Genomic DNA, 55602 nt, shown 5'->3' with positions numbered 1-55602 from the left:
GCCGTCGAGAATGATCAGAACCAGGGGTTTGGGCACGGCGGTAGGCACGACGGACATGCGTTCGGGCTCCTTGCGAAGGGCAGGGTAAAAAAGGCCGCCAGTCTACTGGCTGGCCGGGCCGAGGTCACGATTGGGCAGGGTTCAGCCGGGCTGGGGGCCTGTGTATACTGGCCCGCATTTTATCGCCTGGGTACCTGTTGATGCTCGCTAACCTGATTGAATTTGCCTCTAACCACTATGTACTCGTCACGATCTTCGTGGCGCTGCTGGTCCTGCTGGCTATTACCGAGGCCCGCAAGGGTGGCAAGAGCCTGAGTACCCGCGAGCTGACCGCGTTGGTCAACAGTGGCGAAGGCGTGGTGTTGGACGTGCGGCCGAAGAAGGAGTTCGACACCGGCCACATCGTCGATGCATTGAACGTTCCCCACGACAAGCTGGTCAGCCGCACCAGCGAGCTGGAAAAGCACAAGGCCAAGACGCTCATCGTGGTCGATGCTATGGGCCAGCACGCCGGAACGGCCTGCCGCGAGCTACAGAAGGCGGGCTTCACGGCCGTCAAGCTGTCAGGAGGGATTTCCAGCTGGCGCGGCGACAACCTGCCCGTGGTCAAGTGAACATGCCCAACGTCGTCATCTATACCACTGCCTGGTGCCCCTACTGCCTGCGCGCCAAGGCGTTGCTGGACAGCAAGAACGTGGCCTACGAAGAAATTCCCGTCGACGGCAACCCGACGCTGCGCGCCGAGATGGCCAGCAAGGCCGGGCGTACCTCGGTACCGCAGATCTGGATCGGCGAGCGGCACATCGGTGGCTGTGACGACCTCGTTGCGCTGGAGCGCGCCGGCCGGCTCGATCCGTTGCTGCAGGCGTGACCGCCGTCCGGCACCTCTAATACGAAACGCACAACAGAAGGCTCAGATATGACCGAACAAGCAAACAACGGCGCTGCGGCGCAGAACGAGCAGGGGCCGCAATTCTCCCTGCAGCGCATCTATGTTCGCGACCTCTCGTTCGAGGCGCCGAAGAGCCCGGAAATCTTCCGCCAGGAGTGGAATCCCAGCGTCTCGCTGGACCTGAACACCCGGCAGAAGGCGTTGGAAGGCGATTTCCATGAAGTGGTGCTGACGCTCTCGGTCACCGTCAAGACCGGCGAAGAAGTCGCCTTCATCGCCGAAGTGCAGCAGGCCGGCATCTTCCTGATCAAGGGCCTGGACGCCGCGTCCATGAGCCACACGCTCGGCGCCTTCTGCCCGAACATCCTGTTCCCCTACGCCCGCGAAACCCTGGACAGCCTGGTGACTCGCGGCTCGTTCCCGGCATTGATGCTGGCGCCGGTGAACTTCGATGCGCTCTATGCCCAGGAAATGGCGCGCATGCAGCAAGAGGCCGGACAGCCCCAGCACTGATCCGTTGCCGCGTGGGGGTGTGGCTCGCCAACAGGCCAGCCACCCTCGACCGCCGCCGGCCCTCAGCGCACTTGCACCACCAGCTTGCCCACCGCTTTGCGCTGCCCGAGCATGGCGATTGCCTCGGCAGTTTGCTCCAGGGCGAAGCGTTGTGAGATCAACGGCCGCAGTCGGCCCTCGGCATGCCAGGCAAACAGTTGCTGGAAATTGGCGGCATTGTCCTGCGGTTGGCGCTGGGCGAACGCCCCCCAGAACACACCGACCAGAGCCGCACCCTTGAGCAGCGGCAGGTTGGCCGGCAGCGCCGGAATATCGCCTCCAGCGGCGAACCCCACCACCAGCATGCGGCCGTTCCAGGCAATGCTGCGAAACGCCTCCTCGAACAGCTTGCCGCCGACCGGATCGTAGATCACGTCTACGCCCTGCCCGCCAGTCAGCTCCTTGAGCCGGTCGCGCAGGCTCTCGGCACTGTAGTTGATCAGTTCGTCGGCGCCGGCCTGCTTCGCCACGTCCAGTTTCTCGGCACTGGAAGCGGCGGCAATCACCCGGGCTCCCATCGCCTTACCGATCTCTACCGCCGCCAGGCCGACACCGCCGGCCGCACCGAGTACCAGCAGGGTTTCGCCCGGTTGCAGGTTGCCACGCTGCTTGAGCGCATGCATCGAGGTGCCGTAGGTCATGCCGAAGGCGGCCGCGGTGGCGAAGTCCATCTGCGCCGGAATCGGCAGCACGTTGTACGCCGGTACGGCCACCTGCTCGGCGAAGCTGCCCCAGCCGGTCAGTCCCATGACCCGGTCACCGACCCGTAGATGGCTGACCTTGTCGCCAATCGCGGCGACCACGCCGGCCGCCTCGCCGCCGGGTGAAAACGGCAGCGGCGGCTTGAACTGGTACTTGCCTTCGATGATCAGGGTGTCGGGGAAGTTGACGCTGGCGGCGTGGACGTCGAGGAGGATCTCGTTGGGTTTACGCGTCGGGCTGGCGACTTCCTCGACGACCAGGTTCTCGGCCGGGCCGAAGCTTTTGCACAGGACAGCTTTCATCGGATTTCCTTCTTGATGATCGGTTGGCGCGCGCAGCGCCGCGTAGTCGCGGTTACCGCGCCATGCAGTCTAGAAAGCCGGTACTGGTGTACAACGAGCATCGCCCCCTGTAATGCCGACGTATAAGCGGGGGCTTGGGTCGAGGCCGCGCTCTGGTTATGCTGGCGGCCGATTCCAGCGGAGCAGTACCGTGAAGCGCATTCTGTTTCTTTGCATCGCCCTGACGTTGGCCGCGCCGGTCCTGGCCAATTCCCCCGCAGCGGAAGAGGCAGGTCCGCAAACGCTCTATTACGCGCTGGTGCCGGCGATGGTTGGCAACTACGGCTCCGGCGAGCGGCTCAAGTACTACAAGGCTGACGTCGCGCTGCGTATTGCCAGCAAAGAGGCCGAGAACAAGGTCAAGCATCATGAGCCGCTGATCCGCAATCAGCTGGTCATGCTCTTCTCGCAGCAGACCGATGAGAGCCTCGGCAGCGTCGAGGCCAAGGAGAAACTGCGCCAAGAAGCGTTGAAGCAGGTGCGCGAGATTCTCACGCAGGAGGAAGGGCAGCCACTGGTGGAGGACCTGCTGTTCAACAACCTGATCATCCAGTGAGCCGCTTGCTCAACGCAGTGCGAGTACGGCGGCCCATTCGGCAGGGCTGACCGGCATGACCGAAAGTCGGCTGCCCTTTTGTACCAATGGCAGTTGCGCAAGCGCGGCCTCGGCCTTGAGTCGGGTCAGTGTGATCGGGGTGGTGAAACGCTCGACGAAGACGACGTCGACCGCGCTCCAGGCATTCTTCTCCGCGCTGGCCTTGGCGTCGAAATAAGGGCTGTCGGGCTGCAAGGCCGTCGGATCGGCATACGCCGGACGGGCAATGCGGCCGATGCCGGCGATCGCCGGCACCGCGCAGCTGGAGTGGTAAAAGAAAAACAGGTCGCCTTCGGCCATCGTGCGCAGGAAATTGCGCGCTTGGTAATTGCGCACGCCATCCCAGCGCGCCTGGTGCTGTTTCTCAAGATCAAGGATGGAAAATTCATCCGGCTCGGACTTCATTAACCAATACGGCATGGAGTTTGCTCTCCCTTCGGCGGTTCGATAAGGCCATGATGGCAAATTTCCCCGACGGTCGGTGGCAACGCAGGTTTGCGCCCGGTCGATGCTTAACGGAAAATGCCGCGGCTGTTGAGTGGCGTATCGGGCTCTAGAACGATAAAGCACGTCAACTCGACGGCAGATTCGCCTGGCAGGGGGAGGCGATCAGATGAAGCGCAAGCCAGACATTCTTTGGGTATTGGTACTTATCTTCGGACTCGGCGTGGTCACCACGGGTTACACGCAGAGCCTCTGGGAGCGTCAGAGCGACGCCAGCGTCGCGCCTGTCGTCCAGCAGCAGAGTCGCTGAAGAGTGCGCCGCATGGATGCGGCGCAGGAAGCCTCATCGCACATACCAGCGCCGGTCCGTCACCGTGGCCTGTAGCGGTACATCCCAGCTGGCCAGCGGCAACCGATCCACCTTCTGACACTCATGCGCAAGGCCCAATAGAGTCGGTTTGTGACTTTTTTTGCGCCTGGCGCGATATGCCAGGCTGCGGTCGTAGAATCCGCCGCCCATTCCCAGGCGCCCACCGCTCTCGTCGAACCCCACCAGCGGCATCAGCAACAGATCGAGCGTCCACGCGGCGCGCTGTCGTTGGGCGCAGTGTCGTGGTTCGGCGATGCCGAAACGGTTCGGCTTGAGTTGTTCACCGGCGCTCACCTGCTGAAACACCATGCGCGTCCGCGGCCAGGGGTTGAGTACCGGTAGGTAGGTCGCCTTGCCGCGACGCTGGGCTTCGCGCAGCAGCGGTCGCGGATCGATCTCGCCATCGTTGGGCAGATACAGCGCAATATGTCGCGCACGGCGAAACAGCGGGTGCTGGGCCAGTTGGCGATAGAGGCGACGGGCGGCGAGGCGTTGCTCGGCAGGTGACAGTGCCCGACGTGCTTCGCGCAGTTTGCGGCGCAGCGCGGGACGCGTGAGACCTTCCGCTGCGATCATGAAGAATGGCTCCCCAGCATGCCGCTGCCGGCGTAGGCCCTTGAACCCGAGAGTTCAAGGTGGCGACTACAGAGAACCTTCAGGCTTTCCGTCAGGCGGACATGCACACCGGTCCCACTTGTAGCCTCCGTGGTATTGCTTATCGGGAGAGGGTCATCGCCGACTGGCAAACATGCCAGGGAGTGGCGCGGATTATACCTCAATCTGCCGACCGTTCATCAGCTGCCGGGATTCGGGTCGGTGGCCAGGGCGCTGTCCACGCGTTCCAGCAGCATGCGCACATGCTCGCGCGCACTGCTGGCCTCGGCGTCCAGGCGATCATTGCGGTGCAACAGTTCGTGGGTGATGTTCAGTGCGGCCATCACCGCCACGCGGTCGGCGCCGATGACTTTGCCGCTGCTGCGAATCTCGCGCATCTTGCGATCCAGGTAGCGCGCGGCGTTTTCCAGATTGCTGCGTTCTTCGGCCGGACAGGCAATGCAATATTCCTTGTCCATGATGTGCACGGTGGTGGTGTTCGGCTGGGTCATGAGTCCTGCTCCAGGGCTTTCAGGCGCGAAATCATCGATTCGACCTTCAGCCGGGCCAATTCGTTCTTTTCGATCAGATGAGCGCGCTCTTCGCGCCAGGCCCGCTCGTTGGCCAGCAGCAGGTGGTTCTGTGCCTTGAGTTGCTCGATGCGCTGGAGCAATTGTTCCAGCTTGGCGGTCAGCAATCGCAGATCGGCGTCTTCCATGGGCTTCCTATGGCGCGCGGGGCTGGTTCCTGCGGGCGCCGATGGTCTTGTCTCGGCCGCCGGTGCTAGGATACGAGGCCTTCATTCTAGTCATTGCGCCCCCGTGCGCCTAGCCGCCCATGTCGATTCAGAATTCCCCCTATGCCGCCTTCGCCACCTTGCTGGCGGGCAGCGCCCAAGCTGTTTCCCCCGCCGAACTGCACGGCCTGCTACTGGGGCGCAGTTGCGCCGGCGCCGACTTTTTGGTCGAGCCCTGGCTGGCTGATGCCGCCGACCTGCTTGGCGAGATGCCCGAAGGCAATGTGCGGCAGGCGCTGATCGGCCTGCAGGAGATGGTCAAGGGCGAGCTGGCCGGCGAGGACATCGCCGTCGTGCTGCTGCTGCCCAATGACGACGCACCGCTGACCGAGCGTGCAGTCGCTCTGGGGCAGTGGTGCCAGGGCTTTCTCGCCGGCTTCGGGCTGATCGCCGGCGATCGCGCCTTGAGCGCCGAAGCGATGGAAGTGCTGCAGGATCTGTCCGCCATCGCGCAGATCCAGGATGCCCTGGAAGAGTCCGAAGAAGGCGAGAGCGACTACATGGAGGTCATGGAGTACCTGCGCGTCGCGCCTGTATTGCTGTTCACCGAATGCGCCAAGCCGCTCGAGCCGGCGGCCAAGCCGTCCCTGCACTGAGGAAGTCTCCCGCCCCATGACCCGCATCCCGAAGTCGGAATTCGCCCGTCGGCGCACCGCGCTGATGGCGCAGATGGAACCCAACAGCATCGCCATCCTGCCCGCCGCGCCGATGTATATCCGCAACCGCGATGTCGAGCATGTCTACCGCCAGGACAGTGATTTTCAGTACCTCTCCGGCTTCCCCGAGCCGGAGGCGGTGATCGCCCTGATCCCGGGGCGCGAGCACGGCGAATACGTGCTGTTCTGCCGCGAGCGCGATCCCGAGCGTGAGCTGTGGGACGGCCTGCGCGCCGGTCAGGACGGCGCCATCAAGACCTACGGCGCCGACGACGCTTTCCCCATCGGCGATATCGACGACATCCTCCCAGGCCTGATCGAAGGGCGCGAGCGCGTCTACTACGCCATCGGCACCAACGAGGCCTTCGATCACCGGCTCATGGAGTGGATCAAGACCATCCGCGCCAAGGCCCGCCAAGGCGCGCAGCCGCCGAGCGAGTTCGTCGCGCTCGATCACCTGCTGCACGACATGCGCCTGTACAAGTCGAGCAACGAAGTGAGGGTGATGAGGCACGCCGCGGAGATTTCCGCGCGTGCGCACATTCGTGCGATGCAGGCCAGCCGCTCCGGGTTGTGCGAATACCACCTGGAAGCCGAGCTGGACTACGAGTTCCGCAAGGGCGGGGCGAAGATGCCGGCCTACGGCAGCATCGTTGCCGCCGGCAAAAACGCCTGCATCCTGCACTACCGGGAGAACGACGCACCACTCAAGGACGGCGATCTGGTGCTGATCGATGCCGGCTGCGAGATCGATTGCTACGCCAGCGACATCACCCGCACCTTCCCGGTCAGTGGCAAGTTCTCGGCCGAGCAGAAGGCCATCTACGAGCTGGTGCTCAAGGCCAACGAGGAGGCGTTCAAGCACATCGCGCCCGGCAGGCACTGGAACGAGGCGCATGAAGCCACGGTGCGAGTGATCACCGCCGGGCTGGTGGAGCTGGGCCTATTGCAGGGCGAGGTCGACAAGCTGATCGCCAGCGAGGCCTACAAACCCTTCTATATGCATCGTGCCGGCCACTGGCTGGGCATGGATGTGCACGACGTCGGCGACTACAAGATCGGCGGCGAGTGGCGCGTGCTCGAACCGGGCATGGCGATGACCGTGGAGCCGGGAATTTACATTGCCGCCGATAACCAGAACGTGGCCAAAAAGTGGCGCGGCATCGGCGTACGCATCGAGGATGACGTGGTGGTCACCCAGACCGGCTGCGAGATCCTCACCACCGGCGTGCCGAAGAGCGTCGCCGAGATCGAGGCGCTGATGGCCGCCGCGCGCGAGCAGGTCGTCTGACATGCAGACCCTGGCGATCATCGGCGGCGGCCTGGTCGGCGCCAGCCTGGCGCTGGCATTGCAGGATGGTGCGCGCGAGCGGGGCTGGCGGATTCACCTGATCGAGCCCTTTCAGCCAGGCCACGAATACCAGCCGAGCTATGACGCGCGTTCCACGGCGCTGTCCTGGGGCACTCGGCTGATCTACCAGCGGCTTGGCGTTTGGTCACGGATCGCCGAGCGTGCCGAGGCGATTCGTCGTATCCACGTGTCCGAGCGCGGGCGCTTCGCTGCCGCGCGACTGGATGCCGTCGACGAGGGCGTAGAGGCGCTGGGCTATGTGGTCGAGAACGCCTGGATCGGCCATTGCCTGTGGCACGCACTGGACGAGCGGGTAGTGGTGCGCGATTGTCCGGCCGAAGTGCAGAAGCTGCAGCCGGCCGAGGGCGGCTATCGCCTGACGCTGGCCGACGGGCGAGAGCTGGATTGCGCGCTGGCGGTGCTGGCCGACGGCGGCCGCTCCGGTCTGCGCGAGCAGCTGGGCATCCATGTCGAGCGTCGTTCCTACGGGCAGAGCGCGCTGATCGCCAATGTCAGTCCGGCGCGCGCGCATGACGGGCTGGCCTTCGAGCGTTTCACCGCGGACGGCCCGATGGCACTGCTGCCGGTGCGCGACAACCGCTGTGCGCTGGTCTGGACGCGTCCGCCGGCAGAGGCGGCGCGGTTGGCGGCGCTGCCCGACGTGCAGTTCCTCGCCGAGCTGCAGCAGGCGTTCGGCTATCGCCTCGGCGCGTTCCGCCAGGTCGGTACGCGGCATCTGTATCCGCTGGCGCTGGTCGAGGCCGAGGAGCAGGTGCGCGCCGGGCTGGTCGTGCTGGGCAACGCCGCGCACAGCCTGCACCCGATTGCCGGTCAGGGCTACAACCTGTCACTGCGCGATGTGGATGCGCTGAGCGCCGCGCTGCTCGCCAGCCCGGCGGGGCTCGGTGATCTCGCCGTGCTGCGCGGCTATGTCGAGCGCCAGCAGCGCGACCAGCTGCTGACCGTCGGTTTCTCCGATCAGGTCACCCGGCTGTTCGGTGACTCGGCTGCGCTGATGTCCACCGGGCGTGGTCTCGGCCTGCTCGGGCTCGACCTTCTGCCCCCAGCCAAGCACTGGTTCGCCCGTCAGGCGATGGGGCTGGGCACGCGCGCTGGCTAGGCCGCACGCGGCAGTCCTGTCATTTCACCTAGATTCACGCCGCAGCCGCGGCAGCCCGGGAGAGTAGCGATGCAAGCGGATCTGATCATCGTCGGCGCGGGAATGGTCGGCAGCACGCTGGCCCTGGCGCTGCAAGGCAGCGGACTGAAGGTCGCGATTGCCGATGCCGGCCCGCTGACGCTGGCGCCGTTCGATGCGCAGGGCGCATTCGAGCCGCGGGTCAGTGCGCTTTCCGCCGCCAGTCAGCGCATCCTCGAACGCGTCGGCGCCTGGTCCGGCATTGCCGCACGGCGCGCCAGTCCCTATGGCGACATGCGCGTGTGGGATGGCTCGGGCACCGGGCAGATTCATTTCAGCGCGGCGACGGTGCACGCCGAGGTGCTCGGCCATATTGTCGAGAACCGCGTGGTGCAGGATGCCCTGCTCGAAGCGCTGCAGGCACGCGGCACGGCCGAGCTGATCGCCGACGCGCGACTGGAGCAGCTGCGCGAGGTGGAGGACGGCTGGCAGCTCACCTTCAGCGATGGCCGGCAGCTGCGCGCGCCGCTGGTGGTCGCTGCCGACGGTGCGAACTCGGCGGTGCGCCGTTTGGCCGGATGCGAGACGCGCGAGTGGGACTATTTTCACCATGCCATCGTCACCAGCGTGCGCTGCGCCGAGGCCCATCGGCGTACCGCCTGGCAGCGCTTCACCGACAACGGGCCGCTGGCGTTTCTGCCGTTGCAACGGGACGGCGACGAGCACTGGTGCTCGATCGTCTGGTCGGCCACCGAGGATGAGGCCAGGCGCCTGATGGCGCTCGATGACGTGACTTTCCGTGCGGCACTGGGGCGAGCTTTCGAACGGCGTCTGGGCGAGGTGCTGGAAGTCGACCCGCGGCTGTGCATTCCGCTGCGTCAGCGGCATGCCAAGCGATACGTACGCGCCGGGCTGGCGCTGATCGGCGATGCCGCGCACACCATCCATCCGCTGGCCGGCCAAGGTGTGAACCTCGGTCTGCTGGATGCCGCCGTGCTGGCCGAGGTGCTGCAGGCGGCGCTGGCGCGCGGCGAGCGACCGGCCGACCTGCGCGTGCTCAGCCGTTTCGAGCGGCGGCGCATGCCGCACAACCTGGCGATGATGGCGGCGATGGAGGGATTCGAGCGCCTGTTCCAGGCTGATCAGCTGCCGCTGCGCTGGCTGCGCAATGCCGGGCTGAAGAGCGCCGAGGCACTGCCGGAGGTCAAGGCGCTGTTCGTGCGTCAGGCACTGGGCCTGAGTGGCGATCTTCCGCAGCTGGCACGCCGCTGAGCGCACAAGGGGTAACGAAAAATTACCTGCGCGCATTGTCGCATTGAGAAACTAAATGGGAGTCACTACTATTCGGCCTCTACCCGGACCAATCAAGAGGCTGATTCATGCAGGTAAGCAAAGGTTTACTCGCCGCGCTGGCACTCACTGCGCTGTCGAGCGCTGTCCAGGCTGCCGATGAAGTGGTGGTCTACTCGTCGCGCATCGACGAGCTGATCAAGCCCGTGTTCGACGCCTATACCAAGCAGAGTGGCGTCGCGGTGAAGTTCATCACCGACAAGGAAGCGCCGCTGATGGCTCGGATCAAGGCCGAAGGCGAGAACACGCCGGCGGACCTGCTGCTCACCGTCGATGGTGGCAACCTCTGGCAGGCCGAGGAAATGGGCCTGCTGCAGCCGCTGAATTCCGCCGTGGTCAAGCAGAACATTCCGTCGCAGTACCGCTCGTCCAACGATGCCTGGACCGGCCTGTCACTGCGCGCGCGCACCATCGTCTACTCGCCAGAGCGGGTCAAGGACGGCGAGCTGACCACCTACGAAGCCCTGGCTGACGACAAGTGGGACGGCCGTCTGTGCCTGCGCACCAGCAAGAAGGTCTACAACCAGTCGCTGACCGCCACGCTGATCGAGACGCATGGCGCCGAGAAGACCGAGCAGATCATCAAGGGCTGGGTCGACAACCTGGCGACCGACGTCTTCGCCGACGACACCGCGCTGATCCAGGCCATCGACGCCGGCCAGTGCGATGTCGGCATCGTCAACACGTACTACTACGGCCGCCTGCACCAGGAGAACCCGGAGCTCAAGGCCAAGCTGTTCTGGCCGAACCAGCAGGATCGCGGCGTGCACGTGAACCTCTCCGGCATCGGCCTGACCAAGCACGCGCCGAACCCGGACGCGGCGCGCAAGCTGGTGGAGTGGATGACCGGCGCCGAAGCGCAGAGCATTTTCGCTGACATCAACATGGAATACCCGGCCAACCCGCAGGTGAAGCCATCGGCCGAGGTCGCCGCCTGGGGCGAGTTCAAGGCCGACACCATCCCGGTCGAAGTGGCCGGCAAGCGTCAGGCCGAGGCGATCAAGCTGATGGACCGCGCCGGCTGGCGGTAATGCTGCCGCGCGGCACGGCGCCGGCGGTGCGCGGCTGAGATCAGGCCGCGCGCGCCGTCCGCCTCGCCGCTACGGTTATACTCGACGCCCCGGTTGATCCGGGGCGTTGTCTTTTCCGCATCCGAGGCTTGCGTGTCCCACTCCGTCGAGCACCGCTGGTATCCGATCACCTTCGTCGTCGCGGCGCTGGTGCTGCTGCCGCTGAGCGTTCTGCTGTTCAGCTGGCATGACATCGACCGGGAGATCTGGTCGCATCTGTGGGATACCCAGATGCCGCGGCTGCTGGGCAATACGCTGACGCTGCTGCTCGGCGTCGGCGCCGGTGTGACGGTGCTGGGTGTCAGCCTGGCCTGGTTGACTTCGCTCTGCGAATTCCCCGGGCGGCGCTGGCTGGACTGGGCGCTGATGCTGCCCTTCGCGATTCCTGCCTACGTGCTGGCGTTCGTCTTCATCGGCCTGCTCGACTTCGCCGGACCGGTGCAGACGCTGGCGCGCGAGTGGTTCGGCAGCGGCATTCGGTTTCCGCGGGTGCGTTCCACCGGCGGAGTAATCGTGGTGCTGGTGCTGGTGTTCTATCCCTATGTGTACTTGCTGGCGCGCTCAGCGTTTCTCGCCCAGGGACGCGGCCTGATGGAGGCGGCGCGCGTGCTCGGTCAGTCGCCCTGGCGGGCCTTCTGGACCGTGGCGTTGCCGATGGCGCGCCCGGCGATCGGGGCCGGGCTGGCGCTGGCGGTTATGGAAACGTTGGCCGATTTCGGTGCGGTCTCGGTGTTCAACTTCGATACCTTCACCACGGCGATCTACAAGACCTGGTACGGCTTCTTCAGCCTGACCAGCGCCACCCAGCTGGCCAGCCTGCTGTTGCTGGCGGTGATGCTGGTGCTTTATGGCGAACGCCGCGCACGCGGTGCTGCGCGTCCGGCGAGCGAGCGCGCCAGCACGGTGGCGCTGTATCCGCTGCGCGGTTTCAAGGCCCTCGCCGCCAGCGCCTGGTGCGGGCTGGTGTTCCTTTGCGCGTTCGTGGTCCCGGTGCTGCAGTTGTTGGCGTGGTTCTGGCAGCGCGGTCGCTTCGATCTCGACGAGCGTTACACCGGGCTGATCCTGCACACTCTTTACCTCGGCGGCCTGGCCGCGCTGATTACCGTCAGCACCGCGCTGCTGCTGGCGTTCGCCCGTCGCCAAGCGCCGGTACGCGCGATTCGCACGGCCGTCGGGTTGGCCAACCTGGGTTATGCGCTGCCGGGCTCGGTACTGGCGGTGGCGATCATGCTGGCGTTCAGCTATCTGGATCGGCATCTGGTGATTCCGCTGTCCGATTGGCTGGGAGGCGCGGGCAAGCCAGTGCTGCTGGGCAGCCTCGGTGCGTTGCTGCTGGCCTATCTGGTGCGCTTCATGGCGGTGGCCTTCGGTCCGCTGGAGAGCAGCCTGGCGCGCATTCGTCCGTCGCTGCCGCAGGCGTCGCGCAGCCTTGGCGTAGGTGGCCCGGCGCTGTTCCTGCGAGTCTATTTGCCACTGCTGCTGCCCGGCACGCTGAGTGCCGCACTGCTGGTGTTCGTCGATGTGCTCAAGGAAATGCCGGCAACGCTACTGATGCGTCCGTTCGGCTGGGACACCCTGGCAGTGCGCATCTTCGAGATGACCAGCGAGGGCGAGTGGGCGCGCGCTGCGCTGCCGGCGCTGACGCTGGTGCTGGTTGGCCTGCTGCCGGTGATCCTGCTGATCCGTCGCTCGGCCAGGGGCTAGAACGCCGTCCTGCGGGGTGTTCGCGCGTGCGCCCGGCACGGCGTCGGGCTGCCGTGACCTGTCACAACCTTGGGGCTACAATGCGCGCCATTCGAACGCCGGCAGCTCGCTGTGCAACCGGCTCAGTCAGGCTTTACAAGGCCGTTTCGGCGACCTGCCCGGAAGGAGAAACCTATGGGTCAGCGTACTCCCCTCTACGATCAGCACCTTGCGCTCGGGGCCAAGATGGTCGATTTCGGCGGCTGGGACATGCCGCTGCATTACGGCTCACAGGTCGAGGAACATCAGCAGGTGCGGCGTGAGTGCGGAGTGTTCGATGTCTCGCACATGACCGTCATCGATGTCGCCGGACCGCAAGCCATGCCCTATCTGCAGCGACTGTTGGCCAACGACGTGGCGCGCCTGCGGCACGTCGGCCGCGCGCTGTACAGCACCATGCTCAACGAGCGAGGCGGTGTGGTCGACGACCTGATCGTCTACCTCACGGACTGGGGTTACCGTCTGGTGGTCAATGCCAGCACCCACGACAAGGACCTGGCCTGGCTGCGGACGCAAGCCGATGGATTCCAGGTGGAAATTCGCGAGCGTGCCGAGCTGGCGATGCTGGCGATCCAGGGGCCGCACGCGCGTGCGCGTACCGCCGAGCTGGTCGACCAGCCGCGTGCCGCGCTGATTCAGGATCTCAAGCCATTTCACGGCCTGGCCCATGGCGATTGGTTCATCGCTCGCACCGGCTACACCGGCGAGGACGGTCTGGAGATCATCCTGCCGGCCGAGCAGATCACCGGTTTCTTCACCGAGCTGGTCGGCGCCGGCATCCCGCCGATCGGCCTGGGCGCGCGGGATACCCTGCGCCTGGAAGCGGGCCTGAATCTGTACGGTCAGGACATGAGCGAGGAGGTTTCGCCGCTGTCGTCGAACCTCGGCTGGACCATCGCCTGGGAGCCGGCGGCGCGTGATTTCGTCGGGCGCGCTGCGCTCGAGCGGCAGAAGTCGAGCGATGATCTGCCGCGCCTGGTCGGCCTGGTCATGGAGGAGCGTGGTGTGCTGCGCGCTCATCAGGTCGTGCGGGTGACCGGGGTGGGCGACGGCGAGATCACCAGCGGCAGTTTTTCGCCTACGCTTGGCAAGTCGATCGCGCTTGCGCGCGTTCCCGCGGCCACCGGAGAGCGTGCGGAAGTGGAAATCCGTGGCAAATGGTATCCGGTGCGCGTCGTGCAGCCGACCTTCGTGCGCAACGGCAAGGTACTGGTGTAAATTCTGGCGACCGCTTCGCGCGATGGCTTAGCGTGTCTGCACTGGACAGCCTCGAGGACAATACGAATGAGCGAAATCCCAAGCGACCTGCGTTACGCCGCCAGCCATGAATGGGCCCGCCTCGAAGCGGATGGCAGCGTCACCGTCGGTATCTCCGATCATGCCCAGCAGGCGTTGGGCGATGTGGTCTACGTCGAGCTGCCGGAAGTCGGCGGCCAGCTTGCGGCGGGCCAGGAAGCCGGCGTGGTGGAGTCGGTGAAGGCCGCGTCGGACATCTATGCGCCGGTTTCCGGTGAGGTGATCGCGATCAACGAGGCGCTGGCCGATTCGCCCGAGCAGGTCAACAGCGACCCGTACGGCAGCTGGTTCTTCCGTCTGCGGCCCAGCGACAAGGCGGAACTGGACAAGCTGCTCGACGCGGCGGCTTATCAGGCGTCCTGCGACGCCTGAGCCGCTTCGTCGGTCGCACAAGCCCCGCATTGTCGGGGCTTTGTTTTTTCGCGTGCGGCCGGCAGCGGTTTCAGGCTTGGGGCTGATCCTCGAGCAGCCCCAGCCAGTCGGCCAGCACCTGCTGCGCCTGTTCCACGCCCTGCCGCTTGGGCGCGGAGAATAGCTGCACGCTCACCGCGTCGCCCCACTGCTTGCGCACGTCGCGCTGGATCGTCAACAGAGCGGTCTTGGCGGCGCCGAACGCGAGCTTGTCGGATTTGGTCAGCAGAATGTGCAGCGGCATCTGACTGGCGCTCGACCAGTCCAGCATCATGCGGTCGAACTCGGTCAGCGGATGGCGGATATCCATCATCAGGAATACCCCGGCCAGACTCTCGCGGCTGCCCAGGTAAGCTTCCAGATGGCGTTGCCAGTGCTGCTTGAGCGGAATCGGCACCTTGGCATAACCGTAGCCGGGCAGGTCGACCAGGCGGCGTTCGTCGTCGAGGCGGAAGAAGTTGAGCAGCTGCGTGCGCCCCGGCGTCTTCGAGGTGCGCGCCAGATTGGCATGGGTCAGGGTGTTCAACGCGCTGGACTTGCCGGCGTTCGAGCGACCGGCGAAGGCGACTTCCAGCCCCTCGTCGGCCGGGCACTGATCGACCTTGGCGGCGCTGATCATGAAAGTGGCTTGCTGGCAGAGGCCGAGAATCGGGTTTTTGGGGAGCATGGGCGGTCCGGTGCGTGCGCGGGGGGTGCGGCAATGGTTCGTTTCCGTTTCAGGAACGGGAGTATATAATGCCGCAGATTTTATGTGCGCTTTGGTCTTATCCCGCCCGGGAACTGGTGCGCCATGCATAACGAGCGTCGCCGTAATCCACGAACGCGAGCGACCCGACCGATCGATTTCCTTATAACCCCTAGCCGTAGTTGGATGAGCTGATGAACAAAGTACTCGTGAGTCTGCTGTTGACCCTTGGCATCACCGGTATGGCCCACGCGGCTGGAGACGCCAAAGCGGGTCAGAGCAAAGCTGCCGTTTGTGGCGCCTGCCACGGAGTGGACGGCAACAGCCCGGCCCCGAACTTCCCGAAACTCGCCGGCCAGGGTGAGCGCTATCTGCTCAAGCAGATGCAGGACATCAAGGCTGGCAGCACTCCGGGTGCGGCTGAGGGCGTTGGCCGCAAGGTACTGGAAATGACCGGCATGCTCGATCCGCTGAGCGATCAGGATCTGGCCGACATCGCCGCCTACTTCTCCAGCCAGAAGCCGACTGTCGGCATGGCCGATCCGGCGCTGGTAGCGCAGGGCGAGAAACTGTTCCGCGGCGGCAAGCTGGACATGGGCATGCCGGCGTGCACCGGCTGCCACGCCCCGAACGGTGTGGGTAACGACCTGGCCGGCTTCCCGCAGCTGGGTGGCCAGCATGCCGCGTATACCGCCAAGCAGCTGACCGACTTCCGCGAAGGCAACCGCACCAACGACGGCGACACCATGATCATGCGTGGGATCGCGGCCAAGCTGAGCAACAAGGACATTCAGGCGCTGTCGAGCTACATCCAGGGCCTGCACTGATCGCCTGCTGATAGGTGATCTGCTGAAAAGGCGCCCGGCCGCAAGGTCGGTCGCCTTTTTTTCGTTACGGCGCCGCTAGAATAGCCATTCACTGCTGCAGGTGAAGGCGCAAAACGCTGGTGAGACCTGTCGTTTTGCGGCAGCCTGTCATGCCTTGCCAGACGTTCACAGGAGTCCTCCATGCGCAAACTCGTCATTTCCGCCGTCCTTGCTGCCGCCAGCCTGTTCGGCCTGCCTGCCGTGGCCGCCGACTACCAGGCGGGCAAGGAGTACGAGGTGCTGAGCAGCCCGGTGCCGGTCGCCGAGCCGGGCAAGATCGAGGTGGTCGAGCTGTTCTGGTATGGCTGCCCGCACTGCTACCAGTTCGAGCCGGTGATCAACCCGTGGGTCGAGAAGCTTCCCGCCGACGTCGCTTTCCGGCGCATCCCCGCCATGTTCGGTGGCATCTGGAACACCCATGGACAACTGTTCCTTGCGCTCGAATCGATGGGTGTGGAAAAGCAGGTGCATGACGCGGTGTTCGCCGCCTATCACCAGGAGCGCAAGAAGCTCGCGACGCCCGAAGAGATGGCCGAGTTTCTCGCCGGCCAGGGGGTCGACAAGGACGCCTTTCTCAAGGCGTACAACTCCTTCGGTGTGAAGAGCCGCGTGGAACAGGCCAAGAAGCTGGGCATGGCTTATCAGATCAGTGGCGTGCCGGTGCTGATCGTCAACGGCAAGTACCGTTTCGATCTCGGCTCGGCTGGTGGGCCGCAGGGCGCGCTGGATGTGGCTGATTTCCTCATCGAAAAAGAACGCGCCGCGCGGTAACCGACGATGCTGCGGCGCTGGTATCCGTCGCGTCCGGCCGCTGCAGGGCAGCCGCAGGCGAACGCGCACTGTGCGCCGCAGAGCGGCCTGCCGCTGGATGGGCGCCTGCGCCTGCTGAGCTTCAATATCCAGGTCGGAATCCGCACCGAGCGTTACCACCACTACCTGACCCGCAGCTGGCAGCATCTGCTGCCGCATCCGGGGCGGGCGCTGAACCTGCAGCGCATCGGCGAGCTGATCGGCCGCTACGATCTGGTTGCGCTGCAGGAGGTCGACGGTGGCAGCCTGCGCTCCGGCTACATCAATCAGGTCGAGCACCTGGCGCAGCTCGGCGCCTTTCCCTACTGGTATCAGCAGCTCAACCGCAATCTCGGGCGCTTCGCTCAGCACAGCAACGGCGTGCTCAGCCGTCTTGCCCCGCAGCAGCTGGAGGACCATCCGCTGCCCGGTCCGTCCGGCCGTGGTGCGATCCTGCTGCGTTTCGGCGAGGGCGAGGACGCGCTGGTGGTGGTGATGATGCATCTGGCGCTCGGCGGGCGCACGCGGGTGCGCCAGCTGGCCTACATCCGCGAGCTGATCGGCGGGTATCGGCATCAGGTACTGATGGGTGACATGAACACCCATGCCAACGATCTGCTGGAAAATTCCCCGCTGCGCGATCTCGGCCTGCTCGCGCCGCAGGTCGAGGCGACCTTTCCCAGCTGGCGGCCGCAGCGCTGTCTGGACCACATTCTGCTCAGCCCGAGCCTGGCCCTCGAGCGTGTCGAGGTGCTGCCGTTGCCGATTTCCGATCACCTGCCGGTGGCGATGGAAATCCGTCTGCCCGAGGCGCTCAACGGCAATGCGCTGCCGGCCACGCTGGAGCCGTCGTCGTGAGTGTCGAGACCGAACGCTGGAAGGAAAAATACCTGCGCCTGCTCGAACAGCAGGAGCATATCGAGCAGCGCTGGGAGCAACGCGTCGATCTGCTGCGGCGCAGCCTGGTACGCAGCAGCATGGCGGTCGAAGGCGCCGATCCGGCGGTGGAAAACTGCCTGCGGCAGATGCGCGAGGTGTTGCGCGACGGCGATCTGGACGACGGCCTCGGCACGCTGGTGCCGCGCCTGGAGAAGGCCGTGCTGGATTCGGATCGCCAGCGCCAGGAGCGCACCCGGCGTCTGATCGAGGCGCTGCACGGACTGGTGAATCCGTTGCTGGCAATGTCGCCACCGGCGGACGTGCGCCGGCGGCTGAAGCGCTTCGCCCGCAAGCTCGAACAGCGCATCGGCAGCGCCCGCGAACTGCCGGCGCTGCTGGGCGAACTGGGCGAGCTGCAGCGCCAGGCCCTCGGCGCGCCGCTTGCCGCCGACAATCCCGGCGGTGGTTTTCTGCGACGCCTGTTCGCCGGCCGCGAGAGCGTGGCGCTGGACGCCGAAGACGGCACGCCTATGTCCGCGCCGCCAGTCGCTGCCGAGGTGCTGCCGCAGGCGGATCAGGCGCAGGAGGATCAGCCCGCACCGCTTCCGGCATGCGGGCTGGACAACGGCGTTCCGCCCGCCGATTGCCCGGCCGGCGATCCCGAACCTGCTGCCTTGGCCGATTCGCCGGAGCCACCGTACAGCCTGGTGGCCGAGCGTATCGAGGCGGCACTGCGCGGGCTGGTCGGCAGCCTGCGCCTGGGCGAAGCGCAACAGGTGCGGGCCGAGGCATTGCATGAGCGCATCCGTCACGGTCTGAACTGGTACGAGCTGGTTCCGGTGCTGGACGATCTGGCGAGCCTGTTGCTGGCGGCCAGCGATCAGGACCAGCGCGAGTTTGAAAGTTACCTGAAGACGCTCAACGAGCGGCTGGCGACGATGCAGCAGAACCTCAGCGCCGCGCATGACGGCCATACCGAGGCGCGCCGTACTGCCGAGGCGCTGGACCACGAGTTGCGCGAACAGGTCGACGTGCTGCAGAACAGCATGCGCGAGGCCACCGATCTGGCCAGCCTCAAGCGCGTGGTCGAGGCGCGGCTGGATGGCCTGCTGCATACCGTCGGCGAATACCAGCAACAGCGCAGCCAGCACGAGCAGGCGCTGGGCGCGCGCCTGCAGGAGCTGGTCGGTCGTGTCGGCAGCCTGGAGCAGGCGGCGCAGGGCCTGCGTGGCCATCTCGAGGAGCAGCGGCAGAAGGCCCTGCTCGACGGCCTCACCGGCCTGCCCAATCGCACGGCCTGGAACGAACGGCTGGCGTTGGAAGCGGCGCGCTGGGAGCGCTATGGCGGTGAACTGCTGCTTGCCGTGGTGGACGTTGACCACTTCAAGCGGATCAACGACAGCTATGGCCACCTGGCCGGTGATCGGGTGCTGAAGATCATCGGCGGGGAATTGCGCAAGCGCCTGCGCGCCACCGACTTCATCGCTCGTTTCGGCGGTGAAGAGTTCGTGCTGCTGCTGCCGTCCACCGCACCCGAGGCCGGACTGCAGGTGCTCGAAGCGCTGCGCAGCGGCATCGACGTCTGTCCGTTCCATTTCAAGGGCGAGCGGGTACAGATCACCGTCTCGGCGGGCATGAGCGCGTTCGCGGTTGGCGACACGCCCGAGCAGGTCTTCGAGCGCGCCGACCTGGCGCTCTACCGCGCGAAGGACGCCGGGCGCAACCGCGTCGAGCGTGGCTGACCGGGCGGTCTGTGAGCGGCCGCGGCCGCTGCGTATAATCGCGCCCTCGCGCGCCGCCGCGGATCACCCAGCCGTCGACCCGAGGTCCCCCATGAGAATCATCAGCCTTGTCGCGCTCTTCCTGCTGCTGGCCGGTTGCGCCAGCGGGCCGCAGATCGACGACCGCCACCGCGCCGTCGGCCAGGACAGCCGGGTGCAGGTCATCGTGCTGCACTACACCTCCAGCGGTCTGGAGCATTCGCTGGCGCTGCTGACCGAGGGCGAGGTGAGCAGCCACTACCTGATCGGCTCCGCGCCGGCGACCATCTATCGCCTGGTCGATGAGGACCGCCGGGCCTGGCATGCCGGGCAGAGCGAGTGGAACGGGCGCACCTGGCTGAACTCCAGCTCCATCGGCATCGAGCTGGTCAATCGCGGCTACGTCGAGGGCGAAGACGGCCGGCGTCTCTGGTATCCGTACACGGAGGAACAGATCGACGCGCTGGTGCTGTTGCTCAAGGACATCATGCAGCGCCACGGGCTCAAGCCCGGCGCCATCGTCGGCCATAGCGACATCGCCCCGCAGCGCAAGGTCGATCCTGGCCCGCTGTTCCCCTGGAAGCGTCTGGCCGATGCCGGCCTGGTGCCCTGGCCGGATGCCGCGGCGGTGGCCGCGCAGCGTGCGGCGTTTGCCGCGGCACCGCCGGATATCGCCTGGTTCCAGCTGGCGCTGCAGCTGCAGGGCTACCAGGTGCCGCGCCATGGTGAACTGGATGAGGAGACGCGCAACGTGCTCGCGGCTTTCCAGATGAAGTACCGTCCGGCGCGCTACGACGGCGAGCCGGACGCCGAAACCGCCGCGCTGCTGCAGGTGCTCAACGGCACGCGCTGAGGCCGACCGTCAGATCGGCAGGGCGATGTAGAAGATCGTGCCGTGGCCGATGCGCGAGTGCACACCGATGCGCCCGCCATGCAGCTGGGCGATTTCCTTGCACAGCGCCAGGCCGAGCCCGGCACCGCCGCGGCGCCGGCCGATCTGCACGAACGGCTCGAAGATCCGCGCCTGCTGGCTGTAGGGAATGCCCTCGCCGTTGTCTTCCACGCTGATGATCATTCGCTCGCCGTGATGGCGCGCCAGCAGGCGCACCTCGCCGCCCTCCGGCGTATGGCGCAGGGCGTTGCTCAGCAGGTTGTCGAGCAGCCGCTCGATCTGCTGGCGATCGAGCAGCAGGCTGGGCAGCGGCTGCTGCAGCTCCAGCTTCAGCTCGACGTGGTGCTCGGCGGCGGCGACCACGAAGCGCTGGCGCGCGTCTTCGAGCAGCTGCGGAACGTCGCACGACTGCAGCTCCAGTTTCTGCTGGCCGCTCTGGTAGCGCGAGAAATTCAGCAGGTCGTTGATCAGCCGCACCAGTCGCTGCATTTCCTCGTGCACGGTGCTCAGCAGGTCGGATTCACGACTGTTGGGCGGGTAGTGCAGACGTTCGCGCAGCAGGCTGAAGGCCATCTGCATGCCGGTCACCGGCGTGCGCAGCTCGTGGGAGGCGCGCAGTACGAATTCGTTGCGCACGCGCTCGAAGGTGCGCTGGTCGGTGACGTCGTGCAGCACCATCACCGCGCCGCTGATGCTGCCATCGTGGTGGTTGACCGGGCTCATGCGCCAGGCCAGCAGCCGGCGTTCGCCATCGGCCTCGATCACCAGATCCTGCGGCGGCCCGGCGAGCGGCTTGTCGCTGAGCACCAGGCGCGCGGCCTCGTCCAGTTCCGGGTAGCCGAGCGCCTCGCCCAGGCTGCGACCCAGGTGTTCGCCTTCCCAGGCCAGCTGGCGCTGGGCGACCGGGTTGGCATGCTCCAGGCAGCCGTGGCGGTCGATGATCAGCAGACCGTCGTCGATGCTGTCGAGCAGCGCCTGCAGGCGCTGCTGGCCGTTCATCAGCGCCTGCACGTTGGTCTGCTTGAACTGGAACAACGCCTGCGCCATCAGGCCGAAGCGCCGGCTCAACGACGACAGCTCGGCGATGGGCGAGGTCGGCAGTTCGATGCCGAAGTCGCCGCGCCCGATCTGGTCGGCGGCCGCCGACAGCTGCTCGATCGGCGCGCCGAGGCGCCGGGCGAAGCTGTGCGCGGTGATGAAACCGATCAGCAGCACGGCGATACCGGTCAGGCCGAGCAGGCCGGCCAGCAGCATGGCGCGTTCGCGGCTGCGCACCTCGGTGTCGCGGATCGTCGCGTAGGCGCTCTGCTGCATGTCCACCATCAGGGTGCGGACCTGATTGAAGGCCTGGCTCAGCTCGTTTTCCTCCAGCAGCGTCCAGCCCTGGCTGCGCGGCGCATCCAGCACCAGCAGAAAGCTCGCGTAGGCGCTGGCGATGCTCTGGAAGGCCTGACGGTCCTCGTCGTTGCGCGCGCTCTGCATACCACGCTCCAGCGACGACTGGAAAGCCGCCCGCGCCGCGCCAAGCGATTCGTGATCGCGGTGGTCGCGCAGCAGGATGATCAGGTGGTTGCCGAGCGCCTGGCGTAGCTGTTGGTTGATCTCGATGATGCCGAAGTTGTCGCGGATCAGGTGCTCCTGGCTCTTGGCCATCTGCATGACGCTGACCAGCGCCAGCAGCAGGCCGAGCAGCGCTACCGTCATCAGCGCCGAGAAACCGAGGAACAGCCGGGTTCTCAGCTTCATCTGCAGCTTCATAGACCGTACTGCTTGCGCTTACGGTAGAGCGTCGAGGCGTCGATGCCGAGGATCCGCGCGGCCTGCTCGAGGGTGTCGCTGGTGCTCAGCACGCCGGCGATGTGCGCCTTCTCCAGTGCTTCCAGGCTCAGCGGTTCGCCGATGCGCGGCGCGTTGCCGGTGGCCTGTTCGCCGAGGCCGAGGTGGCTGACTTCGATCATCGCCTGCGGGCAGATGATGCTGGCGCGCTCGATCACGTTGCGCAGCTCGCGCACGTTGCCCGGCCAGCGGTAGGCCTTGAGCGCGGCGAGTGCGGCGTCGCTGAAGCCGCGAGCCGGGCGCCCGTAGCTCTTGACGAACGAGGCGAGGAAGCGCTCGGCCAGCGCCAGCACGTCTTCCGGTCGCTCGCGCATGGGTGGCAGGTTGAGCGTGATGACGTTGAGGCGGTAGAGCAGGTCCTCACGGAACTTGCCTTCGCGCACCATCTCCTCGAGGTTGAGGTTGGTCGCCGCGAGGATGCGCACGTCGGCACGACGGGTCACCGGGTCGCCGACGCGCTCGTACTCCTTGTCCTGGATGAAGCGCAGCAGCTTGGGCTGCAGGGCCAGCGGGAAATCGCCGATCTCGTCGAGAAACAGCGTGCCGCCGTCGGCCTGGTTGACCCGCCCGAGCGTGCTCTCGGTGGCGCCGGTGAAGGCGCCGCGATTGTGGCCGAACAGCTCGCTTTCCATCAGCTCGGCCGACAGCGACGGGCAGTTGATGGTGACGAAAGCCTTCTTCGCACGCCGGCTCCAGGTGTGGATGGCACGTGCCAGCTCGCCCTTGCCAGTGCCGGATTCGCCGAGGATGAGGATGTTGGCGTCGGTGTCGGCGACCTGCCGCGCCGTCTCCAGCACCGCCATCATCGCCGGGCTATGCGAGCCGAGCGCATCGCTGCGCTTCTGCATCTCGCCTTCCAGCGCTTCCAGGCGCGCGGCCATCTGCCGGACTTCCAGCTGCTTGGCCGCCGACAGTCGCAGCTGCTCGGGGCTGCAGGGCTTGAGCAGGTAGTCGGCGGCGCCGGCCTGCATCGCGTCGACCGCGGTGTCCACGGCCGAATGCGCGGTGACGATCACCACGCGCATCCACGGCGCCAGCGTGCGCATCTGCTGCAGCACGTCGAGGCCGTTGTCCTCGCCCAGGCGCAGGTCGAGGAAGCACAGGTCGAACACCTGGCGTTGCAGGATCGCCTCCGCCTGCGCGGCGCTGGCGGCGGTCATCACGGTATAACCGCGATCCTCCAGGCAGTAGCGGAAGGTCCGCAAAATCGCTGCTTCGTCATCCACCAGCAGGATTCGCCCACCCGTGTCCGTCGTTTGCTCCATGAATGCTCCTTCCGGGTCGCGATATTTGATGCGGCAAGCGGCACTGGCGGGACGCGCCCGTGCGGTGCCGAAGGCGAGTTCTTTAGTCTATGAAAAGTCTTGCAAGTTGCACGGTGCGCCGTCGTCGTTCCGGCAACCGCGCTGGCGCGGAACGGGCGGCCGACACCAGCCTCTGATTTAGAGGACGCAGGCGGCGCGGCAACGCCGGTGCGTGGTCTGCGGCCGACCATCTTTTACGGGCGCCCGGCGCCGGTCACAGGAGCAATCCGCCATGAATCCAGCGACGCAGCAACTCAACGAACTGATCGAGATAACCCGCGACGGGCAGCGTTTCTACCAGCATGCGATCGACGAAGTAAAGGATGTCGAGTTGCAGCATCTGTTCCGCGACATGGCGCAGGCCAAGACCCAGGTGATCCAGGCGCTGGCGGTCAAGGTGGCGGCCAGCCACGGGCAGCCGGCGCAGGGCGGCACGCTCGCCGGGCGCCTGAACGAGCTGTACGCCGATGCCCGCGCGCACCTGGGCAATGCGGATGGCGCCTATGTCGAGCAGCTGCTGCAGACCGAAGAGCGCATCCTGCGCGCCTTCGAGGATGCGCTGCCGGATGCGCAGCCAGACGTACGGGCGCTGCTGGCGGTGGAGCTGCCGAAGCTGCGTGCCTGCCACGCGCGCATGCGCCAGTTGAAGGAGATGCGCTCCTGAGCGGAGTCGATCATGCAAAACGCACGGGCCGGCGAGGCGGCTCGTGCAAAATCAAGGGCGAGACGCTTGTTAAGCGTTTCTAACTTATTGAATTAAAAGGTTTATTTTTTAATGCAAGGCTGGCACGCGGGCTGCAATGTCTAGGGCAAATCGCCTACGACATGCTTAGAAGGAGTTGAGGATGAACCGCGAAGCCCGCTTGTCCCTGGCCAGCAAAGGATTGCTTGGCGCTGCAGTGGTGACCTTGATCATGGGAGCCAAACAGCCGATGGACGAACCGCTCAGCCAGCAGCAGCCGGACGCGGCGGAACGAATCCAGCTGTATGACGCTCAACCTAATGAGATCACGCTGACCGGCCGGGCACCGCAATCACTCGATTTGCACCAGGCGCGCTCGGAACAGCGCTGGGTCTTCTGAAGCAGGGAGTTTGCAGGCGAACCGGCAAGGATGCGTAGAAATACTCGAAGTCGATCGTGCCGTGGCCGGTCCGTCGAGAACCGATCCTGAACCGAGAGGAGTCGCACCATGCTGAGTTGGGCTATCACTTTCCTGATCATCGCCATCATCGCCGCGGTACTGGGCTTCGGTGGCATTGCGGGCACCGCTACAGGTATCGCCAAGATCCTGTTCGTGGTTTTCCTGGTGCTGTTCGTGGCATCGCTGATCTTCGGACGAGGACGCGGTCCGCGCGTCTGACGGGATGAAGCCGCCCGTAGCGGGCGGCTCCACACCGAGGAGCGGGAACGGCACGGGATGCCAGCGTTCTTTCGAGGTGCGCGTAGCGCGCCTCAACAGCGGCGCCGACGCAACGGTCGGCGCCGAGGGAAGCAGCCCCGACAAGGGGTGAACCAGGGGGACGGGTTGCTCTGCTTGGCGGCGTGACTCAGGGGTACAGGGAGTACCTCCGGCATCGGTCCGGGTTCGGCTGGTGCTGCGCGCCGGAGCATGGTCATCGCTCCGGCGCGCGGCCCTATCGTCGCTTTTTCGTCTTCGCGTTTTTTCCCTCGCTGTCTCTCTATCCTCCCGGCACGACGCGGCTATCATCGCTGCCTGTCGAAAGAGGGGGATACACATGCTCAATGGCCTCTGGCTGGGCTTTTTCCTGGTTGCCGCCGTCGCCGCGCTGGCGCGCTGGCTGCTTGGCGGCGATCCGGCGGTGTTCGCCGCGCTGGTGGAAAGCCTGTTCGCGATGGCCAGGCTGGCCGTCGAGGTGATGATCCTGCTGTTCGGCACGCTGACGCTGTGGCTGGGCTTTCTGCGCATCGCCGAGCAGGCCGGACTGGTGGAATTGCTGGCGCGGCTGCTCGGCCCGCTGTTTCGCCGACTGATGCCCGAGGTGCCGGCCGGGCATCCGGCGCTGGGGCTGATCACCCTCAACTTCGCCGCCAACGGCCTGGGGCTGGACAATGCCGCCACGCCCATCGGCCTCAAGGCGATGCGCTCGCTGCAGGAACTCAACCCGTCGAGCACCACGGCGAGCAACGCGCAGATCCTCTTTCTGGTGCTCAACGCCTCGTCGCTGACGCTGTTGCCAGTGTCGATCTTCATGTACCGCGTGCAACAGGGCGCCGAGGACCCGACCCTGGTGTTCCTGCCGATCCTGCTCGCCACCAGCGCCTCGACTCTGGTCGGGCTGCTGTCGGTGGCACTGATGCAGCGTCTGCGCCTGTGGGACCCGGTGGTGCTGGCCTATCTGATTCCCGGTGCGTTGCTGCTCGGCGCGTTCATGGCGCTGCTGGCGAGCCTGTCGGCGACCGCGCTGGCGTCGCTGTCCTCGCTGCTGGGCAACCTCACGCTGTTCGGCCTGATCGTGGTCTTCGTGGTGGTCGGTGCGCTGCGCAAGGTGCCGGTCTACGAGAGCTTCGTCGAAGGCGCCAAGGAAGGCTTCGATGTGGCGAAGAGCCTGCTGCCATACCTGGTCGCCATGCTGGTGGCGGTCGGTGCGCTGCGTGCGTCCGGCGCGCTGGATTTCGGCCTGGACGGCATCCGCTGGCTGGTCGAGACGCTGGGCTGGGACACCCGTTTCGTCGATGCGCTGCCGACCGCGCTGGTCAAGCCGTTCTCCGGCAGTGCGGCACGCGCGATGCTGATCGAAACCATGCAGAACCACGGCGTCGACAGCTTCCCGGCGCTGGTCGCGGCGACGGTGCAGGGCAGCACCGAGACGACCTTCTATGTGCTGGCGGTGTACTTCGGCGCCGTCGGCATCCAGCGCGCGCGGCATGCGGTGGGTTGTGCGCTGCTGGCGGACCTGGCCGGGGTGATCGCGGCGATCGGGGTGTGCTACTGGTTCTTCGGCTGAGCCCGCATGGCGTGGCAAACAGCGATGACTGCGCTTGGCGCAAAAAAGAGCCCGCCAGGCGGCGGGCTAAAGCGTGGCGCGTTGCCAGAGCCGAAACAACGGCTCGGCAAGAAACATCACCAGAAACAACCTCAGCACCTGCACCGCGGTGACCAGCGCCACCGACAGCTGCAGCGCCTCGGCGGTCAGGCACAGCTCGGTGATGCCGCCGGGCATCATCCCCAGCGTCAGCGAGGTTTCGTCCAGCGCCGTCAGCCAGCCCAACCCGGCGGCCAGCGCCGCGGCGACCAGCATCGCCATCAGAGTGAACAGCAGCACCCGCAGCAGAAACGCCGGCGCGCTACGAAAGAACGCGCGATCGAAGTGGCAGGCCAGCGACGAGCCGATCAGCCATTGACCGACCTGTCCCAAGCCGTCCGGCAGGCCGATGTGCAGGTCGAATCCGGCGCTGGCCAGCGCGCAGGCGGTCAGCGGGCCGAGCATCCACGGGTTGGGCTGGCCGCACCGCCGCCAGAGCAGCGCCAGCAGACCGCCGGCGGGCAGCAGCACGGCCAGCCAGAACCCGTCGACCGGCAGCGGCGCAGGTGGCTGGACCGGCGGCAGGCTCCAGGTGAAGAACGCCGGAATCACCAGCACCACCAGCAGCATGCGCAGGCTGTGCGCGGCGGCGACGCGGCCGGGGTTGGCGGCGTGGCGGCTGGCGAGGTTGACCATCTCGCTGGCACCGCCCGGCATGCTGGCGAAGTAGGCGGTGGCGCGGTCGCAGCCGCCGCGCGAGAGAATGAACATGCCGATCAGGCTCAGCGCCAGGGTGCCGAGCGCGCCGGCGAGGATCGCGCCGAAGTGCGCCAGCACCTCGCCCAGCACCTCGCCGGTGAAGTGCAGGCCGATGGCGCTGGCGACGATCCATTGCCCGGCCTGACGCCCGCGCGGCATCTCTGCCACCAGCCAGCCGCTGCAGCGCACCGCGATCACTGCCAGCAGCGAGCCGACCATCCACGGCAGCGGCCAGCCGGCCAGGCTCGCCAGCCAGCCGCCGACGGCACCGATCAGCGGCGTCGCCCACCAGGCCGGCAGCCGCTGGCGCATGTCAGGCCTGCGCCTCGACCACATTGCCGCGACGGCGCTTGAGGTACCAGCGCAGCGCCGGCATGCCGAGCATCGCCACGGTCAGCGCCCACAACGCCAGGGTGATCGGGCTGCCCCAGAGGATGCCCAGCTCGCCGTTGGAGATCGACAGCGCACGGCGCAGGTTGTCTTCCATCATCTCGCCGAGCACGAAGCCGAGGATCAGCGCCGACAGCGGGAAGTCCAGCTTGCGCAGCAGGTAACCGAACACGCCGAGGCCGACCATCAGCACCAGGTCGAAGGTGGTGCTGTGTACCGAATACACGCCGACCATGCTGATCACGGTGATCGCCGGCACTAGCACCCAGTTCGGCACGGCGAGCATGCGTGAGAACAGTCCGACCAGCGGGATGTTCATCACCAGCAGGATCACGTTGCCGATGAACAGCGAGGCGATCAGGCCCCAGACCACGTCCGGCTGCTGCTCGAACAGCAGCGGGCCGGGCGTGATGTTGTACAGCGTCAGCGCGCCGATCATCACCGCCGTGGTGCCCGAACCCGGCACGCCGAGGGTCAGCATGGGGATCAGCGAGCCGCAGGCCGAGGCGTTGTTGGCCGATTCCGGGGCGGCCAGGCCGCGCAGGTCGCCGTCGCCGAAACGACCCTTGGCACCGGCCATGCGCTTCTCGCTCATGTAGGTCATGGCGCTGGCGATGGTCGCCCCGGCGCCCGGCAGCGTGCCGATGACGAAGCCGGCCACGGCGCTGCGTAGCATGGTCCAGAAGGTCAGGCAGAACTCCTTGAAGTTGAACAGCAGCCGCCCGCTGGCCTTCACCGCCTGCTGCCCGCTGTGGGTCTTCTCCAGCATCAGCAGGATCTCGCTGACGCTGAAGAAACCGATCACCACGATGACGAACTGGATGCCGTCGGACAGGCTGACGCTGTCGAAGGTGAAACGGTAGACACCGGTGGTCGAATCCACGCCCACCGTGGCCAGCGCCAGGCCCATCAGCGCGGCCATCAGCGTCTTCACTGGCTTGTCGCCGACCATGCCGCCGAGGCAGGCGATGGCGAAGATCATCAGCACGAAATACTCCGCCGGGCCGAACGCCACCGCCCATTTCGCCAGCAGCGGAGCGAACAGCACCACGCCGCAGGTGGCGATGAAACTGCCGACGAACGAACTCACCGCCGACAGCGACAACGCAATGCCGGCCTTGCCCTGACGCGCCAGCGGATAGCCGTCGAGGGTGGTCATCACCGCCGCAGCGTCGCCCGGCACGTTGAGCAGGATCGCCGAGATACGGCCGCCGTATTCGCAGCCCAGGTACACCGCGGCGAGCAGGATCAGTGCGGTCTCCGGTGGCAGGCCGAGGGCGAAGGCCAGCGGCAGCAGCAGCGCCACGCCGTTGATCGGGCCGAGCCCCGGCAGCAGGCCGACCACGGTGCCGACGAAGGCGCCGAACAGCGCCACCAGCAGGTTGGTCGGCCGGGTGGCGACATCAAAGCCCTGCAGCAAGAAATTCAAAGTTTCCATATCAGCTCTCCAGCAGCCGCAGCAGGCCGAGCGGCAGCGGCACGTCCAGCAGGTAATCGAACAGCCCGTAGAGCAGCACGCCGAGCAGCGCGCCGCTGATCAGGCTGGGCCACAGGCGACCGTTGAACAGCAGGCCGAGGGCAAAGCCGGTCAGCGCGGTGCTGATGACGAAACCCAGGGTTTCGAACAGCAGCGCGTAGGCCAGCAGCGCCAGCACGCAGAGCACCGCGCGCACGGCGCCCGGAGAGTCGAATGCCGGCGTCGGTTCACCCTGCGGCTTGAGCAGCAGCCATAGGGCGCCGCAGCCCATCAGCAACAGCAGCAGCAGCGGGTAGGCGCGTGGGCCGACCGGGTCGTAGGCGAAGGGCGCCTCGAAGCCCCAGGCGAGCAGGGCGAGGCCGGCGCAGGCGAGCAGCCACAGCGCGGCGAAGACACGTACGTACATGACGGGATACCTCAAGGATGCGGCCGCCCGAGCGTTGCGGGCGAGCCGTGCGGCCCGCGGGCGCGGGCCGGTTCTGGCGTTACTTGAGCAGGCCGAACTCGCCGGCCAGGGCCTTGTAGTCCTGCACCTGCTGCTTGACGAAGGCTTCCAGCTCATCGCCGGTCATCGACAGCGGGAACAGGTCGCGCTGTTCGCGCAACTTGGCGAAGTCCTCGTCGGTGAGCAGGGTGTCGAACTGGGTCTTCCACCAGTTGAAGTCCTCGTCAGGCACTTCCGGGCCCATGTAGAAACCGCGGATCACCGGCCAACTGATGTCGTAGCCCTGCTCCTTGGCGGTGGGGATGTCGGCCAGCTTGCCCGGCAGGCGCTCGTCGGCGAGCACGGCGAGGATGCGGATCTTGCCGGCGTCGAGCTGCGGGGTGACTTCGCCGAGGCCGCTGGAGGTGACCTGTACGTGGCCGCCGAGCATGGCGGTCAGCGTTTCGCCGCCGCCCTCGAAGGCGACGTAGCGCAGCTTCTTCGGATCGACACCGGCAGCGCGGGCGATCAGCGCGGTCTGCATCCAGTCCTGGCCGCCGATGGTGGCGCCGGCGCCGAATACCACGCTGCCCGGGTCCTTCTTCACCGCGGCAATCAGCTCGTCGAGGTTCTGGTAGGGCGCGTCGGCGCGCACCGAAATGGCGCCGTAGTCGGTGCCGACCGCGGCCAGCCAGCGCACGGCGTTCTCGTCGTAGCGGCCGAACTTGCCCTGCGCGAGATTGAGCAGCGAGCCGCTGGAGAAGGCGGTGATGGTGCCGGGATCGGCAGCGCGCTGGGCAACCACCGCGTTGTAGGCCACCGCGCCGACGCCGCCTGGCATGTAGGTGACGCGCATCGGCGCCTCGAGCAGGCCGGCGTCCTTCAGGCCGCTCTGGGCCAGCTTGCAGGTCAGGTCGAAACCGCCGCCGGGTTTGGCCGGAGCAATGCACTCGGGGCGCTTGGGTTCGGCCAGCAGCTGGCTCGACAGCAGCAGGCAGGACGACAGCAGGGCGAAACGGCTGAGTCGGGTTTTCATCGAAAGGTCCTCTTCTTGTTCTGTTTACCAGATCGGCAGGCTGTAGCTGACGATCAGGCGGTTTTCGTCGGCGTCGCGGGCGAAATCGGAGCGGTACATCGCGTTACGCCAGCGCAGCGCGACATTTTTCAGCGGGCCGCTCTGCACCACGTACTTGAACTCGAAGTCGCGCTCCCACTCGCTGCCGTTGCTGCCGCCGGAGTATTCGGCGTTGTCGCCGGAGATGTAGCGGGTCAGGAAGGTCAGCCCGGGAATGCCCATGGCGGCGAAGTTGTAGTCGTAACGGGCCTGCCAGGAGCGCTCGTCGGCGTTGGCGAAGTCGTTGATCTGCACGAAGTTGACCAGGAAGGGGTCGCCGCCATCGATGTAGGCATAGCCGGTGTCGCCGCGCATCTGCTGGTAGCCGAGGCTGAGCTTGTGGCCGCCCAGGCTGTAGCCGAGCATGCCGTTCCAGGCCTGGTTATCGATCTTGCCGGCATTCGCCGCGCCGGTGTCGTCACTGAGCATCACGCGCAGGTCGGCGCTCAGCACGGAGTTGTCGCTCAGCGGCTTGTTCGCCAGCAGGCCGAAGAAGTGCTGGCGGTACACGTCATCCAGCTCGCCGTAGTAGTAGCGCCCGGTGAGGTTCTCGTTGAAGGCGTATTCGGCACCGGCGAAGGTCAGGTGGTCGGCCTCGGCGGCGCTGGCGAAGCGGCCGTTCTTGTTGTTCAGCTGCAGGTCCTGGGAGTTGGTCGAGGAGCGGTCGATCACCTTGTCCAGGCGGCCGCCGGTCAGGGTCAGGCCGTCGATATCGGTGGAGGTGACGGTAGCGCCCTCGAACACCTGCGGCAGCGTGCGGCTGTCGCTGGCCTTGACTACCGGCGTCTCCGGAATGTGCGAGCCGTAGCGCAGTTCGGTCTCGGCAATCTTGGCCTTGGCGGTCAGACCCAGGCGGCTGAACTCGTCCGGCGTGCTGCCATCGTCGTGCACCGGCAGCAGATCGGTGCCGGCGCGACCGCCACCGGAGTCGAGCTTGACGCCGAGCATGCCCAGCGCGTCGAGACCGACGCCGACGGTGCCTTCGGTGAAGCCGGAGCGCACGTCGAGGATGAAGCCCTGGGTCCATTCCTCGCGCTTGGACTGGCCATCGCCTTCGCGGAAATCGCGGTTCAGGTAGATGTTATGCGTCTGCAGAGTCGCGCTGCTGTCCTCGATGAAGGCGGCCTGGGCGAAGGGCGTCAGCGAAGCGGCGGCGACAGCAAGGGCGAGACAGGCTGGTGTGGGTCTGACGACAGTCAGCATTGGGTATCTCCAGTTGTTGTTTTTGTTGTCACGGCACATGCGCCGTGCGGAGGTGGATCGAGCCACCTGCGAGCGATCCTAGGCAGTCAAGCTTTCGCCAGCCTTTCAGCGCGCCGCGGGCTGATTTCTGCCGCTACACTGGCGCTCCGTTGGCAGATCGAAGGGACAGGCAATGCGCATTCTCCTGGTCGAGGACCACCCGCCGTTGGCCGAGAGCGTGACGCAGGCGCTGCGCGCCGCCGGTTGGACGGTGGACCTGCTCGCCGACGGCATCGCCGCCGACCTGGCGCTGGCCAGCGAGGATTACGCATTGGCGATCCTCGACGTCGGCCTGCCGCGGCTCGACGGCTTTCAGGTGCTGGCGCGCCTGCGTCAGCGCGGCAAGACCCTGCCGGTGCTGATGCTCACCGCGCGCGGCGAGGTCAGCGACCGCGTGCACGGCCTCAACCTCGGCGCCGACGACTACCTAGCCAAGCCGTTCGAGTTGTCCGAGCTGGAGGCGCGAGTCAAGGCGCTGCTGCGCCGCAGCGTCGCCGGCGGTGAGCGCCAGCAGCGCTGCGGCGTGCTGGTGCACGATCTGGATGCGCGGCGGTTCAGCCTCGCCGGCGAGCCGCTGAGCCTGACTTCCCGCGAGCAGGCGGTGCTGGAGGCGCTGATCGCCCGTCCCGGCCGGGTGATGAGCAAGGACCAGCTGGCTGCCCAGGTGTTCGGCCTCGACGAGGACGCCAGCGCCGACGCCATCGAGATCTACATCCATCGCCTGCGCAAGAAGCTCGAAGGACGGCCGGTACGCATCGTCACCTTCCGCGGCCTGGGCTACCTGCTCGAGGCGCTCGATGGCTGAGCGCACCGCGGCCGGCAGCCTGCGCGCGCGGCTGCTGCTGCGGCTGACCATCCTGCTCACGCCGCTGCTGCTGTACGGGGCCTGGAGTGCCTACTGGAACGGCCGCGCCGCCGCCGACATCGCCTACGATCGCACCCTGCTGGCCTCCGCCCGGGCCATCGCCGATGGGCTGGTGACCAACGACGGCAGGCTGCGCGCCAACGTGCCGTACATCGCGCTGGACACCTTCGCCTACGACAGCGCGGGGCGTATCTATTACCAGGTGCTGGACACCGAAGGGCGTCTGGTCAGTGGCTACGAACAGCTGCCCGCGCCGGGCGCCGAGGTCCGTCGCACCGACGACTACCCGGCGCTGGCGCGCTTCTATGACGGCGAGTTCCAGGGCCAGGGCGTGCGCCTGGTGAGCCTGCTGCAGCCGGTCAGCGAGCCTGAGCTGAACGGCATCGCCGAGATTCGCGTGGCCGAGACGCTCGGCGCGCGCGAGCGCATGGCGCGCAGCTTGTTGAACGATACGCTGTGGCGCCTGGGCTTGCTGGCGCTGGCCGCGCTGTTGCTGGTGTGGCTGGCGGTCAGCGCCGCGCTGCGCCCGCTGGCTCGGCTCAGCGAGGCGGTGCAGGAGCGCCCCCCGGATGATCTGCGGCCGTTGCCGCTGGTCGACGTGCAACGCGAGTTGAAGCCGCTGGTGGGCGCGCTCAATCAGTTCACCGAACGCCTGCGCGGCCAGTTCGAACGCCAGGCACGCTTCATCGCCGACGCCTCCCACGAGCTGCGCACGCCGCTGGCGGCGCTCAAGGCGCGCATCGAACTGGGCCTGCGCGAGGCGCAGCCGAGTGTCTGGCGCAACACCCTGGAAGACGCCGGGCAGAGCACCGACAAGCTCATCCACCTGGCCAACCAGCTGCTCTCGCTGGCGCGCATCGAGAGCGGCGCGCAGTCCATCGCCGAGGGGGGCGCGCAGCGCCTGGACCTGTCGCAACTGGCCCGCGAGCTGGGGCTGGCCTTGGCGGCGCTGGCGCATAAGCGCGGTGTCGCCCTGGCGCTGGAGGCCGAGGCGCCGGTATGGATCGACGGCGAGCCGACGCTGATCAGCGAGCTGCTGAGCAACCTGCTGGACAACGCGCTGGCACACACCGTCGAGGGCGGCAATGTGGTGCTGCGGGTGCTCGCCGGCGCCGTGCTGGAGGTGGAGGACGACGGCCCGGGTATTCCCGCCGACGAGCGCGAGCGGGTGTTTGCGCGCTTCTACCGCCGCGATACCGGTGGGCACGGCGCCGGCCTCGGGCTGGCCATCGTCGGCGAGATCGTGCGTGCCCATCGCGCCGAGATCAGCCTGGATCAGGGCCGGCTCGGCGGTCTGCTGGTGCGGGTACGCTTCCCCGGCGCGGCCTAGTCAAGACAGGCCTTTCAAGCGCGGCGGCGGCTCCAGAACTGCTGCGCCAGCTGCTGCATGCCGACCACCAGGCCGGCGACGCCGGCGGCGCTCTGCTGGCTCTGCAGCCCGGCCACCGCGTGACGCTCGGCGCCGGCGCGGATGCTGACGATGCTCTGGTTGATCTGCGCGGCGGCGGCACTCTGCTGGTCGACCGCGGCGGCGATCTGCGTGCTCATGCCGCTGATGTCGGTGACCTGATCGTTGATGTCGCGCAGCGAACGTTCGGCGTGCTCGGCGCGGTCGACGCTGATCTGCGCCTGCTCGCGGCTGCGCTGCATGACCGCTACCGCCTCGCGCGAGCCGGCCTGCAGCGTACCGATGATGCCCTGAATCTCCGCGGTGGCCTCGGCGGTGCGCGAGGCCAGGCCGCGCACTTCGTCGGCCACCACCGCGAAGCCGCGTCCCTGCTCGCCGGCGCGCGCTGCCTCGATGGCGGCGTTGAGCGCCAGCAGGTTGGTCTGCTCGGCAATGCTGCGGATCACTTCGAGCATCCGGCTGATGTCCTGGCTGTGGCCTTCGAGCAGCTGGATCACCTCGGCGGCGCGCTGAATCTCGCCGGCCAGGCGAGCAATGCTGCTGCCGGTCTCGCCGACCATGCCACGGCCATTGGCGGCATCGTCATCGGCGAGTGCCGCCGCCTGCGCCGTGCGCTGGGTGCTCGCGGCAACCTCGCGCACGCTGGCGACCATCTGGTCGATGGCGGTCGCCACGAGGTCGGTCTGCTGTTGCTGGGAGGCCGCGCTGGCGGTGCTTTCCTGCAGGGCGTCGGCAAGTTCGTGGGCGTGTTCGCTGATCTGCCGGCTGGAGTCGGCGATACGGCCGACCACGGCGCCGGCCTCGGCTTCGAGCATGCGCAGGGCGAAGGCGATCTCGCCCAGTTCATCGCTGCGTCCGGTGTAGATCAGCTGGCTCAGCGGGTTGTAACCGATGCGCCGCGCCTGGCTGCGCAGCGTGCGCAGGGGCGCCAGCGCCAGCAGGCTGAGCAGCGCGGCGGCGAACCCACCGGCAGCGCCGGCGAGCAGGGCCAGCGGCCATGTCAGGCCGGCGAGCAGCGCCGTCGCCCCTGCGCCGAACAGGCTGCCGAGGCCGCCGCACAGTGCGACGCGGGCCTGGAAGCCGGGCCGCCAACGGCTTTGCGCCAGGCCGCCGGGCGTGCCGGCGCGGGCGTAAAGCGCCTCGGCGGCGCGAATCTGTTCGGGCTGCGCCTTGGTGCGCACGGACTGGTACTCGACCACCTTGCCGTCACGGCGGATCGGCATGGCGTAGGCGTCGATCCAGTAGTGATCGCCGTTCTTGCAGCGGTTCTTGACCAGCCCCATCCATGGCCGGCCGGCCTGCAGCGTGCTCCACATGTCCGCGTAGGCGGCCGGCGGCATGTCCGGGTGGCGGATCAGGTTGTGTGGCTGGCCGAGCAGTTCGGCCTCGCTGTAGCCGCAGATCTCGATGAAATCCGCGTTGGCGTAGGTGATCTGGCCTTTGAGGTTGGTGGTGGAGAGGATGTTGGCGTTTTCGCGGACGCTGACTTCACGGCCGGTGACAGGCAGGTTGGTTCGCATGTGGGCGAATCTCTTCCGTGGGAACAGAGTGACGATTTCGCGAGGCGGGTGGTGGTGCGGCTCTGATCGGAGGATCGGCAGCATCTCGTGATGGACCGCCAGTGACGGCTGCGGCGGACTCTATGCCAGTTTCATGACACTTGTATGGCAGTGTGCCAGCATTGCGTCGTTGCTGCTAGCGGCTTGTTGATGCCGCCGCGGAAACGCTTTCGCGGCGGCGCAGTCCATGAAAGGCGGACTCGCGCCCGTGTTCCGGCGTACCGGCCGCGCAGTCGAACCGGTCCTGCTAGACTCCCGGCTTCCGGGCAGGCTCAAGAGGGCTGCCGGGTCATCAAAAACAACCAAAAGGAGTTCATCCATGAAAGGCAAATCCTTGGCATGGATCTTTACCGTCGCGTTGGCGGGTAGCGGCCTGGGTGGCACAGCACAGGCCCAGGAGAAATTCGTCACCATCGGCACCGGCGGCCAGACCGGCGTCTACTACGTGGCGGGGCAGTCGATCTGCCGCTTCGTCAACCGTAACGCCGAGAACATCAAGTGCAACGCGCCGGCCAGCGGCGGCGGCGTGGCCAACGTCAACGGCCTGCGGACCGGCGAATTCAACTTCGGCATCATGCAGTCCGACCACCAGTACAAGGCGATGGAAGGTGTCGCGCCCTTCGAGAAGGAAGGCAAGATGGATGACATCCGCGCCGTGTTCTCGCTGCAGAGCGAGGTCTTCACCGTGCTGGCGCGCCGCGATGCCAACATCAAGGGCCTGGATGACCTCAAGGGCAAGCGCGTCAACATCGGCAACCCGGGCTCCGGCCAGCGTGACACCCTCGAGGAGATCATGCAGGTCAAGGGCTGGGACAAGTCGGTGTTCGCCCTGGCGGCCGAGCTGAAGCCGGCCGAGCAGGCCAGTGCGCTGGGCGACAACAACATCGACGCGATGACCTACTTCGTCGGCCATCCCAACGGCGCCATCCAGGAAGCCACCACCACCGTCGACGCCGTGCTGGTACCGATCACCGGCCCGGAAATCGACAAGCTGCTGGCCGCCAAGAGCTATTACACCAAGGCCGAGATCCCCGGCGGGATCTACAAGGGCAGCGATGCGCCGACGCCGTCCATCGGCGGCAAGGCCGTGCTCTCGACCACGGCCAAGGTCGATGCCGAAGTGGTCTACCAGCTGGTCAAGTCGGTGTTCGACAACATCGAGCGCTTCCAGCGCCTGCACCCGGCGTTCAAGGACCTCAAGCCGGAGGAGATGATCAAGGTCGGCCTGAGCGCGCCGCTGCATGAAGGTGCCGAGCGCTACTACAAGGAACGCGGCTGGATGTAAGGGTCGCGCGGCCGCTCCGGCGGTCGCCTGCCCCTGCCTCGCTCAGTCGGAAAACCCGTGCACCGTTCGGTCACGGGTTTTCGTGGTTTCCGTCACCTGAAAAAACAGGCCTCATTTCATGCAAGACAAACAACTGTCCACCGAGGAGCTGATCGCCCAGGACGTCGGCGCGCGCCTGCCCGAAGGTGCGATGGCGCAGATCATCGCCGGGCTGGCGCTGGCCTGGTCGCTGTTCCAGCTGTGGATCGCCTCGCCGCTGCCGTTCATCTTTCGCATCGGCGTGCTCAACGACACCGAGACCCGCTCGATTCACCTGGCTTTCGCGCTGCTGCTGGCCTTTCTTGCCTACCCGGCGTTCAAGCGCTCGCCGCGCGACCGCGTACCGCTGCTGGACATCGCCTTCGGGCTGGTGGCCGCGGCCAGCGCTGCATACCTGTTCATCTTCTACGAACAGCTGGCGCAGCGGCCGGGCAACCTCACCACGCTGGACCTGATCACCGCCTGCGTCGGCATTCCGCTGCTGCTGGAAGCCACCCGCCGGGCGCTCGGCCCGCCGCTGGCGATCATCGCCCTGGTGTTCATCCTCTACAGCCTGGCCGGCCCATGGATGCCGGGGCTGCTGGCGCATCGCGGGGTCAGCTTCACCGCGATGGCCAACCACCAGTGGATCACCACCGAAGGTGTGTTCGGCATCGCCGTCGGCGTTTCCACCAGCTTCGTCTTCCTCTTCGTGCTGTTCGGCGCGCTGCTCGAACGTGCCGGCGCCGGGCATTACTTCATTCAGCTGGCGTTCAGCCTGCTCGGCCACATGCGTGGCGGCCCGGCCAAGGCCGCGGTGGTGTCCTCGGCGCTGACCGGGATGATCTCCGGCTCGTCGATCGCCAACGTGGTGACCACCGGTACCTTCACCATCCCGATGATGAAGAAGGTCGGCTTCTCCAAGGAGAAGGCCGGCGCGGTGGAAGTGGCCTCGTCGGTCAACGGCCAGATCATGCCGCCGGTGATGGGCGCCGCGGCGTTCCTGATGGTCGAGTACGTCGGCATGCCGTACGTCGAGATCATCAAGCATGCCTTCCTGCCGGCGACCATTTCCTACATCGCGCTGCTTTACATCGTGCATCTGGAAGCGCTCAAGCAGGGCATGCAACCGATCGGCAACCACCAGCCCAAGCCCTGGCTGCGCCGCCTGACCGGCTTCGCCTTCGGCGCGGCGGTGGTGTCCGGGCTGTCGCTGGCGGTGTACTACGGCCTCGGCTGGCTCAAGCCGGCACTCGGCGACTACGCGCTGCCGGGCATCTCGGTGCTGCTGGCGCTGGCCTACCTGGCGCTGCTGAAGGTCGCCGCGAGCAATCCGCCGCTGCCGGCCGAAGACCCGGACAAGCCCCTCGATGAACTGCCCAACACCCGCGCCGTGCTGCTCTCCGGTCTGCACTTCCTGCTGCCGGTGGTGGTGCTGGTCTGGTGCCTGATGGTCGAGCGGCTGTCGCCCGGCCTCTCGGCGTTCTGGGGTTCGGTGATGCTGGTGATCATCCTGCTGACCCAGCGTCCGCTGCTCTCCTGGATGCGCGGCGACGGCGGCGCGACCCACGGCACGGCGAAGGACGGGTTGATCGACCTGCGCGAGGGCATGATCGCCGGTGCGCGCAACATGATCGGCATCGGCATCGCCACCGCCGCGGCGGGCATCATCGTCGGCGCGGTGTCGCAGACCGGCGTCGGCCTGGTACTGGCCGACGTGGTGGAAGTGCTGTCGATGGGCAACCTGCTGCTGATGCTGATGCTGACTGCGGTGTTCAGCCTGATCCTCGGCATGGGTCTGCCGACCACCGCCAACTACATCGTGGTATCCAGCCTGCTGGCGCCGGTGATCGTCTCGCTGGGGCAGCAGAACGGCCTGATCGTGCCGCTGATCGCGGTGCACCTGTTCGTCTTCTACTTCGGCATCATGGCCGACGTCACCCCGCCGGTGGGACTGGCCTCGTTCGCCGCCGCAGCGGTGTCCAAGGGCGATCCGATCAAGACCGGCATCGCGGCGTTCTACTACAGCCTGCGCACCGCGGCGCTGCCGTTCCTGTTCATCTTCAACACCGACCTGCTGTTGATCGACGTGAGCTTCTGGCATGGCGTGCTGATCTTCATCGTGGCGACCTTCGCCATGCTGCTGTTCGCCGCCGGCACCCAGGGCTTCTTCCTGGTGCGCAGCCGCTGGTACGAGAACGTGCTGCTGCTGCTGGTGGCGTTCACCCTGTTCCGCCCGGGATTCTGGATGGACATGGTGCACGACCCGTACCGCGACATCCCGCCGGCTCAGCTGGTCGAGGCGCTCGACGCGGTGCAGCCGGACAGCCAGTTGCGCCTGCGCATCCGCGGCGAGGACGCGGTGGGTGATGCGCGCGAGTTCGCCGTGCTGCTGCCGGTGCCGGACGCTGCATCCGGTGCGCAGAAGCTGGAGAAGATCGGCCTGATGACCTACGAGGAAGACGGCAAGGTGCTGGTCGACAGCGTGACCTTCGGCAGTCTGGCCGCCGAGGCGGGTCTGGAATTCGACCAGGAGATCCTCACGGTGCGCGCACCGACCGAGCGCTGGCCGAAGGAGCTGATGTGGCTGCCGGGCTTGCTGCTGTTCGGCCTGGTGGTCTGGCTGCAGCGCCGCCGTCAGACGCGCTGAGCGAAGCGCTTGCCGGCATCGCCTGACCCCAGCCATGCGTGAGCATGGCTGGGGTTTTTTGTTGGGAAGTGGTCTTTCTGGAGGAGGGCGGGCTGACAGACCGCAGATCAGCCAGCCCGGCTGATAGGCAGAGCCGTGCGGTCAGCGCGGGGTGTAGTAGCCCACGCCGAGCAGCACGTCGTCGACCCGCTGGATCAGCGTGCGCTTGTGCTCCACGGCATTGGTCACCGGGTTGCGCCAGACGTATTCCACCGTGCCGGTGCCGTCCTTGCGGGCCAGCTCGATCATCTCGCGGAACAGCGGCTTGCCGGCGGCGTCGTTCACCGCGCGCACGTCGACGCCGACCAGGTTCGGCGAACCGCCGCTGGCGCGGTACTTGCCGTCTTCCAGGCCGATGACGAACACATACTCGTCGTTGACGAAGAATTCGCCGTTGCGCTCGTTGAACTGGCGATAGGCCGTCTCGCCGCCGACTTCGCGCAGTCGTGCCACCGCCTTGTCCAGCAGCGCCTGGGCCTGTTCCGCCGTCGCGCGCGGGATGTAGTAGCCGACGCAGAGGATGTTCTCGCCGACCTTGCGGAACTGGCTGAGCTTGTTCTCCACCTTGTTGTCGGCCGGGTTCAGCCAGTGGTAGGCCACCGCGCCGCTGTCGTCACGCTTGGCCGCTTCGAGGATGTCGTTGATGAAGGGCTTGCCGCTGGCGTCCTTCAGGTCGCGCACGTTCAGCCCGACCAGGCTGGCCGAGGTGCCGGCGCTGGCGCGCATGGTGCCGTCGGTGCCGAGCACGAAGATGTAGTACTGGCCCTTGGCGAAGGCGCCATCTCGGTCGTTGAACGCGGCCAGCGCCTGTTCCGGGCCGTTGGCCTGCAGGTAGAGCGCGGCGTTGTCGAGCAGCGCCTTGGCCTGCTTGGCCTGTGCGCGCTCCAGCGAGCCGACGGCCGTCGCCGGTGCAGCGGGCGTGGCGGCATGCGCCAGCGGCATGACACCCAGGGCGGCAGTGAGAGACAGCATGAGCAGAGTGTGCGTGCGATTCATGGGTGACTCCTGGCGGGTAATGGGCGGTATTCGATCGCCCCATCGCACCCCATCCTAGGGTTCGTCGGCGGAAATGATATTGGTCGTCGGAACAGGAAGTGGCAGGCGAAAGGAGTAGAAAACCCCCGCCGCCGACCTCTTGCGACGCCATGCCGCGGCGCCCGGCCGGCTCGCCACTCGCGCGGGTGGCCTGTAACCTTGCCCGCTCGACCTTGCTGTGGTGCGCGCATGCTCAACCTCTACCACGCCCCCGATCTGGAAACCCTCGGCGAACTGGCCACCACGCTGCTCGCCCAGCCGCTGGCCGACCCGTTCGCCCCAGCGCGGATCGTGGTGCCGAGCCAGGGCATGGGCCGCTGGCTGACCCTGGAGCTGGCGCGCAAGCAGGGCATTGCCATGCAGCTCGACCTGCAGCTACCGGCCGCCTTCGTCTGGGACCTCAGCCGCACGGTGCTCGGCAGCTTGCCGGAGCAGTCGGCGTTCGCCCCGTCGACGCTGACCTGGCGGCTGTACGGCTGGCTGTGCGAGCCGGCCAATCTGCAGTTGGCGCCCCGCCTGGCGCAGTACCTGGAGGGTGGCGACGAGCGCCGGCGGCTGAGCCTGGCGGCGAAGATCGCCGATACCTTCGACCAGTACCTGCTCTACCGCGACGACTGGCTGGCCGCCTGGGAACGCGGCGAAACCCTCGACCTCGGCGCCGATGAAAGCTGGCAGGCGCTGCTCTGGCGCGAACTGACCAAGAACGGCCACCCGCACCGCGCACGTCTGCTCGGCGACCTGCTGCAGCGGCTGTACCGCGACGAGCCGCTGGCGGGACTGCCCGAGCGGTTGCTGGTGTTCGGCATCAGCAGCCTGCCGCCGCATCACCTGCGCGTGCTCGACGGCCTGGCGCGGCACATCGACGTGGTGGTCTGCGCGCTCAACCCGAGCCGCGAGGCCTGGGGCGAAATCCGCGATATCCGCGAGCTGGCGCGCCAGCCCGACAGCGGCGCCGAAGACTGGTATCTGGACGTCGGCCACCCGCTGCTGGCCAGCCTCGGCAAGCAGGGCCGCGACTTCTTCGATGCGCTGTTCGCCCTCGACGGCGCAGAATTCGGCCTGTACTCCGAGGACGCGGACCTGCGTGACGACAGCCTGCTGCACGCCCTGCAGCACGACATCCTGCGCCTGCGCACGCGCCGGCCGGAGGAGCGCATGGCGCTGGCCGCCGACGACCGTTCGCTGGAAGTGCACGTTGCGCATTCACCGCTGCGCGAGGTGGAAATCCTCCATGACCAGCTGCTGGCGCGCTTTGCCGCCGACCCGGCGCTGAGCCCCGATCAGGTGGTGGTGCTGACGCCGGATATCGAGCGTTACGCGCCGTTCATCGAGGCGGTATTCGCCGCCCGCGAGGGTGTGCCGCGCATTCCCTACAGCCTGGCCGACCGCAGCCTGCGCGCCGAGGTGCCGCTGATCGAGGCGTTCCTGCAGTTGCTGCTGCTGGCGCAGAGCCGCTTCACCGCCGAGGAAGTCCTCGCCTGGCTGGAGCAGCCGGCCATTGCCCGCCGCGCCGGTATCGACAATGAAGACCTGCCGCTGCTGCGCGACTGGTTGCGTGACGCCGGCGTGCGTTGGGGTCGCGATGCCGGCCAGCGCGCCGCGCTCGGCCTGCCCGACGAGGCCGCGTTCACCTGGCGCCAGGGGCTGGATCGCCTGCTGCTGGGTTTTGCCGCGCCGCCGCAACTGGCCGGCGACGCCGCGCCGCTGCTCGGCGAGCACTGGCCGCTGGATGCCCTGGAAGGCGCGCGCGGCCAGCTGCTCGGGCGGCTGGTGGCATTCGTCGAGCGCCTCGGCGAGCTGGCCGACCGGCTCGCCCGCCCGCGATCGCTGGCGCAATGGGCCGACGATCTGCAGCTGCTGCTCGACGAGCTGTTCGATGAGCGCGAGGCCGGCGATACCCTGTTGCTGCTGTCGCAGGCCTGCGCGGCGCTGCGCGAGCAGGCGCAGGCGGCGGACCTGGCCCGGCCGATCGAGGTGGAGCTGGTACATCAACAGCTCAGCGCGGCGCTGCAGCAGGGCGGCGGGGCGGCGGGCTTTCTCACCGGCGCGGTGACCTTCTGCACCATGGTGCCGATGCGCAGCCTGCCGTTCCGCCTGGTCTGCCTGCTCGGTCTCGACGACGGTGCCTTCCCGCGGCGCAATCCGCCGGCCGGCTTCGACCTGATTGCCCGCCATCCGCGCCGCGGTGACCGTGCACGGCGCCTGGACGACCGCTACCTGCTGCTGGAAACCCTGCTCTCGGCACGTGAGGCGCTGTACCTGTCCTACGTCGGCCGCGACCCGCGCGACAATGCCGAGCTGCCGCCTTCGGTGCTGCTCAGCGAGGTGCTGGAGGCAGTCGACCTCACTGCGGTGCTGGCCGACGGCGGCAAGCCCAGCGCGCGGATCGCCATCGCCCATCCGCTGCAGCCCTTCGCCCCGGGCAACTTTGCCGGCGGCGCGCATGCCGGCTTTGCCGCCGCCTGGTTCCGCGCCGCCCAGGCACTGGCGGCGCCCGCACAGGACGCAGCACCGTTTGCCAGCCTGCTCGACGAGCCGGATGCCGCCTGGCTTACCATCGAGCCGTCGCAGCTGTTGCAGTGCTTTCGTCACCCGCCGCGCTTCCTGCTCGAGCAGCGCCTCGGCCTGCGCCTGGCCGAGGCCCAGCAAGCGCTGGCCAGCGACGAGCCGTTCGAGCTGGAACTGCCCGCCTGGAATGGCCTGCGTCAGCTGTCGTTGCAGGCCGTCGAGCACGGCTGGAGCGACCGCGACGAGCGTCGCCTGGCCAGCGCCGCCGGCTGGCTGCCGCCCGGCGAACTCGGCCAGGCGCTGTGGGGGCGGCTGCGCGGGCCGGTCCGCGCCTTCGCCCCGCGGTTGTTCGAGCAGCGCCCGCAGGCCGTGCCCGAGCCGCTGGCGATCGACATCACCCTCGCCGGCGTGCGCATCCACGGCTGGCTGGACGGCGTGACGCCGAGTGGGCTGTTCGGCTGGAAGCTCGGCCGCCTTGGCGAATGGGACCTGGCGCCGTTCTGGCTGCGCCACCTGCTGCTCAACCTGGCCGCCACGCCGGGTATCGAACGCCACAGCCTGCTGCTCTCGCCGGCCGGCGACTGGCAGCTGGGCCCGCTGGCGAACGCCGCCACGCTGCTCGAACCCTGGCTCGCCGCCTATCGCAGCGCCATCCGCGAGCCGCTGCCGCTGCTGGCGCGTAGCAGCCACGCCTTCGCCCGCGGCTATCGCAACCCGGCACGCGGCAGCGAGCCCATCGAGACGGCGCGCAAGCGTGCCCGTGAGGCGTGGCTGGGCGCCGAGTTCAGCCCCATCGCCGGCGAGTGCGAAGACCCCTGGAACGCGCTGGCCTTCCGCGACCGCGATCCGCTGGACGCGCGTTTCGAGGCGCTGGCCGAGCAGCTGATCGGCCCGGCGCTGGATGCCCTGGCCCCGGACGAGGAGCAAGACGCATGAGCCTGGACCTGCTCGATTCGCCCTTCGACGGCCGCTCGCTGATCGAGGCCAGCGCCGGCACCGGCAAGACCTGGACGCTCACCGCGCTCTACGCCCGCCTGCTGCTGGAGCGCCAGCTGTCGGTGGGGCAGATCCTGGTGGTCACCTACACCACCGCCGCCACCGCCGAGTTGCGCGAGCGCATCCGCGCGCGGCTGGCCACGCTGCTGGCGGTCTATGACGGCACGCCGAGCGACGACGACTTCCTCAACCGCCTGCACGCGCGCTTCCCCGACGACGCCTCGCGCCGGCGCCTGCTGCTCGCCGTGCACGGCTTCGACGAGGCTGCGGTGTTCACCATCCACGGCTTCTGCCAGCGTGCGCTGCAGGATGCCGCGTTCGAGGCCGGCGGCGACTTCGACAGCGAACTCACTGCCGACGACCGCGAACTGATCGACGCGCTGCTGGCCGATGCCTGGCGCGGCGAGCTGGCCGCCGCCGATCCGGCCTGGGCGCGCCTGCTGGCCAAGCAGAAGATCACCCCGCAATGGCTGCGCCAGCGCCTGCGCGCGCACCTGGGCAAGCCGTACCTGCGGGTCGAGCCGCACGAGCCGCCGGCGCCTGCTGACAGCCGCGCCGTCGAGGCCGCCTGGCAGCGCGCCGCGACGCTCTGGCAGCAGAACGGCAACGCCTGGGTGGAGGAACTCGACGCCCATCGCGGGCTGAGCCAGAGCACCCACAAGGCGCTGAAATTCCCGCTCTGGCGCAGCGAACTGGACGCCTGGTTCGCCGATCCGGCGGCGCTCTACGACGCCCCGGACGGCCTGCTCAAGTTCGGCGCGCGGGCGCTGGCCAAGGCCTGCAAGAAGGGCTTCGACGCCCCCGACTGCGCGTTGGCGCAGGCGCTGGATGAACTCGCCGACCACCTCGCCGAGGCGCTGCCGGCCGGCCGCCAGCGGCTGGTCGCGCTGCAGGTGGCGCTGCTCGCACGGCTCAACCGCGAGCTTCCCGAGCGCAAGGCGGCGCAGCGCCTGCTGGCCTTCGACGACCTGCTCAACCGTCTCGACCAGGCGCTGCAGGGGCCGGTGGGCGAGGACCTGGCTGCGGCGCTGCGCAGCACGTATCCGCTGGCGCTGATCGACGAATTCCAGGACACCGATCCGATCCAGTACGCCATCTTCGATCGCATCTACGCGCGCGGCAGCGGCGCCTCGCTGTGCTTCGTCGGCGACCCCAAGCAGGCGATCTACGCCTTTCGCGGCGCCGATCTGGCGACCTACCTGCAGGCCCGCCAGCAGATCGACCGGCCGGCCTATGACCTGCCGGTCAACCACCGTTCGACGCCGCAACTGATTGATGCGCTGAATCGCCTGTTCGCGCGCCCGCGGCCGTTCTCCGAGGACGGGCTGGACTATCCACCGGTCACCGCTGCCGACAAGTCACGCGCCACCCTGCGTCTGCACGAAGATGAAGCCGGCGCGCCGCTGGCGCTGGTCTGGCTCGGCGACGATGCGCTGAGCAAGGCGGAGGCGGCCGAACTCGCCGCCCGCGACTGTGCCCGGCGCATCGCGCGGCAACTGGCCGCCGCTGCCGAGGGCCGCGCCGGCTTCGAGCAGGACGGCCAGTTCAGCCCGCTCAAGGGCGGCGACATCGCCGTGCTGGTGGCCAACCACCGGCAGGCCGCGCTGATCGCCGAGCAGCTGGCGGCCCGCGGCGTACCCAGCGTGCGCCGCGGGCGCGACAGCGTCTGGGCCAGCGAGGAGGCCGCCGAGCTGGCCGCGGTGCTGGCCGCCTACGCCGAGCCGGGCCGCGAAGGCCTGCTGCGCCACGCCCTGGCCACGCGCCTGCTGGGGCGGAGCGCCGCCGATCTGGCGCGCTGCCAGAACGATCAGCAGCAATGGGACAGCGAGCGTGAGGCGGCCGAGCGCTACCACCAGCTCTGGCAGCAGCAGGGCTTCATGCGTGTGTTCCGCGCCTGGCTCGACGAGCAGGCGGTGGCCGAGCGGCTGCTGGCGCGCCTCGACGGCGAGCGCCGGCTGACCAACCTGCTGCACCTGGGTGAGCTGCTGCAGGCCGAGAGCCTGCTGCGGCCGGGGCTGGAACCGCTGCTGGCGTGGTTCAACGCCCAGCGTGGCGGCGAAGGCGCCGGCGACGAGGCGCTGCTGCGCCTGGAAAGCGATGCCGAACGGGTGCAGATCGTCACCATCCACACCAGCAAGGGCCTGGAGTACCCACTGGTGTTCTGCCCGTTCCTCTGGGACGGCAAGCTGCTGGGCAAGAATCTCGACAGCGCGCGCTGCCACGACGAACACGGCCGGCCGCTGCTGGACCTGGGCAGCGCCGAGCTGCCGGACAATCTGCAGCGCGCGCGCCGCGAGACCTTCGCCGAGCAGCTGCGCCTGGCCTACGTGGCGTTGACCCGCGCGCGGGATCGGCTGTGGCTGCACTGGGGGCCGGTGGCGCTGCCCAAGGCGAAGAAGGACGGCGAGCTGCCCGAGGAAGGCCTGCACAGCAGTGCCCTGGCTTGGCTGCTACACGGCCGCGAGCTGGGCGGTGCGGATGCGCTCGGTGAACTCGGCGGCCATCTGGCTGCGCTGGACGGCGTCGGCCTGCGCAGCGAGGTCGAACGGCTGGCGCAGGCGAGCGCCGGCAGCACCGCCTGCCTGCCCCTGGAAACCCATGAGGCGAGCACCGCCAACAGCCTGCGCGCCGTCGCGCCGCGACAGCTGGCGCGGCTCGAGCGCAGCCTGCACAGCGCCTGGCGTATCGGCAGCTTCTCCGGACTGGCCGCCGGCCTGCACATGGAAGCGCCGGACCGCGACGCGCTGGCCATGCCGGATGCGGCCGAGCCGGGCAGTGGTTTCTTCGCCTTCCCGCGTGGCGCGCGCGCCGGTACCTGCCTGCACGCGATCCTCGAAGACTGGGCGCGTGGCCGCGGCGCATTGGCCGAGCGGGTCGAGCCGGCGCTGCAGGCCTTCGGTCTGGCGCTGGAATGGCGCGACATTGCGATCGCCCAGCTGGAGCAGGTGCTGACGACCGATCTCGACGGCGCCGGGCTGACGCTGGCCAGCCTGCACACTGCACGGCGCCTGCCGGAGCTGGGTTTCACCTTCCCGGTGCGCCAGCTCGACGTCACGCGCCTGCGCGCGCTGCTCGCCGATCCGGCCAGCGGCCTGCCGGCACCGCTGCGCGAGGCGGCGGCGCGGCTGGAGTTCGACACCCTGCGCGGCTTTCTCAAGGGCTTCATCGACCTCACTTTCGAGCATGACGGGCGCTGGTACATCGCCGACTACAAGTCCAACTGGCTCGGCCCGGACGCCAGCTACTACGGCGGCGAGCGGCTGTTGCAGGCGCTCGCCGGCGAACACTACTACCTGCAATACCTGATCTACCTGGTGGCGCTGCGGCGCTTCCTGCGCCAGCGCCTGGCGGATTTCCGCGACGAGCAGCTGGGCGGCGCTTTCTACCTGTTCCTGCGCGGCATGCCCGCGGCCGGGGTGTATTTCGCCCGTCCCGACGATGCGTTGCTCGATGCGCTGGACCGGCTGTTCGAGGAGGGACACTGATGGCCGACACCGCCGCAACGCTGGCGCAACTGCCGCTGGGTGCGCTGGAACGCGCGTTCATTGCCAGCCTGCAGCGCCTCGAGCCGACGGCGCCGGCGCCGGTCCTGCTGGCCGCCGCGCTGTGCTGCGAGGCACTGGGCAAGGGCGATGTCTGCCTGCCGCTGGCGCGCCTGGCCGGCCGCAGGCCGTGGCCGGAGCACGACATCAGCCTGCCGCCACTGGCCGAGTGGTGTGCCCGCCTGCGCGCTTCGTCGCTGGTCGGTGCGCCCGGCGCCTACGCGCCGCTGATCCTCGACGGCGAACGGCTCTACCTCGCCCGCTACCAGGCCTACGAGCGGCAGCTGGCCGAACGGTTGCTGGCGCGTGCCGGCGATCGGCCGCCGGTGGATGAAGCGCAGCTCGGCGAGAGTCTGGCGCGGCTGTTCGCCTTCAATCAGCAGCGCCCGGACTGGCAACGGCTGGCCGCGGCGCAGGCGGTACGCCGGCGGGTGGCGGTGATCTCCGGCGGCCCCGGCACCGGCAAGACCACCACCGTGGTGCGCCTGCTCGCGGCACTGCTGGAACAGCCCGGCGGCGAGCGGCTGGCCATCGGCCTGGCCGCGCCCACCGGCAAGGCGGCGGCGCGCATGGCCGAGGCGATCCGCCACGCCAAGGCCGAGCTGCCGGTCAGCGACGCGGTCAAGGCGGCGCTGCCGGACGAGGCGCGCACCCTGCACCGCCTGCTCGGCAGCCGCGGCGACAGCCCGCGGGTGCGCCACGACGCGGCCAATCCGCTGCCGCTCGACGTGCTGGTGGTGGACGAGGCGTCGATGGTCGACCTGGCGCTGATGGCCAAGCTGGTCGCCGCGCTGCCGCCCAAGGCGCGGCTGATCCTGCTCGGTGACAAGGACCAACTCGCCGCCGTGGAAGCCGGCGCGGTGTTCGCCGAACTCTGCGAAGGGCGAGGCTTCGATGCCGAGGCGGCGGCCGATCTCGAGCGCATCACCGGTCAGGCCGTGGCGGTCGAGACACCGCACTCGCGCCTCGGCGATGCGGTGGTGCTGCTGACGCACAGTCATCGCTTCGCCGGTGGCAGCGGTATTGGCGAGCTGGCGCGGCGGATCAACGGCGGCGACGCGCGCGGCACGCTGGCGTTGCTGGACGAGGCGCGGGCCGATCTGCGCTGGAACGCGGCTCCCGCCGCGCCGGCGCTGGTCGAGCGCCTGGAGGCGAGTTATCGGCCCTACTTGCAGGCCGCGCAGCAGGGCGATCCGGCACAGGCGTTCGCGGCGTTCAACGATTTCCGCGCACTCACCGCGCAGCGCGAAGGCGTCTTCGGCGTCAACGGCCTCAACGAGGCGCTGGAGGCACGGCTGCGGCGCCGTGCCGGTGTGCCGGTGCGTGAGCGCTGGTATGCCGGCCGCGCGGTGATGGTGCGGCAGAACGACTACGCGCTCGGCCTGTTCAACGGCGATATCGGCCTGTGCCTGTGGACCGACCTCGGCTGGCGGGTGTTCTTCGAGGGCGACGACGGCCATCGCGCGTTCGCCCCGGCGCGCCTGCCGAGCCACGACAGCGCCTTCGTCATGACGGTGCACAAGAGCCAGGGCTCGGAGTTCGGCGAAGTGCTGCTGGCATTGCCCGAGCAACCCAGCCCGTTGCTGACCCGCGCGCTGTTCTACACCGGCATCACCCGCGCCAAGCGCAAGGTGGAAATCTGGGCGTTGCCGGCGCGGCTGACCGAGGCTGTGAACACCCGCGCCGAACGCGCGGCCGGGCTGGCCGAACGGCTGGCGGTCGACCCGCTCACGGCGGTGATGCCGACGGAGGCCGCGAGCGGCGCGCAGGATCAGCTCAGTCTGTTCTGATCGTCAGCCAAAAGTCGGCAACTTGCGGGCTGTGGCGGCTTTCTCGGCAGTGCGTCGACGGTTTCGTGAAGCGGTTGCCGATATCGCGGGTGGGTTTCTGCTCCGATGCGTGTTCGTCAGCGCACGCGGAATCGGACGTATGGAAAAGCTTTTTTATCTCCTCTGGGCAGCCGTCAGCCTCGGGCTGGGCGGCCTGGCGCTGTTCGCCGTGTGGCAGCAGGCGAGTGTGGTCAATCTGCTGTTCCTCGGCATGGTCGGCTACTACAGCTTCTGTTTCGGCGGGCTGATTCGCGCCGCCTACCTGCCGTGGGGGCTGCTGGGACCGCATCGGCGCAGCGGCTACTGGCTGTGCCTGATCCTGCTGCCGCTGGCGCTGGTTCCGCTGCATGCGGCCTATCGGATCTGGGAGCAGGGTGGCTATGTGGCAGTGGCGACGTCGCGACGTACCGCCTGGCTGCACCAGCTGCTCGGCTGGTTGCAGGACGCACTCGGCTATCTCGGGCCGCTGCTGGCGCTCTGCGCGCTGGGCATCGGCCTGGCACTGGCGCTGCTGCGTCTGCTGCGCCGGCAGGTGGTGCGCTGATCAGCCTTCCAGCAGGGTCAGCACCAGCGGCAGGCTGGCGGCGGCGAGCAGCGTCTGCAGGGTGATGATGCCGGCCATCAGGTGACTGTCGCCGCCGAGCTGGCGAGTCAGCACGTAGGCGGTCGGTGCGGTCGGCAGGGCGAAGAACAGTACGAGGATGGTGGTTTCCATCGCCGGCAGCGCGAACAGGGCGGCAACGCCATACGCCAGCAACGGCACCGCCAGCAGGCGCACGGCGCTGCTCCAGCCCAGCGTCGGAATTTCCCCGCCCAGTTCCTTGGGCTTCAGCGCCGCGCCTACGCACAGCAGCCCCAGCGGCAGGCTGGCGGCGGCCAGCAGGCCGAGCAGGCGGTCGCTGCCGCCGGGCAGGCCGAAACCGGCCAGGTTGACCAGCGCACCGGCCAGGCAGGCGAGAATTAGCGGGTTGCGTGCGATCGGCAGCAGCAGGCTGCGCGCGCTGATACCGCGTTCGGCGGTCAGCGCCCAGACCGACATGACATTTACCGTCGGCACCATCAGCGCCAGCATCAGCGCCGCCAGCGCCAGGCCGTCCTTGCCGAACAGGCTACCGACGGCCGCCAGACCCAGATAGGTGTTGAAGCGCAGCGCACCCTGCGCGAGCGCACCGAAGCGCGCCGCCGGCCAGCCGCGCAAACGCCGGCCGAGCAGCAGGACGCCCCAGGCTAACCCGAGGGCGAGCAGCACCGCTGCGCCCAGACGCGGCAAGGCCGGGTTGTCCAGTGGCGCGGTCGCCAGGCTGTTGAACAATAACGCCGGAAACAGGACGAAGTAGTTCAACCGCTCGGCGCCCGGCCAGAAGGCGTCGTCGGGGAAGCCGCGCAGTCGCAGGACATATCCGGCGACGATCAGGGCAAACAGGGGCCAGAGGGCGAGCAGAAGAGCGGTCACGGGGTGCGTTCGGGCGATAGGAAGGCCGATCTTGGCGGCTCTTGCCGCGTGCCGCAAGCCGTCCTGCCGCGCTGGAACCGGCTCCGTTCGTCAGTCAGACTCGTCGGAGGGCGGTTGTTTGCGTCCCAGTAATGGCGTGGTGATATCATTCTGCGCCACCACAGCAGGCTTGTTTCATGCGCATCACCGAGCATTCATCGGCGGCCGAATTCAGCGACACCCCCTACGGGCGGCAGTTGCTGCGGGGCTTTCGCCTGCTGTTGTTCAAGCCCGAGCTGGAAGCCGAGTTCCGCCGCTTCCTCGATCGCCAGGCGCGCGGCGCGCAGCGCGTCGCCGCGCTGCTGCTAATCATCGCCGTCGGCGGCTACCTGTATGCCGAACGTGTGCTGTTTCCGCATGACGATCCGCAGTGGTTGAGCCGGCTCACGGTGCTGCGCCTGGTGGAGCTGTCGCCGGGGGTGCTGGTGCTGCTGCTGAGCTTTTTCAGCAAGACCTACCAGGCGCGCGCCAACCAGTTGTTCCCGATGCTGCTGGTGCTGATCGGCGTGGTCGCCGCGATCATCGACATCCAGTACGAACTGGCGGCGCAGCCCTATGCGTTTCGCTATGGCGCCGGCCTGCTGATCATCAGTTCGTTCTTCTTCCTCGGCATGACGTTCTGGCATTCGCTGCTCTGCGCGCTGTCGATCGTGGCGATCGACGTGTTCATGGCCAGCCAGATCCTGCCTTCGGATCGCCTGCCCGAGCACTGGATTGCCGTCAGCTACTACCTGCTGCTGCTGGTGATCGGTGCGATCAGCCGTTACGTGCACGAATACTCGCAGCGTCAGCAGTTCCTGATGCGCAAGCTGCTGGGCTGGGTCGCCGCGCACGATGCGCTGAGCGAGCTGCCCAACCGGCGCAGCCATGACGAGGCGTTGCGGCAGCGATTGGCGCAGGCGCGGCGCGACGATGTGCCGGTGAGCCTGTTGCTGCTCGACCTGGATGATTTCAAGGCCTACAACGATCGCCTCGGTCATCCTGCCGGCGATGCACTGATCGGTGAATTCGCCCGGCTGCTCGCCAGCTTCGCGCGACGCCCGCTGGACCAGGCGGCGCGCGTCGGTGGCGAGGAATTCGCCCTGCTGCTTTACGACTGCACCGAGGATGCCGCGCAGCAGATCGCCAGTCAGGTGCTGGCCGCGCTGCGCCGGCAGGCCATCGCACACCCGGCATCGGCGCAGGGGCGGGTCGGGGTGAGTATCGGTATCGCGACGCTGCAGCCCGGGCAGAACGCCGGGCAGCTGTATTCGGCGGCGGACGCGGCACTCTACCGCGCCAAGCAGGCGGGCAAGAACCGCTTCGCCGGGCCGGACGAGTTGTCGGCCGCTGGTTGAACGGCGCTCAGCGCCGCGGCGTTACCGGGCGCGTGCGCCCGCTGTCGTCGATGGCGACGAAGACGAACACCGCCTCGGTGACCTTGCGCCATTCGCTGGACTGCGGATCGTCGCTCCAGACTTCCACCAGCATGCGGATCGAGCTGCGCCCGACTTCCAGCGTCTGGGTGTAGAAGGACAGCTGCGCGCCAACCGCCACCGGCACCATGAAGGCCATGCGGTCGATGGACACCGTCGCCACTCGCCCGCCGGCCACGCGGCTGGCCATCGCGGTGCCGGCCAGATCCATCTGCGAGACCAGCCAGCCACCATATATATCGCCGAAGCCGTTGGTTTCGCGCGGCAGGGCGGTCAGCTGCAGGGCCAGGTCGCCCTGGGGAATCGGATCTTCCTGTTCGTATTCTTTCATCGGTCGGACTCGCGGCGCGATTGTTGTTCTGGCGCGAAAACCCCGCGCTAGGGCGGGAAGCGCGCAGTATAACGGCACTCAGACGGTGCAGCGACCGCCCTCGGTCAAGATTGCCGACGGTAACAAGATTGTCACACTCGCTTCATAGAGTGTTCATACGGCCTGCAGATACTGGCCCCCGTTCCAACACACTCGAACACACCTCTGCTAGGAGCAAGGTATGAAACTGAATCGTTTGATGGCGGCGCTGACCTTCGTGGCCGCTGGTGTGGGTGCCGCGAGCGCGGTTGCGGCAGTCGATCCGGCTCTGCCGAGCTACGAGAAGACTTCCGGTGTTTCCGGCAACCTCTCCAGCGTCGGCTCCGATTCTCTGGCCAACCTGATGACCCTGTGGGCCGAAGAGTTCAAGCGCAGCTACCCGAACGTCAACATCCAGATCCAGGCCGCCGGTTCCTCCACCGCGCCGCCCGCGCTGACCGAAGGCACCGCCAACATGGGGCCGATGAGCCGCCCGATGAAGGACAACGAGATCCAGGCCTTCGAGCAGAAGTACGGCTACAAGCCGACCGCCGTGCCGGTAGCGATCGACGCCCTGGCCGTGTTCGTGCACAAGGACAACCCGATCAAGAGCCTGGACATGGAACAGGTCGACGCGATCTTCTCCAGCACCCGCCTGTGCGGTGGCGCTCAGGACATCAAGACCTGGGGCGACCTGGGCCTGACCGGCGAGTGGGCGGCCAAGCCGATCCAGTTGTTCGGTCGTAACTCGGTATCCGGCACCTACGGCTACTTCAAGGAAGAAGCGCTGTGTAAGGGCGACTTCAAATCCAACGTCAACGAGCAGCCGGGTTCGGCCTCGGTGGTGCAGTCGATCTCCAGCACCCTGAACGCCATCGGTTACTCGGGCATCGGCTACAAGACCTCCAGCGTGCGCGCCGTGCCGCTGTCCAAGGGTGGCGAAGCCTTCGAGGCCAACGAAGAAAACGCCCTGGCCGGCAAGTTCCCGCTGGCGCGCTTCTTCTACGTCTACGTGAACAAGGCGCCGAACAAGCCGCTGAGCCCGATCGATGCCGAGTTCATCAAGCTGGTGCTGTCCAAGCAGGGCCAGGAGGTTGTGGTCAAGGACGGCTACATCCCGCTGCCGAAGAAAGTGGTCGACAAGACCATGCAAGACCTGGGTCTCTAACGACCCGCACGGAGGATCGGCGGCAACCCCGCCGGTCCTGCGTCACGATGCCCGCCACGCACTTCGCGCTGGCGGGTTTCGTCGTGTCACCCGGTTGTAATTTTTCTGTCACACGGCTTGATTAGATTAGTCGCCCTGACGGGGCCGCCCGGCCCAGGAACCTTGGCATGAACGACATAGAGCCCATGACCGCGAACTCCGATGTGCAACGGCTGGATTTCAATACGCCGGCCCTGCAGCGTAAACGCCGCATTCGCGCGCTGAAAGATCACCTGGCGCGCTGGTACGTCACCATCGGTGGCCTGGCGGTGCTGGGCGCGATCACCCTGATCTTCTTCTACCTGGGGCAGGTCGTGCTGCCCATGTTCCAGGGCGCTGAACTCGAAGCACGGGAAGTCCAGCGCCCGGCCTGGCTGGCCGAGGACAGCCAGGCACTGCTGCTAGCGATCGAAGAGCAGAACCAGGTGGCGATGCGCCTGAACGCCGAGGGCCAGGTGCGTTTCTTCGCGCTGGCCGACGGCGCGCCGCTCGCGAACATCGCGCTGGCGCTGCCGGCTGACAGCCGCATCGTCTCGGTCGGTCAGGACACCCCCGGCACCCGCCGCCTGGTGCTCGGCCTGAGCAACGGTCAGGCGCTGGTCATCGAGCACGAGTACCAGATCACCTACCCGAACAACCAAAAGACCATCACGCCGCGAATCGTCTATCCATTCGGCGAGCAGCCGCTGCAGCTCGACGCCGAGGGACGCGCGATCGAGCAGGCGGCCGTCAGCCTCAACGGCAAGACCCTGCTGGTCGCCGGTGCCACCGGCACCGCGCTGCATGCCCAGCGCATCGCCAGCAGCGAGAATCTGCTGACCGGCGAGGTCACCCTGGAACAGCAGCGCCTGGACCTGCCGCAGCTCGCCGAGCCGATCCGCGCGCTGCAGATCGATCCGCGCCACATGTGGCTGTACGCGGTCAGCGGCAAGGCCAGCGCCGACGTCTTCGACCTGCGCCGCAAGCAGCTCAACGGCCGCTACAAGCTGGTTGCCGACGGTGCCGAGATCACCGCCGTCAGCCCGCTGCTCGGCGGTATCTCGCTGATGATCGGCGACTCGAAAGGCGGCATCGGCCAGTGGTTCATGGTGCGCGGCGCCGACGGCTCGGCTGAGCTGCGCAACGTGCGCAACTTCACGCTGGCCGACAGCCCGGTCAGCCAGATCCTCCCGGAAGAGCGCCGCAAGGGCTTTCTCGCGCTCGACCGCGCCGGCACGCTGGGCATCTTCCACAGCACCGCGCACCGCACGCTGCTCAAGGAGCAGGTGGCCGACGGCGCCGCGCTGGCCGCGCTGTCGCCGCGCGCCACGCGCCTGCTGGTGGAGTCGCCGCAGGGCCTGCAGCGCTTCGTGGTCGACAACCCGCATCCGGAGATTTCCTGGAGTTCGCTGTGGGGCAAGGTCTGGTATGAAAGCTACGCCGAGCCCGACTACGTCTGGCAGTCCACCTCCGCCAACACCGATTTCGAGCCCAAGCTGAGCCTCGCGCCGCTGGCCTTCGGCACGCTCAAGGCGGCCTTCTACGCGATGCTGCTGGCGGCGCCGCTGGCGATCTGCGCGGCGTTCTACACCGCCTACTTCATGGCCCCGGCGCTGCGCCGCAAGGTCAAGCCGGTGATCGAGCTGATGGAGGCGCTGCCGACGGTGATCCTCGGTTTCTTCGCCGGCCTGTTCCTCGCGCCGTTCCTGGAGAACCACCTGCC

At 67.5% G+C, this 55602-nt stretch carries 51 protein-coding genes and 1 other RNA gene (2 of these 52 only partly in view); 33 read left to right on the top strand and 19 right to left on the bottom strand.

Annotated elements, in window-relative coordinates; translation table 11 throughout:
* Positions 1 to 57, bottom strand: partial view of a 2,3-bisphosphoglycerate-independent phosphoglycerate mutase gene (gene gpmI / locus U8L64_RS18245; protein WP_333398437.1) — the start only. It extends 1494 nt beyond the left edge of the window; only the first 57 of its 1551 coding nucleotides appear in the window; it begins with the start codon at positions 55 to 57; the stop codon falls past the left edge of the window.
* A 143-nt stretch (positions 58 to 200) separates the two neighbouring features.
* Between gpmI and U8L64_RS18240 the strand changes: the two genes are divergently transcribed.
* Genes U8L64_RS18240 through secB form a run of 3 tightly spaced genes read left to right on the top strand, consistent with a single transcriptional unit; the run spans position 201 to position 1405 of the window.
* A complete protein-coding gene (locus U8L64_RS18240) occupies positions 201 to 614 on the top strand; it encodes a rhodanese-like domain-containing protein (RefSeq protein ID WP_054093928.1) in 414 nt (137 codons plus the stop codon).
* Between the two features lie 2 nt (positions 615 to 616).
* A complete protein-coding gene (grxC, locus tag U8L64_RS18235; RefSeq protein ID WP_043295223.1) occupies positions 617 to 871 on the top strand; it encodes a glutaredoxin 3 in 255 nt (84 codons plus the stop codon).
* A 48-nt stretch (positions 872 to 919) separates the two neighbouring features.
* Positions 920 to 1405 carry a protein-export chaperone SecB gene (gene secB, locus U8L64_RS18230; protein ID WP_043295225.1) on the top strand — a complete coding sequence of 162 codons (486 nt, stop codon included), beginning with the start codon at positions 920 to 922 and terminating at the stop codon, positions 1403 to 1405.
* 62 nt (positions 1406 to 1467) lie between these two features.
* Here secB and U8L64_RS18225 read toward each other — a convergent pair whose 3' ends face one another.
* Positions 1468 to 2448 (bottom strand): NADPH:quinone oxidoreductase family protein, encoded by a 981-nt coding sequence (locus U8L64_RS18225; protein ID WP_333398436.1) that lies wholly within the window; start codon positions 2446 to 2448, stop codon positions 1468 to 1470.
* A 190-nt stretch (positions 2449 to 2638) separates the two neighbouring features.
* Here U8L64_RS18225 and U8L64_RS18220 point away from each other — a divergent pair, with 190 nt between their 5' ends.
* Positions 2639 to 3043: a flagellar basal body-associated protein FliL gene (locus tag U8L64_RS18220; RefSeq protein WP_043295229.1), complete on the top strand. Its 405-nt coding sequence runs from the start codon at positions 2639 to 2641 to the stop codon at positions 3041 to 3043.
* Positions 3044 to 3052: 9 nt separating this feature from the next.
* Here the strand turns inward: U8L64_RS18220 and U8L64_RS18215 are convergent, their stop codons facing one another.
* Positions 3053 to 3502 carry an EVE domain-containing protein gene (locus tag U8L64_RS18215; RefSeq protein ID WP_333398641.1) on the bottom strand — a complete coding sequence of 150 codons (450 nt, stop codon included), beginning with the start codon at positions 3500 to 3502 and terminating at the stop codon, positions 3053 to 3055.
* A gap of 193 nt (positions 3503 to 3695) precedes the next feature.
* Between U8L64_RS18215 and U8L64_RS18210 the strand changes: the two genes are divergently transcribed.
* Positions 3696 to 3836 carry a hypothetical protein gene (locus tag U8L64_RS18210; protein ID WP_008569323.1) on the top strand — a complete coding sequence of 47 codons (141 nt, stop codon included), beginning with the start codon at positions 3696 to 3698 and terminating at the stop codon, positions 3834 to 3836.
* A gap of 33 nt (positions 3837 to 3869) precedes the next feature.
* Here the strand turns inward: U8L64_RS18210 and U8L64_RS18205 are convergent, their stop codons facing one another.
* The 4 genes from U8L64_RS18205 to U8L64_RS18190 all read right to left on the bottom strand — a co-directional run bounded on the left by U8L64_RS18205 (position 3870) and on the right by U8L64_RS18190 (position 5208).
* Entirely contained in the window at positions 3870 to 4472 is a 603-nt protein-coding gene (locus tag U8L64_RS18205; RefSeq protein WP_333398435.1) for a 5-formyltetrahydrofolate cyclo-ligase, read from the bottom strand.
* 6 nt (positions 4473 to 4478) lie between these two features.
* A non-coding RNA gene (gene ssrS, locus U8L64_RS18200) (6S RNA) lies at positions 4479 to 4657 on the bottom strand.
* Between the two features lie 33 nt (positions 4658 to 4690).
* Positions 4691 to 5002: a cell division protein ZapA gene (locus U8L64_RS18195; protein WP_043295235.1), complete on the bottom strand. Its 312-nt coding sequence runs from the start codon at positions 5000 to 5002 to the stop codon at positions 4691 to 4693.
* Positions 4999 to 5208 carry a TIGR02449 family protein gene (locus U8L64_RS18190; RefSeq protein WP_008569326.1) on the bottom strand — a complete coding sequence of 70 codons (210 nt, stop codon included), beginning with the start codon at positions 5206 to 5208 and terminating at the stop codon, positions 4999 to 5001. The genes U8L64_RS18195 and U8L64_RS18190 overlap by 4 nt, the downstream gene beginning before the upstream one ends.
* 119 nt (positions 5209 to 5327) lie before the next feature.
* Between U8L64_RS18190 and U8L64_RS18185 the strand changes: the two genes are divergently transcribed.
* The 8 genes from U8L64_RS18185 to gcvH all read left to right on the top strand — a co-directional run bounded on the left by U8L64_RS18185 (position 5328) and on the right by gcvH (position 14262).
* Positions 5328 to 5882, top strand: a complete 555-nt coding sequence (locus U8L64_RS18185; RefSeq protein ID WP_077682279.1) for a YecA/YgfB family protein — start codon at positions 5328 to 5330, stop codon at positions 5880 to 5882.
* Positions 5883 to 5898: 16 nt separating this feature from the next.
* Positions 5899 to 7233 (top strand): Xaa-Pro aminopeptidase, encoded by a 1335-nt coding sequence (gene pepP / locus U8L64_RS18180; RefSeq protein WP_333398434.1) that lies wholly within the window; start codon positions 5899 to 5901, stop codon positions 7231 to 7233.
* Between the two features lies 1 nt (position 7234).
* Positions 7235 to 8413, top strand: coding sequence for a 2-octaprenyl-6-methoxyphenyl hydroxylase (ubiH, locus tag U8L64_RS18175; RefSeq protein ID WP_333398433.1), 1179 nt, complete (start codon positions 7235 to 7237; stop codon positions 8411 to 8413).
* A gap of 69 nt (positions 8414 to 8482) precedes the next feature.
* Positions 8483 to 9703: a 2-octaprenyl-3-methyl-6-methoxy-1,4-benzoquinol hydroxylase gene (locus tag U8L64_RS18170; protein WP_077682277.1), complete on the top strand. Its 1221-nt coding sequence runs from the start codon at positions 8483 to 8485 to the stop codon at positions 9701 to 9703.
* Between the two features lie 107 nt (positions 9704 to 9810).
* Positions 9811 to 10812 (top strand): extracellular solute-binding protein, encoded by a 1002-nt coding sequence (locus tag U8L64_RS18165; protein ID WP_333398432.1) that lies wholly within the window; start codon positions 9811 to 9813, stop codon positions 10810 to 10812.
* 132 nt (positions 10813 to 10944) lie between these two features.
* Entirely contained in the window at positions 10945 to 12555 is a 1611-nt protein-coding gene (locus U8L64_RS18160) for an ABC transporter permease (protein WP_043295247.1), read from the top strand.
* Between the two features lie 174 nt (positions 12556 to 12729).
* On the top strand, positions 12730 to 13812 hold the full coding sequence (gcvT, locus tag U8L64_RS18155; RefSeq protein WP_054093935.1) for a glycine cleavage system aminomethyltransferase GcvT: 1083 nt from the start codon (positions 12730 to 12732) through the stop codon (positions 13810 to 13812).
* Positions 13813 to 13878: 66 nt separating this feature from the next.
* Positions 13879 to 14262, top strand: a complete 384-nt coding sequence (gcvH, locus tag U8L64_RS18150) for a glycine cleavage system protein GcvH (RefSeq protein ID WP_008569335.1) — start codon at positions 13879 to 13881, stop codon at positions 14260 to 14262.
* 70 nt (positions 14263 to 14332) lie between these two features.
* Here the strand turns inward: gcvH and yihA are convergent, their stop codons facing one another.
* Positions 14333 to 14968: a ribosome biogenesis GTP-binding protein YihA/YsxC gene (gene yihA / locus U8L64_RS18145; protein ID WP_043295251.1), complete on the bottom strand. Its 636-nt coding sequence runs from the start codon at positions 14966 to 14968 to the stop codon at positions 14333 to 14335.
* A 212-nt stretch (positions 14969 to 15180) separates the two neighbouring features.
* Between yihA and U8L64_RS18140 the strand changes: the two genes are divergently transcribed.
* From U8L64_RS18140 to U8L64_RS18120, 5 genes are all read left to right on the top strand, one after another.
* Entirely contained in the window at positions 15181 to 15813 is a 633-nt protein-coding gene (locus tag U8L64_RS18140) for a c-type cytochrome (RefSeq protein WP_043295252.1), read from the top strand.
* Positions 15814 to 15993: 180 nt separating this feature from the next.
* A complete protein-coding gene (locus U8L64_RS18135) occupies positions 15994 to 16623 on the top strand; it encodes a thiol:disulfide interchange protein DsbA/DsbL (RefSeq protein ID WP_054093936.1) in 630 nt (209 codons plus the stop codon).
* A 6-nt stretch (positions 16624 to 16629) separates the two neighbouring features.
* Entirely contained in the window at positions 16630 to 17499 is an 870-nt protein-coding gene (locus tag U8L64_RS18130) for an endonuclease/exonuclease/phosphatase family protein (protein ID WP_043295256.1), read from the top strand.
* Positions 17496 to 19262, top strand: coding sequence for a GGDEF domain-containing protein (locus U8L64_RS18125; protein ID WP_333398431.1), 1767 nt, complete (start codon positions 17496 to 17498; stop codon positions 19260 to 19262). The genes U8L64_RS18130 and U8L64_RS18125 overlap by 4 nt, the downstream gene beginning before the upstream one ends.
* Before the next feature lie 91 nt (positions 19263 to 19353).
* Positions 19354 to 20133: an N-acetylmuramoyl-L-alanine amidase gene (locus tag U8L64_RS18120; RefSeq protein ID WP_333398430.1), complete on the top strand. Its 780-nt coding sequence runs from the start codon at positions 19354 to 19356 to the stop codon at positions 20131 to 20133.
* A gap of 9 nt (positions 20134 to 20142) precedes the next feature.
* Here the strand turns inward: U8L64_RS18120 and U8L64_RS18115 are convergent, their stop codons facing one another.
* Positions 20143 to 21930 (bottom strand): KinB sensor domain-containing domain, encoded by a 1788-nt coding sequence (locus tag U8L64_RS18115; protein ID WP_054093938.1) that lies wholly within the window; start codon positions 21928 to 21930, stop codon positions 20143 to 20145.
* Entirely contained in the window at positions 21927 to 23273 is a 1347-nt protein-coding gene (gene algB, locus U8L64_RS18110; RefSeq protein ID WP_333398429.1) for a sigma-54-dependent response regulator transcription factor AlgB, read from the bottom strand. Before algB ends, U8L64_RS18115 begins: the two co-directional genes overlap by 4 nt.
* Positions 23274 to 23544: 271 nt before the next feature.
* On the opposite strand from algB, the gene U8L64_RS18105 reads away from it, so the two are divergent.
* From U8L64_RS18105 to U8L64_RS18090, 4 genes are all read left to right on the top strand, one after another.
* Positions 23545 to 23976, top strand: coding sequence for a ferritin-like domain-containing protein (locus U8L64_RS18105; protein WP_333398428.1), 432 nt, complete (start codon positions 23545 to 23547; stop codon positions 23974 to 23976).
* Positions 23977 to 24157: 181 nt separating this feature from the next.
* Complete coding sequence (locus U8L64_RS18100; protein WP_043295265.1) at positions 24158 to 24394, top strand: hypothetical protein; 237 nt, start codon at positions 24158 to 24160, stop codon at positions 24392 to 24394.
* Between the two features lie 108 nt (positions 24395 to 24502).
* Positions 24503 to 24673, top strand: a complete 171-nt coding sequence (locus U8L64_RS18095) for a DUF1328 domain-containing protein (protein ID WP_003282841.1) — start codon at positions 24503 to 24505, stop codon at positions 24671 to 24673.
* A gap of 376 nt (positions 24674 to 25049) precedes the next feature.
* Positions 25050 to 26279 carry a nucleoside recognition domain-containing protein gene (locus U8L64_RS18090; protein ID WP_043295267.1) on the top strand — a complete coding sequence of 410 codons (1230 nt, stop codon included), beginning with the start codon at positions 25050 to 25052 and terminating at the stop codon, positions 26277 to 26279.
* 66 nt (positions 26280 to 26345) lie between these two features.
* Here U8L64_RS18090 and U8L64_RS18085 read toward each other — a convergent pair whose 3' ends face one another.
* From U8L64_RS18085 to U8L64_RS18065, 5 genes are all read right to left on the bottom strand, one after another.
* Positions 26346 to 27368: an AbrB family transcriptional regulator gene (locus tag U8L64_RS18085; RefSeq protein ID WP_234302959.1), complete on the bottom strand. Its 1023-nt coding sequence runs from the start codon at positions 27366 to 27368 to the stop codon at positions 26346 to 26348.
* 1 nt (position 27369) lies between these two features.
* Positions 27370 to 28884, bottom strand: coding sequence for a tripartite tricarboxylate transporter permease (locus U8L64_RS18080; protein WP_043295271.1), 1515 nt, complete (start codon positions 28882 to 28884; stop codon positions 27370 to 27372).
* A gap of 1 nt (position 28885) precedes the next feature.
* Positions 28886 to 29329 (bottom strand): tripartite tricarboxylate transporter TctB family protein, encoded by a 444-nt coding sequence (locus tag U8L64_RS18075; RefSeq protein ID WP_008569351.1) that lies wholly within the window; start codon positions 29327 to 29329, stop codon positions 28886 to 28888.
* Between the two features lie 79 nt (positions 29330 to 29408).
* A complete protein-coding gene (locus U8L64_RS18070; RefSeq protein ID WP_008569352.1) occupies positions 29409 to 30383 on the bottom strand; it encodes a Bug family tripartite tricarboxylate transporter substrate binding protein in 975 nt (324 codons plus the stop codon).
* Positions 30384 to 30407: 24 nt separating this feature from the next.
* Positions 30408 to 31664 carry an OprD family porin gene (locus tag U8L64_RS18065; protein ID WP_333398427.1) on the bottom strand — a complete coding sequence of 419 codons (1257 nt, stop codon included), beginning with the start codon at positions 31662 to 31664 and terminating at the stop codon, positions 30408 to 30410.
* Between the two features lie 172 nt (positions 31665 to 31836).
* Between U8L64_RS18065 and U8L64_RS18060 the strand changes: the two genes are divergently transcribed.
* Positions 31837 to 32508 (top strand): response regulator, encoded by a 672-nt coding sequence (locus U8L64_RS18060; protein ID WP_333398426.1) that lies wholly within the window; start codon positions 31837 to 31839, stop codon positions 32506 to 32508.
* Entirely contained in the window at positions 32501 to 33898 is a 1398-nt protein-coding gene (locus U8L64_RS18055) for a sensor histidine kinase (protein WP_333398425.1), read from the top strand. The genes U8L64_RS18060 and U8L64_RS18055 overlap by 8 nt, the downstream gene beginning before the upstream one ends.
* A 14-nt stretch (positions 33899 to 33912) precedes the next feature.
* On the opposite strand, the gene U8L64_RS18050 is transcribed toward U8L64_RS18055, so the two are convergent.
* A complete protein-coding gene (locus U8L64_RS18050) occupies positions 33913 to 35496 on the bottom strand; it encodes a methyl-accepting chemotaxis protein (protein WP_333398424.1) in 1584 nt (527 codons plus the stop codon).
* Positions 35497 to 35854: 358 nt separating this feature from the next.
* Here U8L64_RS18050 and U8L64_RS18045 point away from each other — a divergent pair, with 358 nt between their 5' ends.
* Both U8L64_RS18045 and U8L64_RS18040 read left to right on the top strand, forming a co-directional pair.
* The gene (locus tag U8L64_RS18045; protein WP_054093948.1) at positions 35855 to 36820 is read left to right on the top strand and encodes a TAXI family TRAP transporter solute-binding subunit; all 966 of its coding nucleotides are present in this window, start codon (positions 35855 to 35857) and stop codon (positions 36818 to 36820) included.
* A gap of 118 nt (positions 36821 to 36938) precedes the next feature.
* On the top strand, positions 36939 to 39488 hold the full coding sequence (locus U8L64_RS18040) for a TRAP transporter permease (RefSeq protein ID WP_333398423.1): 2550 nt from the start codon (positions 36939 to 36941) through the stop codon (positions 39486 to 39488).
* Between the two features lie 141 nt (positions 39489 to 39629).
* Here U8L64_RS18040 and U8L64_RS18035 read toward each other — a convergent pair whose 3' ends face one another.
* A complete protein-coding gene (locus U8L64_RS18035) occupies positions 39630 to 40523 on the bottom strand; it encodes a cache domain-containing protein (RefSeq protein WP_054093950.1) in 894 nt (297 codons plus the stop codon).
* 228 nt (positions 40524 to 40751) lie between these two features.
* Between U8L64_RS18035 and recC the strand changes: the two genes are divergently transcribed.
* From recC to U8L64_RS18015, 4 genes are all read left to right on the top strand, one after another.
* Positions 40752 to 44006: an exodeoxyribonuclease V subunit gamma gene (gene recC / locus U8L64_RS18030; RefSeq protein WP_333398422.1), complete on the top strand. Its 3255-nt coding sequence runs from the start codon at positions 40752 to 40754 to the stop codon at positions 44004 to 44006.
* Complete coding sequence (recB, locus tag U8L64_RS18025) at positions 44003 to 47551, top strand: exodeoxyribonuclease V subunit beta (protein WP_333398421.1); 3549 nt, start codon at positions 44003 to 44005, stop codon at positions 47549 to 47551. The genes recC and recB overlap by 4 nt, the downstream gene beginning before the upstream one ends.
* Positions 47551 to 49398, top strand: coding sequence for an exodeoxyribonuclease V subunit alpha (recD, locus tag U8L64_RS18020; RefSeq protein ID WP_333398420.1), 1848 nt, complete (start codon positions 47551 to 47553; stop codon positions 49396 to 49398). The genes recB and recD overlap by 1 nt, the downstream gene beginning before the upstream one ends.
* 139 nt (positions 49399 to 49537) lie before the next feature.
* Positions 49538 to 49981: a hypothetical protein gene (locus tag U8L64_RS18015; protein WP_077682263.1), complete on the top strand. Its 444-nt coding sequence runs from the start codon at positions 49538 to 49540 to the stop codon at positions 49979 to 49981.
* Here the strand turns inward: U8L64_RS18015 and U8L64_RS18010 are convergent, their stop codons facing one another.
* On the bottom strand, positions 49982 to 50920 hold the full coding sequence (locus tag U8L64_RS18010; RefSeq protein ID WP_193749388.1) for an AEC family transporter: 939 nt from the start codon (positions 50918 to 50920) through the stop codon (positions 49982 to 49984).
* 146 nt (positions 50921 to 51066) lie between these two features.
* Here U8L64_RS18010 and U8L64_RS18005 point away from each other — a divergent pair, with 146 nt between their 5' ends.
* A complete protein-coding gene (locus tag U8L64_RS18005; protein ID WP_077682262.1) occupies positions 51067 to 52266 on the top strand; it encodes a GGDEF domain-containing protein in 1200 nt (399 codons plus the stop codon).
* A gap of 7 nt (positions 52267 to 52273) precedes the next feature.
* On the opposite strand, the gene U8L64_RS18000 is transcribed toward U8L64_RS18005, so the two are convergent.
* Positions 52274 to 52675, bottom strand: coding sequence for an acyl-CoA thioesterase (locus U8L64_RS18000; RefSeq protein ID WP_043295300.1), 402 nt, complete (start codon positions 52673 to 52675; stop codon positions 52274 to 52276).
* A 220-nt stretch (positions 52676 to 52895) separates the two neighbouring features.
* On the opposite strand from U8L64_RS18000, the gene U8L64_RS17995 reads away from it, so the two are divergent.
* On the top strand, positions 52896 to 53861 hold the full coding sequence (locus U8L64_RS17995; RefSeq protein WP_008569376.1) for a PstS family phosphate ABC transporter substrate-binding protein: 966 nt from the start codon (positions 52896 to 52898) through the stop codon (positions 53859 to 53861).
* Between the two features lie 167 nt (positions 53862 to 54028).
* Positions 54029 to 55602, top strand: the 5' portion of a protein-coding gene (locus tag U8L64_RS17990; RefSeq protein ID WP_156715667.1) for an ABC transporter permease subunit. 703 nt of this gene lie beyond the right edge of the window; 1574 of the gene's 2277 nt are visible here — the first part of the coding sequence; it begins with the start codon at positions 54029 to 54031; its stop codon lies beyond the right edge, outside the window.

Origin of the sequence: Pseudomonas sp. FIP_A4 (genome assembly GCF_036701605.1) — a bacterium.
Taxonomy (GTDB): Bacteria; Pseudomonadota; Gammaproteobacteria; order Pseudomonadales; family Pseudomonadaceae; genus Stutzerimonas; species Stutzerimonas phenolilytica.
The sequence above is the reverse complement of the archived record's forward strand: the minus strand, read 5'-3'. Positions and strand labels throughout refer to the sequence as shown.

Bases quoted from the DNA above. Each gene is read 5' to 3' on its own strand.
- U8L64_RS18240 (WP_054093928.1), top strand. From the start codon at position 201: ATGCTCGCTAACCTGATTGAATTTGCCTCTAACCACTATGTACTCGTC.
- grxC (WP_043295223.1), top strand. From the start codon at position 617: ATGCCCAACGTCGTCATCTATACCACTGCCTGGTGCCCCTACTGCCTG.
- secB (WP_043295225.1), top strand. From the start codon at position 920: ATGACCGAACAAGCAAACAACGGCGCTGCGGCGCAGAACGAGCAGGGG.
- U8L64_RS18225 (WP_333398436.1), bottom strand. From the start codon at position 2,448: ATGAAAGCTGTCCTGTGCAAAAGCTTCGGCCCGGCCGAGAACCTGGTC.
- U8L64_RS18215 (WP_333398641.1), bottom strand. From the start codon at position 3,502: ATGCCGTATTGGTTAATGAAGTCCGAGCCGGATGAATTTTCCATCCTT.
- U8L64_RS18210 (WP_008569323.1), top strand. From the start codon at position 3,696: ATGAAGCGCAAGCCAGACATTCTTTGGGTATTGGTACTTATCTTCGGA.
- U8L64_RS18205 (WP_333398435.1), bottom strand. From the start codon at position 4,472: ATGATCGCAGCGGAAGGTCTCACGCGTCCCGCGCTGCGCCGCAAACTG.
- U8L64_RS18195 (WP_043295235.1), bottom strand. From the start codon at position 5,002: ATGACCCAGCCGAACACCACCACCGTGCACATCATGGACAAGGAATAT.
- U8L64_RS18190 (WP_008569326.1), bottom strand. From the start codon at position 5,208: ATGGAAGACGCCGATCTGCGATTGCTGACCGCCAAGCTGGAACAATTG.
- U8L64_RS18185 (WP_077682279.1), top strand. From the start codon at position 5,328: ATGTCGATTCAGAATTCCCCCTATGCCGCCTTCGCCACCTTGCTGGCG.
- pepP (WP_333398434.1), top strand. From the start codon at position 5,899: ATGACCCGCATCCCGAAGTCGGAATTCGCCCGTCGGCGCACCGCGCTG.
- ubiH (WP_333398433.1), top strand. From the start codon at position 7,235: ATGCAGACCCTGGCGATCATCGGCGGCGGCCTGGTCGGCGCCAGCCTG.
- U8L64_RS18170 (WP_077682277.1), top strand. From the start codon at position 8,483: ATGCAAGCGGATCTGATCATCGTCGGCGCGGGAATGGTCGGCAGCACG.
- U8L64_RS18165 (WP_333398432.1), top strand. From the start codon at position 9,811: ATGCAGGTAAGCAAAGGTTTACTCGCCGCGCTGGCACTCACTGCGCTG.
- gcvT (WP_054093935.1), top strand. From the start codon at position 12,730: ATGGGTCAGCGTACTCCCCTCTACGATCAGCACCTTGCGCTCGGGGCC.
- gcvH (WP_008569335.1), top strand. From the start codon at position 13,879: ATGAGCGAAATCCCAAGCGACCTGCGTTACGCCGCCAGCCATGAATGG.
- yihA (WP_043295251.1), bottom strand. From the start codon at position 14,968: ATGCTCCCCAAAAACCCGATTCTCGGCCTCTGCCAGCAAGCCACTTTC.
- U8L64_RS18140 (WP_043295252.1), top strand. From the start codon at position 15,181: ATGAACAAAGTACTCGTGAGTCTGCTGTTGACCCTTGGCATCACCGGT.
- U8L64_RS18135 (WP_054093936.1), top strand. From the start codon at position 15,994: ATGCGCAAACTCGTCATTTCCGCCGTCCTTGCTGCCGCCAGCCTGTTC.
- U8L64_RS18130 (WP_043295256.1), top strand. From the start codon at position 16,630: ATGCTGCGGCGCTGGTATCCGTCGCGTCCGGCCGCTGCAGGGCAGCCG.
- U8L64_RS18120 (WP_333398430.1), top strand. From the start codon at position 19,354: ATGAGAATCATCAGCCTTGTCGCGCTCTTCCTGCTGCTGGCCGGTTGC.
- U8L64_RS18115 (WP_054093938.1), bottom strand. From the start codon at position 21,930: ATGAAGCTGCAGATGAAGCTGAGAACCCGGCTGTTCCTCGGTTTCTCG.
- algB (WP_333398429.1), bottom strand. From the start codon at position 23,273: ATGGAGCAAACGACGGACACGGGTGGGCGAATCCTGCTGGTGGATGAC.
- U8L64_RS18105 (WP_333398428.1), top strand. From the start codon at position 23,545: ATGAATCCAGCGACGCAGCAACTCAACGAACTGATCGAGATAACCCGC.
- U8L64_RS18100 (WP_043295265.1), top strand. From the start codon at position 24,158: ATGAACCGCGAAGCCCGCTTGTCCCTGGCCAGCAAAGGATTGCTTGGC.
- U8L64_RS18095 (WP_003282841.1), top strand. From the start codon at position 24,503: ATGCTGAGTTGGGCTATCACTTTCCTGATCATCGCCATCATCGCCGCG.
- U8L64_RS18090 (WP_043295267.1), top strand. From the start codon at position 25,050: ATGCTCAATGGCCTCTGGCTGGGCTTTTTCCTGGTTGCCGCCGTCGCC.
- U8L64_RS18085 (WP_234302959.1), bottom strand. From the start codon at position 27,368: ATGCGCCAGCGGCTGCCGGCCTGGTGGGCGACGCCGCTGATCGGTGCC.
- U8L64_RS18080 (WP_043295271.1), bottom strand. From the start codon at position 28,884: ATGGAAACTTTGAATTTCTTGCTGCAGGGCTTTGATGTCGCCACCCGG.
- U8L64_RS18075 (WP_008569351.1), bottom strand. From the start codon at position 29,329: ATGTACGTACGTGTCTTCGCCGCGCTGTGGCTGCTCGCCTGCGCCGGC.
- U8L64_RS18070 (WP_008569352.1), bottom strand. From the start codon at position 30,383: ATGAAAACCCGACTCAGCCGTTTCGCCCTGCTGTCGTCCTGCCTGCTG.
- U8L64_RS18065 (WP_333398427.1), bottom strand. From the start codon at position 31,664: ATGCTGACTGTCGTCAGACCCACACCAGCCTGTCTCGCCCTTGCTGTC.
- U8L64_RS18060 (WP_333398426.1), top strand. From the start codon at position 31,837: ATGCGCATTCTCCTGGTCGAGGACCACCCGCCGTTGGCCGAGAGCGTG.
- U8L64_RS18055 (WP_333398425.1), top strand. From the start codon at position 32,501: ATGGCTGAGCGCACCGCGGCCGGCAGCCTGCGCGCGCGGCTGCTGCTG.
- U8L64_RS18050 (WP_333398424.1), bottom strand. From the start codon at position 35,496: ATGCGAACCAACCTGCCTGTCACCGGCCGTGAAGTCAGCGTCCGCGAA.
- U8L64_RS18045 (WP_054093948.1), top strand. From the start codon at position 35,855: ATGAAAGGCAAATCCTTGGCATGGATCTTTACCGTCGCGTTGGCGGGT.
- U8L64_RS18040 (WP_333398423.1), top strand. From the start codon at position 36,939: ATGCAAGACAAACAACTGTCCACCGAGGAGCTGATCGCCCAGGACGTC.
- U8L64_RS18035 (WP_054093950.1), bottom strand. From the start codon at position 40,523: ATGAATCGCACGCACACTCTGCTCATGCTGTCTCTCACTGCCGCCCTG.
- recC (WP_333398422.1), top strand. From the start codon at position 40,752: ATGCTCAACCTCTACCACGCCCCCGATCTGGAAACCCTCGGCGAACTG.
- recB (WP_333398421.1), top strand. From the start codon at position 44,003: ATGAGCCTGGACCTGCTCGATTCGCCCTTCGACGGCCGCTCGCTGATC.
- recD (WP_333398420.1), top strand. From the start codon at position 47,551: ATGGCCGACACCGCCGCAACGCTGGCGCAACTGCCGCTGGGTGCGCTG.
- U8L64_RS18015 (WP_077682263.1), top strand. From the start codon at position 49,538: ATGGAAAAGCTTTTTTATCTCCTCTGGGCAGCCGTCAGCCTCGGGCTG.
- U8L64_RS18005 (WP_077682262.1), top strand. From the start codon at position 51,067: ATGCGCATCACCGAGCATTCATCGGCGGCCGAATTCAGCGACACCCCC.
- U8L64_RS18000 (WP_043295300.1), bottom strand. From the start codon at position 52,675: ATGAAAGAATACGAACAGGAAGATCCGATTCCCCAGGGCGACCTGGCC.
- U8L64_RS17995 (WP_008569376.1), top strand. From the start codon at position 52,896: ATGAAACTGAATCGTTTGATGGCGGCGCTGACCTTCGTGGCCGCTGGT.